This is a genomic window from Frateuria sp. GZRe14 (genome assembly GCF_051900395.1).
Classification (GTDB): Bacteria; Pseudomonadota; Gammaproteobacteria; order Xanthomonadales; family Rhodanobacteraceae; genus Frateuria_A; species Frateuria_A edaphi.
Genome location: NZ_JBHZGJ010000001.1, coordinates 845415 through 902150, shown reverse-complemented (window position 1 = coordinate 902150; position 56736 = coordinate 845415). Strand labels below are relative to the sequence as shown.

At 68.9% G+C, this 56736-nt stretch carries 48 protein-coding genes (2 of these 48 running past the window's edge); 19 read left to right on the top strand and 29 right to left on the bottom strand.

The features are described 5' to 3' along the window. Positions 1-908: the 5' portion of a PLP-dependent aminotransferase family protein gene (locus ACFWZ1_RS03990; protein WP_439666867.1), read on the bottom strand. Its footprint begins 589 nt before the window's first position; 908 of the gene's 1497 nt are visible here — the first part of the coding sequence; its start codon is at positions 906-908; the stop codon falls past the left edge of the window. Between ACFWZ1_RS03990 and ACFWZ1_RS03985 the strand changes: the two genes are divergently transcribed. The 5 genes from ACFWZ1_RS03985 to ACFWZ1_RS03965 all read left to right on the top strand — a co-directional run bounded on the left by ACFWZ1_RS03985 (position 907) and on the right by ACFWZ1_RS03965 (position 4672). Further along, positions 907-1317, top strand: a complete 411-nt coding sequence (locus ACFWZ1_RS03985; protein WP_439665524.1) for a cupin domain-containing protein — start codon at positions 907-909, stop codon at positions 1315-1317. The genes ACFWZ1_RS03990 and ACFWZ1_RS03985 overlap by 2 nt on opposite strands. Positions 1318-1326: 9 nt before the next feature. Continuing rightward, positions 1327-1788 carry a carboxymuconolactone decarboxylase family protein gene (locus ACFWZ1_RS03980; protein WP_231323882.1) on the top strand — a complete coding sequence of 154 codons (462 nt, stop codon included), beginning with the start codon at positions 1327-1329 and terminating at the stop codon, positions 1786-1788. A gap of 14 nt (positions 1789-1802) precedes the next feature. Beyond that, the gene (locus ACFWZ1_RS03975; protein ID WP_439665523.1) at positions 1803-2447 is read left to right on the top strand and encodes an HD domain-containing protein; all 645 of its coding nucleotides are present in this window, start codon (positions 1803-1805) and stop codon (positions 2445-2447) included. 50 nt (positions 2448-2497) lie between these two features. After that, on the top strand, positions 2498-2971 hold the full coding sequence (locus tag ACFWZ1_RS03970) for a DoxX family protein (RefSeq protein WP_231323879.1): 474 nt from the start codon (positions 2498-2500) through the stop codon (positions 2969-2971). A 288-nt stretch (positions 2972-3259) separates the two neighbouring features. Next, positions 3260-4672 carry an FAD/NAD(P)-binding protein gene (locus ACFWZ1_RS03965; protein ID WP_439665522.1) on the top strand — a complete coding sequence of 471 codons (1413 nt, stop codon included), beginning with the start codon at positions 3260-3262 and terminating at the stop codon, positions 4670-4672. A 54-nt stretch (positions 4673-4726) separates the two neighbouring features. On the opposite strand, the gene ACFWZ1_RS03960 is transcribed toward ACFWZ1_RS03965, so the two are convergent. The 9 genes from ACFWZ1_RS03960 to ACFWZ1_RS03920 form a co-directional block, all read right to left on the bottom strand. Continuing rightward, positions 4727-5494, bottom strand: a complete 768-nt coding sequence (locus ACFWZ1_RS03960) for an isocitrate lyase/PEP mutase family protein (protein WP_439665521.1) — start codon at positions 5492-5494, stop codon at positions 4727-4729. A 114-nt stretch (positions 5495-5608) separates the two neighbouring features. Continuing rightward, the gene (locus tag ACFWZ1_RS03955; RefSeq protein WP_439665520.1) at positions 5609-5764 is read right to left on the bottom strand and encodes a hypothetical protein; all 156 of its coding nucleotides are present in this window, start codon (positions 5762-5764) and stop codon (positions 5609-5611) included. Positions 5765-5927: 163 nt separating this feature from the next. Beyond that, positions 5928-6758, bottom strand: coding sequence for a helix-turn-helix domain-containing protein (locus tag ACFWZ1_RS03950; protein ID WP_439665519.1), 831 nt, complete (start codon positions 6756-6758; stop codon positions 5928-5930). A gap of 41 nt (positions 6759-6799) precedes the next feature. Then, positions 6800-8101 (bottom strand): diguanylate cyclase, encoded by a 1302-nt coding sequence (locus ACFWZ1_RS03945; RefSeq protein WP_439665518.1) that lies wholly within the window; start codon positions 8099-8101, stop codon positions 6800-6802. Between the two features lie 131 nt (positions 8102-8232). Continuing rightward, positions 8233-8952, bottom strand: a complete 720-nt coding sequence (locus ACFWZ1_RS03940) for a c-type cytochrome (protein ID WP_439665517.1) — start codon at positions 8950-8952, stop codon at positions 8233-8235. A 10-nt stretch (positions 8953-8962) separates the two neighbouring features. Beyond that, complete coding sequence (locus tag ACFWZ1_RS03935; RefSeq protein ID WP_439665516.1) at positions 8963-11554, bottom strand: MtrB/PioB family outer membrane beta-barrel protein; 2592 nt, start codon at positions 11552-11554, stop codon at positions 8963-8965. A gap of 28 nt (positions 11555-11582) precedes the next feature. Continuing rightward, positions 11583-12710, bottom strand: coding sequence for a DmsE family decaheme c-type cytochrome (locus tag ACFWZ1_RS03930; RefSeq protein ID WP_439665515.1), 1128 nt, complete (start codon positions 12708-12710; stop codon positions 11583-11585). 312 nt (positions 12711-13022) lie between these two features. Beyond that, complete coding sequence (locus ACFWZ1_RS03925; RefSeq protein WP_439665514.1) at positions 13023-13649, bottom strand: HAD hydrolase-like protein; 627 nt, start codon at positions 13647-13649, stop codon at positions 13023-13025. Positions 13650-13694: 45 nt separating this feature from the next. After that, positions 13695-13847: a hypothetical protein gene (locus tag ACFWZ1_RS03920; RefSeq protein ID WP_439665513.1), complete on the bottom strand. Its 153-nt coding sequence runs from the start codon at positions 13845-13847 to the stop codon at positions 13695-13697. 128 nt (positions 13848-13975) lie between these two features. On the opposite strand from ACFWZ1_RS03920, the gene ACFWZ1_RS03915 reads away from it, so the two are divergent. Next, positions 13976-14833, top strand: coding sequence for a helix-turn-helix domain-containing protein (locus tag ACFWZ1_RS03915; protein ID WP_439665512.1), 858 nt, complete (start codon positions 13976-13978; stop codon positions 14831-14833). Here the strand turns inward: ACFWZ1_RS03915 and ACFWZ1_RS03910 are convergent. Next, complete coding sequence (locus ACFWZ1_RS03910; protein WP_439665511.1) at positions 14830-15198, bottom strand: VOC family protein; 369 nt, start codon at positions 15196-15198, stop codon at positions 14830-14832. The two genes, ACFWZ1_RS03915 and ACFWZ1_RS03910, sit on opposite strands and share 4 nt — an antisense overlap. Positions 15199-15363: 165 nt before the next feature. Further along, positions 15364-17301, bottom strand: a complete 1938-nt coding sequence (locus ACFWZ1_RS03905; RefSeq protein ID WP_439665510.1) for an ATP-dependent DNA helicase — start codon at positions 17299-17301, stop codon at positions 15364-15366. A gap of 92 nt (positions 17302-17393) precedes the next feature. On the opposite strand from ACFWZ1_RS03905, the gene ACFWZ1_RS03900 reads away from it, so the two are divergent. Together ACFWZ1_RS03900 and ACFWZ1_RS03895 are read left to right on the top strand one after the other, a co-directional pair. Beyond that, positions 17394-17966: a TMEM175 family protein gene (locus ACFWZ1_RS03900; protein ID WP_439665509.1), complete on the top strand. Its 573-nt coding sequence runs from the start codon at positions 17394-17396 to the stop codon at positions 17964-17966. Positions 17967-18036: 70 nt separating this feature from the next. After that, a complete protein-coding gene (locus ACFWZ1_RS03895) occupies positions 18037-18426 on the top strand; it encodes an MAPEG family protein (protein WP_439665508.1) in 390 nt (129 codons plus the stop codon). 40 nt (positions 18427-18466) lie between these two features. Here the strand turns inward: ACFWZ1_RS03895 and ACFWZ1_RS03890 are convergent, their stop codons facing one another. From ACFWZ1_RS03890 to hrpA, 6 genes are all read right to left on the bottom strand, one after another. After that, a complete protein-coding gene (locus ACFWZ1_RS03890) occupies positions 18467-18988 on the bottom strand; it encodes a tetratricopeptide repeat protein (RefSeq protein ID WP_439665507.1) in 522 nt (173 codons plus the stop codon). An 11-nt stretch (positions 18989-18999) separates the two neighbouring features. Further along, complete coding sequence (gene mrcB, locus ACFWZ1_RS03885) at positions 19000-21303, bottom strand: penicillin-binding protein 1B (RefSeq protein WP_439666866.1); 2304 nt, start codon at positions 21301-21303, stop codon at positions 19000-19002. Between the two features lie 176 nt (positions 21304-21479). Then, positions 21480-22310: an NAD-dependent epimerase/dehydratase family protein gene (locus ACFWZ1_RS03880; RefSeq protein WP_439665506.1), complete on the bottom strand. Its 831-nt coding sequence runs from the start codon at positions 22308-22310 to the stop codon at positions 21480-21482. An 11-nt stretch (positions 22311-22321) separates the two neighbouring features. Further along, positions 22322-24070 (bottom strand): hypothetical protein, encoded by a 1749-nt coding sequence (locus tag ACFWZ1_RS03875; RefSeq protein ID WP_439665505.1) that lies wholly within the window; start codon positions 24068-24070, stop codon positions 22322-22324. Positions 24071-24145: 75 nt separating this feature from the next. After that, positions 24146-26260: a RelA/SpoT family protein gene (locus ACFWZ1_RS03870; RefSeq protein WP_439665504.1), complete on the bottom strand. Its 2115-nt coding sequence runs from the start codon at positions 26258-26260 to the stop codon at positions 24146-24148. 206 nt (positions 26261-26466) lie between these two features. Continuing rightward, positions 26467-30588 carry an ATP-dependent RNA helicase HrpA gene (gene hrpA / locus ACFWZ1_RS03865; protein WP_439665503.1) on the bottom strand — a complete coding sequence of 1374 codons (4122 nt, stop codon included), beginning with the start codon at positions 30586-30588 and terminating at the stop codon, positions 26467-26469. Between the two features lie 112 nt (positions 30589-30700). On the opposite strand from hrpA, the gene ACFWZ1_RS03860 reads away from it, so the two are divergent. Beyond that, positions 30701-31165: a Dps family protein gene (locus ACFWZ1_RS03860; protein ID WP_439665502.1), complete on the top strand. Its 465-nt coding sequence runs from the start codon at positions 30701-30703 to the stop codon at positions 31163-31165. A 332-nt stretch (positions 31166-31497) separates the two neighbouring features. On the opposite strand, the gene ACFWZ1_RS03855 is transcribed toward ACFWZ1_RS03860, so the two are convergent. The 4 genes from ACFWZ1_RS03855 to ACFWZ1_RS03840 form a co-directional block, all read right to left on the bottom strand. Further along, positions 31498-32376, bottom strand: coding sequence for a hypothetical protein (locus ACFWZ1_RS03855; protein ID WP_439665501.1), 879 nt, complete (start codon positions 32374-32376; stop codon positions 31498-31500). Positions 32377-32578: 202 nt separating this feature from the next. After that, positions 32579-32767 (bottom strand): class IIb bacteriocin, lactobin A/cerein 7B family, encoded by a 189-nt coding sequence (locus tag ACFWZ1_RS03850; protein ID WP_231323835.1) that lies wholly within the window; start codon positions 32765-32767, stop codon positions 32579-32581. A gap of 67 nt (positions 32768-32834) precedes the next feature. Beyond that, positions 32835-34997, bottom strand: coding sequence for a peptidase domain-containing ABC transporter (locus ACFWZ1_RS03845; RefSeq protein ID WP_439665500.1), 2163 nt, complete (start codon positions 34995-34997; stop codon positions 32835-32837). After that, complete coding sequence (locus tag ACFWZ1_RS03840) at positions 34990-36267, bottom strand: HlyD family secretion protein (protein ID WP_439665499.1); 1278 nt, start codon at positions 36265-36267, stop codon at positions 34990-34992. The genes ACFWZ1_RS03845 and ACFWZ1_RS03840 overlap by 8 nt, the downstream gene beginning before the upstream one ends. Before the next feature lie 88 nt (positions 36268-36355). Here ACFWZ1_RS03840 and ACFWZ1_RS03835 point away from each other — a divergent pair, with 88 nt between their 5' ends. The 9 genes from ACFWZ1_RS03835 (at position 36356) to ACFWZ1_RS03795 (ending at position 47379) form a co-directional block, all read left to right on the top strand. Further along, positions 36356-36760, top strand: a complete 405-nt coding sequence (locus tag ACFWZ1_RS03835) for a helix-turn-helix domain-containing protein (protein ID WP_439665498.1) — start codon at positions 36356-36358, stop codon at positions 36758-36760. A gap of 164 nt (positions 36761-36924) precedes the next feature. Continuing rightward, positions 36925-39525 carry a glycosyltransferase family 2 protein gene (locus tag ACFWZ1_RS03830; RefSeq protein WP_231323827.1) on the top strand — a complete coding sequence of 867 codons (2601 nt, stop codon included), beginning with the start codon at positions 36925-36927 and terminating at the stop codon, positions 39523-39525. Between the two features lie 88 nt (positions 39526-39613). Next, entirely contained in the window at positions 39614-41371 is a 1758-nt protein-coding gene (locus tag ACFWZ1_RS03825; protein ID WP_439665497.1) for an autotransporter assembly complex protein TamA, read from the top strand. Between the two features lie 166 nt (positions 41372-41537). Beyond that, on the top strand, positions 41538-45284 hold the full coding sequence (locus ACFWZ1_RS03820; RefSeq protein WP_439665496.1) for a translocation/assembly module TamB domain-containing protein: 3747 nt from the start codon (positions 41538-41540) through the stop codon (positions 45282-45284). Positions 45285-45736: 452 nt separating this feature from the next. Then, a complete protein-coding gene (locus ACFWZ1_RS03815) occupies positions 45737-45919 on the top strand; it encodes a hypothetical protein (protein WP_231323821.1) in 183 nt (60 codons plus the stop codon). A gap of 57 nt (positions 45920-45976) precedes the next feature. Further along, positions 45977-46210 (top strand): KGG domain-containing protein, encoded by a 234-nt coding sequence (locus tag ACFWZ1_RS03810; protein WP_231323819.1) that lies wholly within the window; start codon positions 45977-45979, stop codon positions 46208-46210. 189 nt (positions 46211-46399) lie between these two features. Beyond that, the gene (locus tag ACFWZ1_RS03805) at positions 46400-46723 is read left to right on the top strand and encodes a hypothetical protein (RefSeq protein WP_231323817.1); all 324 of its coding nucleotides are present in this window, start codon (positions 46400-46402) and stop codon (positions 46721-46723) included. A gap of 15 nt (positions 46724-46738) precedes the next feature. Continuing rightward, positions 46739-46945: a DUF2795 domain-containing protein gene (locus tag ACFWZ1_RS03800; protein ID WP_439665495.1), complete on the top strand. Its 207-nt coding sequence runs from the start codon at positions 46739-46741 to the stop codon at positions 46943-46945. A 146-nt stretch (positions 46946-47091) separates the two neighbouring features. Then, positions 47092-47379 (top strand): KGG domain-containing protein, encoded by a 288-nt coding sequence (locus ACFWZ1_RS03795; protein ID WP_231323813.1) that lies wholly within the window; start codon positions 47092-47094, stop codon positions 47377-47379. Between the two features lie 177 nt (positions 47380-47556). Here ACFWZ1_RS03795 and murD read toward each other — a convergent pair whose 3' ends face one another. The 7 genes from murD to ACFWZ1_RS03760 all read right to left on the bottom strand — a co-directional run bounded on the left by murD (position 47557) and on the right by ACFWZ1_RS03760 (position 55947). Further along, positions 47557-48915: a UDP-N-acetylmuramoyl-L-alanine--D-glutamate ligase gene (murD, locus tag ACFWZ1_RS03790; RefSeq protein ID WP_439665494.1), complete on the bottom strand. Its 1359-nt coding sequence runs from the start codon at positions 48913-48915 to the stop codon at positions 47557-47559. Continuing rightward, entirely contained in the window at positions 48915-50240 is a 1326-nt protein-coding gene (gene murL, locus ACFWZ1_RS03785; RefSeq protein ID WP_439666865.1) for a UDP-N-acetyl-alpha-D-muramoyl-L-alanyl-L-glutamate epimerase, read from the bottom strand. The genes murD and murL overlap by 1 nt, the downstream gene beginning before the upstream one ends. A 5-nt stretch (positions 50241-50245) precedes the next feature. Next, positions 50246-50482 (bottom strand): DUF559 domain-containing protein, encoded by a 237-nt coding sequence (locus tag ACFWZ1_RS03780; RefSeq protein WP_439665493.1) that lies wholly within the window; start codon positions 50480-50482, stop codon positions 50246-50248. Beyond that, on the bottom strand, positions 50430-50648 hold the full coding sequence (locus ACFWZ1_RS03775; protein WP_439665492.1) for an endonuclease domain-containing protein: 219 nt from the start codon (positions 50646-50648) through the stop codon (positions 50430-50432). The genes ACFWZ1_RS03780 and ACFWZ1_RS03775 overlap by 53 nt, the downstream gene beginning before the upstream one ends. A 39-nt stretch (positions 50649-50687) precedes the next feature. Continuing rightward, complete coding sequence (locus ACFWZ1_RS03770; RefSeq protein WP_439666864.1) at positions 50688-53261, bottom strand: bifunctional aspartate kinase/diaminopimelate decarboxylase; 2574 nt, start codon at positions 53259-53261, stop codon at positions 50688-50690. A 353-nt stretch (positions 53262-53614) separates the two neighbouring features. After that, the gene (locus tag ACFWZ1_RS03765) at positions 53615-55129 is read right to left on the bottom strand and encodes a fumarate hydratase (RefSeq protein ID WP_231323807.1); all 1515 of its coding nucleotides are present in this window, start codon (positions 55127-55129) and stop codon (positions 53615-53617) included. Between the two features lie 161 nt (positions 55130-55290). Continuing rightward, entirely contained in the window at positions 55291-55947 is a 657-nt protein-coding gene (locus ACFWZ1_RS03760; RefSeq protein WP_439665491.1) for an outer membrane beta-barrel protein, read from the bottom strand. A gap of 138 nt (positions 55948-56085) precedes the next feature. Here ACFWZ1_RS03760 and ACFWZ1_RS03755 point away from each other — a divergent pair, with 138 nt between their 5' ends. After that, positions 56086-56736: the 5' portion of a PhzF family phenazine biosynthesis protein gene (locus tag ACFWZ1_RS03755; protein WP_439665490.1), read on the top strand. It continues 225 nt past the right edge of the window; the window shows 651 of its 876 coding nt (coding positions 1-651); its start codon is at positions 56086-56088; its stop codon lies off the right edge, out of view.

Sequence of the window (56736 nt, the reverse complement as noted above, 5' to 3'; positions counted from 1 at the left end):
GCGGCCCAGGCGATCAGCTCGATGCGCCGAGCGAGCGACAGCGTGGCGCCGAGCGGTGCCTGCTGGCCCGGTGTCACCAGGGCCAGCGCGGCATCGGGCGCGAGTTCGATGCCGCGGACGACGTCCAGGCCATCGTCGTCCACGGGCACCGGGACCGGAACGAGCTGCGCCAGTTCGAGCGCGCGCCGGCTCTGGAAGAACCCGGGGTTTTCCATCCAGGCCTTGCGGCCTTCCGCGCGCAACACGCGAAAGGTCGTCTCCAGGGCGCCGGCGAAACCCGCGGTGATGAAGACCTGCGAGGGTCGGCAGTCGATCCCCCGCGCCAGGGCCAGGTGCGCGGCAACCTCCCGCCGGAAGGCCAGTTCACCGCGCGGATCGGGATAGACGGCACGCGCGGCGACTTCGGCGCGGGCGGCATGCGCACGCAGGCGTCCCATCAGGCTGGCGGGAAAGCGGTCCGAGGCCGGAACGCCCATCTGGAAGGTGGCGGGGCCGGCGAGCAGGTGCCGGTACAGCTCCGGCGGCGCGTCCGCGTCGTCGGGCGGAACCGGCCGACCGGTCGCAGGGTGGTCGGCCACCCGCGTACCGCCCGGTCGCGACGAGACGATGACCTGCTCGTCGGCCAGCCGCTCGTAGGCGGATTTGACGGTGCCCCGCGCGACACCCAGTTGCGCGGCCAGCGCCTGCCACGAGGGAAGCCTCGCGCCGGGCGCGAGTACGCCGCTGCCGATCGCCGCCAGCACGCCCAGGCGGATCTGCTCCGCCAGCGTGGTGGCGGCGGAGCGGTCGATGCGGATGTCCAGCGCGCGTGGCATGCCCCATGGTATAGCGAAAATATCGCGTTCTGGTTCTTTCAGGTGCACCTTACCAGGCGCAAGATCGCGGCCTTCCCCACAGGAGTCCGTCATGTCGATCAAGCGCTTTCTCGCCACCTTGCTGGCCGGCGCGGCACTCGCCGGAAGTGCCTATGCGCACGCTCCGGACGGCACGGTCAAACCGAACTTCTCGCACGCGCTGCCCAATGACCCGGGCAAGTCGCTGGTCGCGGTGGAGGTCAACTATCCCCCGGGCGGCGCCTCCGCGGCGCACCACCATGCGCGCTCGGCCTTCATCTACGCCTACGTGGTTTCGGGCGCGATCGAAAGCCAGGTCGACGACGGTCCCGCGCGGGTCTACAAGGCGGGCGAATCCTTCTACGAAGTGCCCGGCGCGCACCACCGGATCAGCCGCAATGCGAGCAAGACCCAACCGGCCAAATTGCTCGCCGTGTTCGTCGTCGACACCGGCGATGCGCCCCTCACCACCCCCGACAAATAGGTAACGGCTATGTCCCAACGCCTCGATTACAACCAGATTTCCCCGGCCGGCGCCAAGGCGCTCGGCGGTGTCTACGGCTACGTGACGCAATCCGGGCTGGACCCCGTGCTGGTGGACCTGGTCTACCTGCGCGTGAGCCAGATCAACGGCTGCGCCTACTGCCTGGACATGCACACCCGCGACCTGCTGAAGCGGGGCGCCAGCATCGAAAAGATCGCGCTCGTCCAGGGCTGGCGCGAAGGCGGCAGGCTTTTCAGCGAGCGCGAAAAAGCGGCCCTGGCCTGGGCTGAAACGGTCACGCAGGTCGCGCAGACCGGCGTACCGGACGAAGACTTCAAGGCGGCATCGGCGGTCTTCAGCGAAAAGGAACTGGTCGACCTGACCTTCGCCATCGGCCTGATGAACACCTACAACCGGCTGGCCATCAGCTTCCGCAACACGCCCGAGGCGGTGCGCCGCGCGGAAGGCTGAGCACGGAGACGACCATGTTGGCCACAGGCATCCCCGGGGTACGCATCCCCGACAGCACCCTCGCCCGCGAGGCGACCGAACTGGTTCGCGACACCGAAAGCGAACTGCTGTTCAAGCACTCGATGCGCGTCTACGCCTGGGGCGCGCTGGCGGGCCGGCGCAAGAACCTGGCGTTCGATCCGGAGCTGCTTTACGTCGGGGCGATGTTCCATGACATCGGCCTTGCCGCGCACTACCGCAAGAGTCCCCTGCGCTTCGAAGTCGATGGCGCGAATGCGGCGCGCGATTTCCTTCGGACCCATGCGATTGCCGAGCACGACATCGAGAAGGTGTGGAGCGCGGTCGCGTTCCACACCACGCCCGGCATTCCGCAGTTCATGCATGCGGAGGCGGCGCTGCTTCACGTGGCGGCAGGGATGGATGTGGCCGGCCGCGCGTACGAGGAGTTCACCGACGAGGAACGCGAGGCGGTGACCGCGGCCTGGCCGCGCGAGGACAACTTCAAGCACGCCATCATCGACGCGTTCTACGAGGGCCTGAAGCATCGGCCGGACAGCACGTTCGGAACCTTCAACGACGATTTCCTGGCCTTCAAGGACCCGGCGTTCCGGCGAGGGGACATGTGCAGCATCATCCTGCACTCGGCCTGGGCGCACTGACGCTTCATCGCTGGACGTAACCGGACGCGGGGTGGGAGCGAAACGCCCGCATGGACACCCTCATCGACCGCTCCCGGCACCTGCTGCCAACGCTCCGCTACCACTGGTACGCGATCCCGCTGCGCCTGATCGTTGGCTTCGGCTTCATGGAACACGGCTACGCCAAGCTCGCGCGCGGGCCGGAGTCGTTCACCGGCATCCTGCACGCGCTGGGGATGCCGGCGCCGGAGCTGCTCGCGTGGGCGACGATCCTGGTCGAGCTGTTCGGCGGCCTGGCGGTGCTGGTCGGCGCGTTCATTCCGCTGGCGAGCATCCCGATGGCGATCGTGCTGATGGTGGCGATCTTCACCGTGCACCTGCCCAACGGCTTCAGCTCGATCAAGTTGCAGGCGGTCACCGCATCCGGTGCGCACTTCGGGCAACCGGGGTACGAGACCGATTTGCTTTACCTCGCCGCGCTGGTCGCCCTGGTGCTGGGCGGAAGCGGTCCGTGGGCGCTGGACCGCCTGTGGCGGAAGCGGTGACGGGGCGTTCCGCAGCCGGGCGGTGCCCTGGCGTCTACGTTTCGTGCTCGCCGTGACAAACCCGATCCTTGCGGGGCCCTAGCCGTTCCTTAACGGATGCTGTGTTCGAGTGGCTGCCAACCAACCGGTCCCAGGTGAGCCCCATGCAGACCCCGCATCGCACGGCATCCACGGAGCGCCCCGCCCGCCGCGCCTGACCGGCAGGTCGGGCCGTCCTTTCCCATCCCCCACCCTTCCCGCCCTGCCGCGTGGCAGAGCGCTGCCGGGTTGTTTCCGACAGGAGTGCGTATGGCTGACATTGCGATCATCGGCGGGGGCGCCGCGGGCGCCTCGCTTTTCGGCGAGTTGCTGCGGCGCGGCGCGCGCGTGCACTGGATCACCGGCGACCGCACGGTGGCCGGCCGTGGCGTCGCCTACGCCGCCGGCAGCGACCGGCACCTGCTCAACGTGCGTGCACACTCGATGGGCCTGTTCGCCGGCAGCGAGGGCGAGTTCCTGCAGTTCGCCGCGCGGCAGGTCGATGGCGTCGGCGGTGACGACTTCCTGCCGCGCGGCCTGTTCGGCGACTTCATCGAGGCGCAGGTGCGTTCCTGCGCGGACCAGGCGTTGCAGCAGGGGCGGCAGTTCCAGATCCACGGCGAGGATGCGGTCCAGATCGAGCCGCTGTGCGACGGCGGCTACGCGGTCCGTCTCGCCGGCGGCGTACTGATCAAGGCCGACGCGGTCGTGCTCGCGCTGGGTGCGCTGGCGCCGCGGCCGCTGAAGGCGGTGACGCGCGAGGCGCTGCAGAGCGGAGCCTACGTGCTCGACCCGTGGCGCATCGCGCGACGGGAACCGGCGCCGCACCGCGTGCTGGTGATCGGCACCGGACTCACGGCGGTCGACACGCTGCTCTCCGCCGCCGAGCGCTGGCCGACGGCCGAACTGGTGGCGCTATCCCGCCACGGCCGATTCCCGTTCGAGCACACCGCGCTGCCGCCGGCGCCGTACGCGCGGCAGTCGGCGCTCAATACCGCCCTGCTTGCCTGCGAGAACCCTCTCGCCATGCTCAGGCACGTGCATGCCGCCATCGAAGCCTCGCCACGCACGGACTGGCGCAGCCTGCTCGACGGCATGCGCCCGATCAACGCGCGCCTGTGGCGGCGGCTGGATGCGCAGCAACGGCGGCAGTTCCTGCGCCACCTGCGCTGGGTGTGGGAGGCGGCGCGCCACCGCGTCGCGCCGGCTTCGGCCCGCGCGCTGGACGCGATGCTCGAACAAGGTCGCCTGCAGGTACACGCCGCGCGCGTGCTTGGCGTCGACGGACACGGGCCGTTGCAGGTCAGCGTGCGCCACCGCGCCACGCAGCAATTGGACACGCTCGGCGCGGACCTGGTGATCCAGGCCACCGGACTGGACACCGCCGTCGCGTTCACCGAGCACACGCTGCTTTCGCGACTGCTGCGCGATGGATTGGCCACGCCCGACCCGCTGCAACTGGGCGTGGCTGCGCATCCGGACGGGCAACTGCTCAACGCCCGCGGCGAGCTGCAGGTCGGGTTGTACGCGATCGGGGCGCTGCTGCGCGGCAATCTGTGGGAGTGCAGCGCGATGGCCGAGATCCGCGTGGCCGCACAGCAACTGGCCCGTCGGCTGGCAGGAGCGGATGCGCAGGTGCCGCGCGAAAGCGCGATCACCGCGCGGCCCGCCCTGGCCCCGTAACGGGGCTTCAGCCCACCGACGTTTCCGGAGATCGATGGGCGGAAGCCCGCTACGTTACGCCATGGCCGCCCTGGCCGCCTCGGCCAGCCACTGCATGGCTCCGCGCCAGGGGCCCGGCCCGTGGCTGACGCGCGCCACGCCCAGTTCGCCCAGGCGCGCACGACCCGGCACACCCGGCATGACCATGACGTTGACCGGCAGCGGCGAGGCTTCGGCCAGGCGCGCGATCAGCGACTCGGCAACCACGCCGGGGACGAACAGGCCGCTCGCGCCGGCATCGGCGTAGGCGCGGGCGCGCTGCAACGCATCCTCGACCATCGCCATGTCGTGCTCGGCGGCGGGCTTCTGGAAGAACACGTCCGTGCGCGCGTTGATGAACATCGCCACGCCCGCGTCGTCTGCCGCCGCGCGCGCGGCGGCGAGACGCTGGACTTGCGCGGCGGTGTCGCGCAGGCGGCCGTTGGCGGGAAAACTGTCTTCCAGGTTGCAACCGACCGCACCACCGCGCAGCGCCGCGGCGACGGTGGCGCCGACTTCGTCGGGCGCTTCGCCGTAGCCGCTTTCCAGGTCGATCGTCACCGGTTGCGTGACCGCGCCGACGATGCGGCGCAGGTTATCCAGGGCGAGCGGGAACGGCATGTGTTCGCCGTCCTCGAAACCGTTCGCGCCCGCGACCGACCAACTGCCGGTGGCGATCGCCGCGGCGCCGGCTTCGGCCACCACGCGCGCGCTGCCGGCGTCCCAGGCGTTGAAGAGCACCAGCGGCCGGCCTTTCACGTGCAGGGCATGGAACAGCCGGGCCTTGTCGTTCTGCGAAGTCATTGGTCACTCCATCGGGATCGCACGCATCGGCGCACGGGGGCCTGGTGGCCGCCGTGGCTTGCGCGGGGGAAACCGCACCGCCACGTCCGGGCGGTGCGGTTCGGGGGGCCGGCGTCACGCCGGCTTCGACGCCACCGCGGAGGCGTGCGCCTCCTTCAGCTTGACGGCGCAATCGTCGCAACAGACCTCGACCGTCTGTCCGCCGATCCGTACCTGGATGGCGTTTTCGTCCAGCGGGTAATCGCATGCGGCGCAGGTTCGCTCACTCATGTCGGATCCTCCTAACCATTGGTGGAACACCCTCGGCGTTCGTCTTCGCAAACCGCCACGCGCTTTTGCGCGGGCAATACGGGATGAAGGCCGGGTGTCGCCCGGGGTGGGCGTGATCAGTAGACCCCGGATGCGCTCCGGACGCTGTCGAAAACTTTAGCGATCATCGGTGCAGCGCGATCTGGCGGAACTCGCTGGGCGTGCGCCCGTACATCTTCTGGAATGCAGCGCTGAAGTGGCTGTGGCTGGAAAAGCCCAGGTCCACGCCCAGCGCGGCGAGGTCGTCGTAATCGCTCAAGAGGTCCAGCGCGCGCGCCAGGCGCAGGCGCAACTGGTAGCGGTACAGCGGCACGCCCTCGACCTGGCGGAAGCTCTGGGTGAGGTAGACCGCCGACACGCCGACTTTCGCCGCCACCTCGGCCAGCGTCCAGCGACGCGCCAGGTCGCGCGAGAGGACCAGCTTGGCTCGGTCGACCAGACGCTGGCGGCCGTGGCTGGAAGCGGCCGCGTGGGTGGTGCGCGGCGCGAGGGCGCGGTGCACCAGGGTCAGCGTCAGGCTCTCGCCCTCCAGCGGCTCGGCGACGTTCTCGCGCAGCGAGTGGCGCAACAGCGCCACCAGCGCCTGCGCGCGCGGGTCGATGCGCAGGCGCGACTCGCGAAAGCGCAGCGGCTCGTCCGGAAACACCAGTTCGGCCGGCGCGATCTCGCGCAGCAGCACCTCGTCCAGGGTCATCGACAGGCTCGCATCGCCGCCCGGGTTGGGATGGCTGACCTGGTAGTCCTCCCCCGCGTTGAAGAACAGCACCTGGCTCGCATCGGCTACCGCGTCGTCACTGCCGACATGGCGCACGTATGTGCCGCGATAGGGGAAGACCAGGTGCGTGCGGCTGGCTCGCTCAACCTCGCCCCGGTGCCGACAGGTGCCGGCACAGACCACATCGTGCACGTCGACCAGCGGCGTGCTGAGCAAGGTCTGGACCTGGAAATCCGTCATGGGCGGAGCAAGGCGGCAAGGGGATGCGCAGATTAGCGCTCTCAGCCGGTGGCGGAGGTGGGCCGCCAGCCGCCACCGGCATCCGTGCGTCGCTGGCCCTTGCGGGCGTAGAGCATGCGGTCGGCCGCTTCCATCAGCGCCGCGGCGGCCCAGCCGTGTTCGGGAGCGGCACCGATGCCGATACTGGCGCCGGGCCGGGCCGACTCGCGCGCGGCGGCCTCGTTGAGGCCGGCCTCGATGCGGCCGGCGATATCCTCGGCCTGTGCCAGCGTGGTGCGCGGAAGCACCACCAGGAATTCGTCGCCGCCGTAGCGGCCCAGCCGGTCGCCGTCGCGCAGCATCTCGCGCAGGCGCGTCGCCACCCAGACCAGCGCGCGGTCGCCCGCGCTGTGCCCGAACTGGTCGTTGATGGTCTTGAAGCGGTCCAGGTCGATCATGAACAGGCTGAGCGGCGCCTGCTCGCGGGCATGCGCGGCAAGGTCCGCTTCCAGCGCAGCCAGGACGCCGCGGCGATTCAGCACGCCGGTCAGCGGGTCCTGCGCCGCTTCGGTCAGCAGGCTCTGGCGCGAGGTCTCCCAGTACGCCGCCATCTCGTTGAAGCGCTCGGCCAGGAGCGTGAGTTCGTCGCTGCCGCTGACCGGCGCGCGCACCCCAGGCACGCCCTCGCCCATGCTGCGCGCGGCGCGGCCCAGCTCATGGATCGGCCGAAGCAGCGAGCGCACCAGCGCGGCCACCATCAGCGCGGCGGCGAAAAGCGTCAGTGCCCATCCGGCCACCAGCCAGCGCAACTGCTGGTGGCGCTGGGCGATCGCGCGGAGATAGCGGGCCTTGACCACGGCCGTGAGCTGTCGCCGGGCCTTGGCGATCTCGTCGATGGCCGCCTGCAGTTCCGCCCGGGCGCGGGCGTCGGCGATTGCGTCGGCCTGGCCGGGGGCCAACGGCCTGACCTGCTCGATCAAGCGGCGCACCGAGGGACGGGCGCTGTCCCAGGCCTGTTCGGCCTCGCCGACCTCCGGGGCAATGGCGGTGCCTTGGTCAACTGCCTCGATACTGGCGAAGGTCTTGTCGATCGTGTCGGCCAGCGCCGCGAAGTTGGGCGAGGACTGGCCCGACTGCTCCTCCAGTTCGTCGACCAGCGCGCGCTGCAGATAGTGCTCGAGCGTGCTCAGCGGCAAAAGCATGGTCACCGACTCTTCGACCGACTCGCTGAAGCCCGCCTCCTGTTCGTTGAGCACCGCTACGCTGACCACGCTCAGTGCGACCAGTGGCAACAGCACCAGCACAAGGAAGAGCGCCAGGCGCTGGGCAACGGTGAGCTGCCGTAACCGTTGTTCCCATCTCATCCCGAAGCCTCCGGCCCGCGTCAGACCGGCCGAAGACTAGCGGCTTGAACGGCGACGAAGGGTGACGCGTGTCAGACCGTCGCGTGCGGCCTTCCCGTCCGTCCGCTCCTCCCGCGGGAAGCGGTCGCCGCTCACAGGCTGGAGAGATAGGCCGCCAGCGCCTGCACGTCCTCGTCGTCCAGCGAGCGGGCGACGCCTTCCATGATCCGCGTGTTGCTGCTGCCGGGGCGCACGCCGTTGCGGAAGTCGGTGAGACGTTTCGTGAGGTAGATCGCCGACTGTCCGCGCAGGCGCGGGATGGTCGACCAGGGCGGGTGAGGCGAACGGGCCGGCTGCACGCGGGGGCCGAGCGCGTCGCTGCCATGGCAGCCCTGGCAAGGGGGGATGCCGCGCTCCGGATCGCCGGTGAGGAACAGTCGTGCGCCGCGCGAGCTGGCCGCGGCCGGACCGGAGGGTTTCGGGGTGAGCGAGGCGTAGTGGGTGGCGATGTCGCGCATGTCGGTGTCGGTCAGCTGCGCGGCCTGCCCGCTCATGATCGGATCGCTGCGCTGGCCTTGATGGAACGCCTTGAGCTGGACGTACAGGTAGGTGGCCGATTGCCCGGCCAGGTTGGGAAAGTTGGGCGCGATCGCGATGCCTTGGGGCCCGTGACAGGCCGAACACACGCCGTCCTTGCCCGATCCGGCAGCCGCATCGCCCTGGATCGGAGCTTGTGCGCGCAGATCGAGGAACGCGGCCGACGACGCCGCAGCGGGTGTCGCCGATGGCGGCGTGTCGACCCGGGCTTGTGCCCGCAGGGGAACGCAGGCGAGCCCCAGTACGGACAGCAGCGGGAGCAGCAGGCGGTTCATGCGATGGCCCTCACAGCTTGATGCTGAGCATGGCGCCGACCAGCGTGGCGCGGTAATGCAGCTGCGGGCCGCGGTCGGTGTAGATGCGGTGGTCGTAGACCAGCGTGTCGTCGAAGCCCAGGTAGTGCCAGTCCAGGAAGCTGCCGCTCTGGTAGCGGCCGAACAGCCGCACGCCGATGCTGTCGGTGACCGGGAAGCTCAGGCCCGCGTCGAAGGTGCTGGAACGGTAGTGGTTGTCCGGGAAGCTGCCGTCGAGCAGCGGCGCCACATCCGGAAACGTCAGTGCGCCGGGCGAGGCGAAGTCGTAGTTGAGCTGGGAGAGCGACTGGGTGTAGTTCCACGCCAGGTCGAGCTTCACCCGCCCGAAGTCGTGCGCGAATGTGATGCCGGCGTTGTAGTCGCGTTCGCGGTCCAGGTCGTGCCAGTAGTTTTCCAGCGGATAGAGCGTTCCGCCAAAGCTCGGATCGACGCGGCCCGGTCCGCCGAAGGCCGATTCGTCGTCGGCGACGTTGGCGAGCTTGAGCCTCGTCGTTTCGGCGCCGACGTAGATGCTGGCATTGGTATGCGGCCCGGGCTGCCAATCCCACTCGCCAGTGAAGCCGGTGCTGCGCGTATTCTGCCGGCCGACCAGCGCGTCGTATTGGTCGCGGCTGCCGTAGAAGGTCGCCGAGACGGTACTGGTGTCGCCCAGCGGATAGATCAGGATCACCCGTGCCTTGGTTTCCTTGCGGTCGCTCATGTCGTACTTGCGCATGGCGTCGACGGTGAACGCGGGTGGCGGGATGCCGCCGGCGTTGATGAAGCCTGGCAGCGACCTGGAGTAATACGCCTCGTAGGGGTCGTAGTTGTACGTGCCGCCACTGCGATCGCCGTACTCGAAGCTCGCCCGCAACGTGGCGTCGCCCAGCGAGCGGCTGACCCAGGAGAGCTTGATGCGCTGCTCGTCCAGCCGCGTGCGTTCGCGGTGGCGCGGCTGGTTGTGGTCGAAGGTGTAGACCAGGCTGAGCGAATCGGATTCGCCGACGTTCCAGTCCGCGCCCAGTTCCAGCAGCGTGTCGCGGTAGCCGAACGGCACGCTGGCGATCTGCACGTTGGAGGTGGCGTAGTAGCCGTTGTCGAAGATGCCCGTCTCGCCCGGCACCACGCTGCCCTGCGCGCCGTTCTCGGAGATGTAGCCGTACTGCCCGGTGAGCGGGTTGTAGGCCAGGTAGCGGGTCTTGTTGTCCTCGTCGTAATAGCGCAGTTCCGCGTGCCAGCCGAAGCGGCGGCCCGGGTGGAAGCTGAGCTTGGCGTCGAACAATCCGGTGTCGATGCGCGCGTTGGCATGCGTGCGCGAGAGCGCCGCGGGCGTGTTCCACAGGTCGCACGGGATCAGCTGCTGAAGCGGCACCACGGCGAAGCCCAGCGTGCCGGTGCAATTGACCGGCGGCAGCAGCGCGTCGTTCTGGCGCATGGTCCCGTAGGCGGCCGCCAGCGAGAGTTCGCCGCGCCACTTGAGCTCGCGTGACAGCTCCAGGCGCAGGTTGTGGTAGTCGTTGTCCGGTTCCAGCGAATACTCGCCATCGACCACCGGCGCGACGTTGGGAACGCCGACCACGTTGTGGATCAGGAACGGGTTCTGGTAGTCCAGGTAACTCTTGTGGTCGCGGAAGAACGAGCCGCTGTAGAGCGCGTTGAAGTGCCACAGCTTGCCGACGCGACGCAGGCCGATGTTGACGTCGGTCGTGGTGAAATCGATCGGCCGGACCGTTTCCATGATGCCGCCGTCGCCACCGAACGGGGAGCCGGTGTCGGTGAAGAACGGATAGTTGAAGAACATCGGCCCGCCCCACAGCCGCGTGCCGTCACGCTTCTCGCTGGTGATCGACGCAAAGCCGATCCAGTCGCGGTAGAGCGCGCCTTCGAGGCTGAGGCCCGTGCGCGTGCGGGTCAGCGCGATGGTGCGCCGGGGCGCGGCAGCCGAGGCCGCCTGCACGGCGGCGATGGTGCTGCCGCCCGGGACGAGGCTCGCCGGCAAGGTGAGGTTGCTGCTGCCGATGCCGTCCCAGATCGGGAAAGCGTTGGTCGACACCGTGTGCGGGATGTCGCGGTAGAACGCCTGGAACTTGTAGTGTCCGTAACGGCCGGCGCGCAGGCGGTAATACTGGTCGTCGCCGCTGATCCGGCTGCCGCGGAACTCGACGTAGCTGCCGGTCTTCGGATTGTCGAAACCCAGCGCGAACAGGCCCAGCGCGGCGCCGTTCTTCCAGTCGGTGTACTGGCGGAAGAACTCCGCGTTGCGGTCGCCGCCGACGTGGATGTAGCCCAGTTGCAGCAGGCCCCAATAGGTCCAGTCGCCGCCCTGCCCCGACGGCTTGCCGGCGAAGTCGTACGGGTAGGGATAGAGCGCGCCACTGGGCGTGCGCAGCATGCCCGGGTGCAGCCACGACATGCCGTCCGGACCGGGCGTCATCAACGGCGACCAGCCGCGCGGGTCCAGCCCGTTGCCGTACTGCATGTCGCCCACGCGCATGGTGTCGCTGCTGTCGCTGGCGTGCGCCAGCGGCGCGCCGGCCAGCAGCGCGAGGAGAATGGCGCGGGACATCGGATGGATGGTGCGCATGGCGTGGCTCCTCCCCCGCTTTTTCGCCCTATTTGTGGAAGCGCGAGCCCGAAGGGTTGTTCGAGCCGTGGATGTTGGTGTGGCAGGTCAGGCAGGCGCGGCCCATCAGGCGCTCGTCGGGGTTCGGCCCGCGGCCCAGGTTGGTCGGCACCTGCAGGTCGTTCGGGTGGCGCGTCATGGTGTGGCACTGCTGGCACAGCATCGGCACCGGCGCCACCAGCAGCGTCTGCTGGTTGGAGCCGTGCGGGTCGTGGCAGTTGAGGCAGCTCTCGCGCACCGGCGCGTGCTCGAACAGGAACGGTCCGCGCTTCTCGGCGTGGCACGCGTAGCAGGTCTCGTTGACCGTATCGGTCTTCAGCAGCGGACGGGTCAGCGTGCCGTGCGGGTTGTGGCAATCGGTGCAGGCCATCTGCCCTTCCGGCAGCGGCATGTGCGAGCGCCGGTTGAACTTGGCCATGATGTCCTTGTGGCAGGTGGCGCAGACCTCGTTGATCGAAGGCTTGGCGAGCACGCCCTCGGGCGACAGCCGCGCCATCGGGTTGTGGCAATCGGCGCACGACAGCCCGCGCGCCTCGTGCACCGAGCCAAGCCAGTGCTGGCGCGCGCCGCCGGCGTGGCAGCCCAGGCAGACGGTGGTCTGGGTGTGCACGTCGGTTTTCGCGCCGTGGGTGAAGGCGATGATCGCGCCGGGTTCGGTCGGGTTCTTCGCGTGTTCCGAGCCCGGGCCGTGGCAGCTCTCGCAGGCCGCCTGCGGACCGCTGTGGGCCGCGCCGGCATTGAACGCCTGCACGTGCACGGAGTGGGCGGCGTGCATGTCCTCCAGCGAATGGCAGGCGGCGCAGGTCTTCGCACCGACGGGGTCGGCGTCGGGCGCCAGCGGGTTGTGCGGGATCGGGGCGGCGTCGAACGAGGTGGCGGGGCTGTCCTCGACCTGGCGCAGATGCGGGTTGTCCTTGCGGAAATCGCCCGCGCCCATGTCGGTGGCCGGGAGCATGCGCGCGATGTCGGACTGGGTCAGCCCGCTGGACGGCTGGCTTGCGGCCGGCGCGGGCTCGGTCTGCGGGGTCGATTGCGCGCGGGCCGCGGACCACACCACGCCGCCGAGCCCCACGGCAATGGACAGCACGGCCGCGAACGAAACCGGTATGGCACGCATGGCTGGCATCCCCGATGGCTGGCGAGAACCTTCGACGCAGACCCCGCCCCCGCGGAGTCCGGCACGGCGGCGCATGCATCCGCCGCCGGAGCCGAATAGACCCTCCAGCGTGAAGCGCGGATGCAAGCGCTTCGGGCAGTTCCGGCGGCCGAAGCGAGTAACTGCCGCCGGAACCCACGGTAAGTGCCGCCTGGCGGCTTCGGGGTTGCATGGGCCCGCCGGAAACGCAGGCGCGCCCATTCCCTGGTCGGAGCTACTGGTGGGCGATGCTTATCGCCGGGCTGGGCGGAAGAGCACCGCCCACAGCGGGCTCTACAAAGAGTGCGCCAGCATGGCCAGTTCGTCGGCGTAGTGAAACAGATGGGCCGGCAGCAGGCGCTGCAGCGATTGCGGCGCTCCATAGCCCCAGGCGACAGCGCCGAAATCGACCCCGGCGGCGCGCGCCGCCTCGCCATCGGTGATCTGGTCGCCGACATAGATGGCGCGCGGCGGGAGGGTGCCGGTGGCCCTTAGCACGCGCGCGATGCGCCGGCGCTTTCCGAAAATCGACGCGCCGCACTCGGCATGCGCCAGCCGTCGCCAATGTTCGTCGCCGAGGATCCGGCGGCAGTTGTCGCTGGTGTTGGAAGAGACCAGCGCGGTCGCCACGCCGCGCACGTGCAGGGTTTCCAGCGCCTCGGCGACGCCGTCGAACAGGCGGACATCCGCCTCGCGCATCAGCCGCACGAAGCTGCGTGCCACCAGCGGAAGCTTCCAGCGCGGCAAGCCCAGGCGCTGCATGATCTCGCGCGCCGACAACCGGCGAAGCGGCTCGACCTCGGCCGGCTCGATGCGGCGGAAGCCGTGGCGGTCGGCCAGGCTGTTGTGAACGCTCACGAAAAACGGGAAGGAATCGGCAAGCGTGCCGTCCAGGTCGAAGATGATCAGGTCGTAGCGCATGGGCGGCCTTGGGCGGCGTGCACGGGGCACGCCGCCGACAGGACTTCAGGCGTTCGGCTCGCCGCAGCGGCAGGGCTGGCCGATGCCGCAACCGCAACCGCAGCCGGGCTGGCTGGCGGGGGCGGCCTGGCAGCCGCAGGTGCAGGTGGCGCCGGCGCAGTTGGCACAGCGGCAGGCGAAGGTGTCGGTGTTGTTCATGGTCGTGTCCTCGATGGGTAGGGGAACGGATGCTCGATCCGTGGACGCCATTTTCAGGACCGCCCCTACCGCACGCTTGAATCGAGGGGCTAACCTTCGCGGGTCCCTGTTCGACGCGGAGGCCCGCGATGTCCCCAGGCATGGCCGGCAACGGCAGCGATTCCCGCCGCGGCGCGGGTGGCGTCGGCCGTGTGTTGTTGTGGAAGGGCGCGAGCGTGTGGGTCGGCCGCGACACCGGACAGGTGCAGCCGCACAGCCACCATGCCATCCAGGTCACGCTCGCCGCGGCGCAACCGATCCGCATCCGCGATGCGGCCGAGGAAACGTGGCACGAAACCTCGGCGGCGATCGTGATGCCCGACCGCTGGCACGTCTTCGACGGCTGCGGCCAGCCGGTGGCGATGGTGTTCGTCGAACCGGAAACGCTGGCCGGCCGCGCCTTGCTCGCGCGTTATGGCGAACACGACGTGAGCCTGCTGCCCGATGACGGCCTGGGTGCGCTCGCCGCCGCGTTGCATGCCGTATTCGACGCGCGCGGCACGGACCAGTCGCTCATCGAGGCGGCGCAGCGCGTGGTCGAACACCTGGCCGCCACGCCCGCCGGACCGCAGGCCGTCGACCGGCGCATCGCCGTGGTGCTGGACCGCGTGCGCGACCAGCCCGGGGCCGAACTCACGCTCTCGCAGGCGGCCGCGATGGCGCACCTGTCGCCCAGCCGCTTCCGCCATCTGTTCGTCGCGCAGACCGGCATTTCGTTCCGCGCCTACCTGCTGTGGGCGCGCGTCGGTTTCGCGGTGGCGCGGGGGCTTGCTGGCGGCTCGTGGACAGAAGCGGCGCAGCAGGCCGGGTTCGCCGATTCGGCGCACCTGAGCCGCACCTGCCGCCGCATGTTCGGCCTGGCGCCGACGATGCTGGTGCCGGAAAACCCGGCGCCCGCGGCCGGTCGCGCCACGGGTCGGCCCGTCGCAGCCGCAAGCCGGGCCTAAGCCGGCGGCTGCCAGAGTTCGATGCGGTTGCCTTCGGGATCCATGATCCAGCCGAACGCGCCGTACTCGCTCTGGTCCACGCGCTCGTCCACCTCCACGCCGTCGGCGCGCAAGCGCTCCAGCAGCCCGGCCAGGTCATCGACGCGGAAGTTGATCATGTAGGCCTGCTGGCTCGGCTCGAAGTACGTGGTGTCGGCGGGAAACGGCGTCCAAAGCAGGTAGCCCGGGCGCGACGCATCCTCCTGGAAACGCACGCCGCCCCACGCTTCCGGCTCGAGCCCGAGGTACCGCGCGTACCACGCCGTCAGCGCGCCCGGATCGCGCGACTTGAAGAAGATCCCACCCAGTCCGATGACCTTGGCCATGTCCGCTCCCGGTTCGCCTACGACCGCGGATGCGGCCGTCTCAGGCGCCGGGCGAATAGTGCGCCAACAGGCCGGTGCTAGCCATCCATTGCCCGCGGGTTTCTGCAGGAGTGCACCGGCACCGCGATGCATGGCAGTCGCGCACAGGCGCACTCCTTCAGGGGATCAGCCGGCGATCGGCAGGGTGGAGCGCTCGAAGAACGCCTGCACGTCGGCCAGCTCGCGGGTACGCGGCATCGGCGGCAGGCTGGCGAGGAACAGGCGGCCGTAACCCTTGCTGGTCAGGCGCGGGTCGCAGAGCACCAGCACGCCGCGGTCGTGCACGTCGCGGATCAGGCGTCCGGCGCCCTGCTTGAGCGCGATCGCGGCGGCAGGTACCTGCCAGCCCATGAACGGATTGATGCCCGACTGCTCCAGCGCATCCAGCCGTGCCTGCAGCACCGGATCGTCGGGCGCGGCGAAGGGCAGCTTGTCGATCACCACCACGCTCAATGCTTCGCCGGCGACATCGACGCCTTCCCAGAAGCTCGCCGCCCCGAGCAGCACACCGTGGCCGCTGGCGCGGAAGTCCTCGAGCAGCTGGTGGCGCGGCGCGCTGCCCTGCACGAACAGCGGCCACGGCACGCGGTCGGCCAGCAGTTCGGCCGCGCGGCGCAGCGCGCGGTGCGAGGTGAACAGCAGGAAGGCGCGGCCGTGGGAGGCTTCGAGTACGTGCAGCGCGGCCTCGATCACCCGTTCGGTATGGTCGCGTGCGTTGGGATCGGGCAGGCCGGCAGGCAGGTAGCACAGGGCCTGGCTGGCGTAGTCGAACGGGCTGTCCAGATGCAGCGCCTGCGGATCGTCCAGGCCGAGCTGGCGGGCGAAGTGGTCGAAGCTGCCGGCGACCGAGAGCGTGGCGGAGGTGTGGATCCATGCCGCGCCGGTGCGCTCACGCATGGCGCGCAGTGGCGCGGCGAGGTCCAGCGGCGTGGCGTGGAGAGAAAAGCCGCGCGGGAAGAGTTCGTACCAGCGAACGTCCTCGGCGCCGCCGCCTTCGACGATGCGGTCGAGCCGTTCGGCGAGCGCGGCCGCGCGCTCGTGCACATTGGCAAGGCCGCGCGAGCGCTCGGCCTGCGAGGCGAGCAGGTCGGTGAAGGCCGCGAGCAGTTCGCCGAGATCCCGGAGTCCTTCGTGCACAGTGGCCAACGCGTCCAGTTGCTGGAACGGGCCACGCGTGGGCAGCGCGTCCATGGCAAGGCGCAGCCGGCGCAGGGCATCCTGCAGCGCCTCGACCGGTTCCAGCAGCAGGCCGATGGCGCCGGTGACGCCGGTGCATTCGCGCAGTGCGTCCGCGGCCAGGTCACCAAGTTGGCGCGCGCTCACGCTCTGCGAGAAGAACTGGCCGGCCAGCTCGGGCACCTGGTGCGCCTCGTCCAGGATGAACGCGCCGGCGCCGGGCAGGATCTCGCCGAAGCCTTCCTGCTTGAGCGCGAGGTCGGCGAACAGCAGGTGATGGTTGACCACCACCAGGTCCGCTTCCAGCGCCTCGCGGCGCGCCTTGACGACGTGGCAGTCGTCGAAGAACGGGCACTCGACGCCCAGGCAGTTTTCCGGCGTGGAGGTGACCCGCGGCCATAGCGGCGATTCCTCCGGGACCTCGGCCAGTTCCATGCGGTCGCCGGCGCGGGTGCGTGCCGACCAGGCGCGGATGGCGGCCAGCTGCGAGGCCTCCGTGCGCTCGAAGGTGCCGCCCTCGCGCACGGTCTGGTCGAGCCGGTAGAGGCACAGGTAATTGGCGCGCCCCTTCAGCAGCGCCGCCTTGCCGCGCGTGCCGAGCACCGCGCGCACCCTGGGAAGGTCGCGGAAATAGAGCTGGTCCTGCAGCGCCTTGGTACCGGTGGAGACGATCACCCGCTCGCCCGAGAGCAGCGCCGGCACGAGGTACGCGTAGGTTTTGCCGGTGCCGGTGCCGGCCTCGGCGATGAGCGTGTCGCGGTTGGCGATGGCGTCGGCGACCGAGCGGGCCATCGCCTGTTGCGCCAGGCGCGGGGCAAAGTTGGGCAGCTCGCGGGCAAACGGGCCGTCGGCGCCGAGCAGCGCGCCGATGTCTTCAGGATCGGTCATCGAGCAAGTATCGCCGAGCCGAGGCGGGGGCGCACTGGCGAGCGACCCGGGTGCCGGCGCACCATGGCGGCAACTTTTCCGGGAAGCGCGCCATGGGTGGGGAAAAGAAGGCCACGGCGGAACGGCTGGCCGCCTACTCCGATGCCGTCTTTGCCGTGATCGTGACGATCATGGTGCTGGAACTGGAGGCACCCGACCGGCCGTCGTTCTCGGCGCTGGTGCCGTTGTGGCCCACGGCGATCAGCTATGCGGTGAGCTATCTCTTCATCGCCGTCATCTGGATCAACCACCACCATCTGATGCGGCTCGCCGATCAGCCAACACTCGGGCTGATATGGATCAATTTCGCCCACCTTTTCCTGGTGTCGCTGCTGCCTTTTGCGACCTCCTGGATCGCGCGCACCGGGCTCGCCTCGGCGCCGATGGTGTTCTATGCCGGACTCTTCGTCTGCATCGACACCGCCTACAACGTCTTCGAACGCCAGGTACTTGCCACGGCGGTCCATCTGCCCGAACGCCCGCGGCGGCTCGCGCGGCGGCGGTCGCTGGTCGTGCTGGCAGTCTTCCTGGCCGCCGCGCTCGTGGCGCTGGTTGCCCCGCGCATCGGATTCGCGCTCATATGCGGCGGCCTGATGCTGCATTTGCGGCCCGAAGCAAGTCGCTGAGCAACGAACCGGCAGGACGCCGAATGCGCCCCGCCCCGCCGATGGCACCACCTCGAACCTGGGAGCACCGATGACGACCGAACTGCAGATGCTGGTATGGAGCGTGATCCTGGGGCTGGCGCAGATCGCCATTGCGGCGGTCGGCTCGATGGCCCAGCGCGGCCCGGGCTGGGCGGCCAGCGCAAGGGACGGGTCTGCGGCGCCGTTGACCGGCGTCCCTGGCCGGCTGGACCGCGCGCGCGCCAATTTCCTGGAGACATTCGCGTTCTTTGCCGCGCTGGTGCTCGCGGTGGTCGCGATGGGCAAACAGGATGCAACCAGCGCGCTCGGCGCGCAGTTGTATTTCTGGGCGCGGCTGGTCTACGTGCCGGTGTATGCGGCGGGCATTCCCTACCTGCGCACGCTGGTTTGGGCGGTGAGCATCGTGGGTATCGTGATGTTGCTCGCCGCGCTGCTCTGAACGCTACCTGCTCCCCTTCCTCCTTTGGGGAGCTAAGCCCTCAGTAACGCGGGACGCCCTCCTTGTGGCAGTCCTGCACGCCCTTGCGCGCCGCGATGGCGCCGTTCTTGTCGCCGGCCTGCTGGCGGATCTCGACCACCGTCTGCCAGTTGCGTGCGCACAGCGGCCCGAGTTGCGGTCCGAGCGACCAGGAATGGCGCGCCAGGCGCTCGGCACTGGTGTAGTCATGCAGGCGGATCGCCACTTCGGCGCGGTCCTGCAACAGGTCCGGCGAGTCGGGATTGAGCTTCAGTGCCTGGTCGAGCTTGGCGGCCGCATCGGCGTAACGGCCAGCGCGTTCGTCCGCCTGGGCCGCGTCCTGCCAGGCACTGACGCCGGGGTCGCGCAAGGGCGCCACGTCGATGACCGACTGCTCGCGAGCGCCGGCTGCGCGAATTGCGCTGACCATGTCGTGGGCTGGCAGCACCGGCTTTTCTTCTTGCGGCGGGACACTGAAACAGCCGGCGAGCAGCAGCGTGGCGAGCGTGGCGGAGGCAAAACGAAAGCGCGAAACGGAAAACATCGAAAGGGTCTCTAGGGAAGCGTGGAAGCGGCGGGCGCGGGCGTGTTGCCGTCGCCGCCGAAGAAGTTGCCGATGCGCTGCCAGAAGCAGCCCTCGCTATCGGCCGGAAGCGAGCCGGCGACGACCGGGAACTGGCGCGCGCCCTCGCACTCGGGCTGCGTGGGCTTGCCGTCGACCGGATTGATCCAGGCCATTTCCAGGCCCTCGCCCGGCTGCGGCGAAAGGGGGCGCGTGGGCAGGTGGCGGAACAGGTCCTGCCAGGCGCGCAGGCCGCCGGTGGCGCCGAACAGGCCGGTCGGCTTGTTGTCGTCTCGGCCCATCCAGAACACCGCGAGGCGGTCGGCGGTGAAGCCGGCGAACCAGCTGTCGCGCATGTCGTTGCTGGTGCCGGTCTTGCCGGCGGCGTTGAGCCAGGCCAGCGAGGAGTCGCCCAGGCTGTGCGCGGTGCCGTACTCGGCTACCTGCTGCATCGCCCAGGTGACCAGCCGCACCGCTTGCTGGTATTCGCCCTTGCCGCCTTCGATCTCATAACGCTTGACGGTATGGCCCTCGCCGTCGACCACGCCGCGCACCGCCAGCAGCGGCAGCGCGTGGCCGTCGGCGGCCACGTATTCGTAGAGCTGGGCGACCTGGAACGGCGACATGTCGACCGCGCCGATCAGCATCGAGGGACTCGGATTGATGTCGGTGAAGCCGAACGACTCCAGGAACGCCCTGACCCGCTGCACGCCGACGGCAAGGCCCAGGTGGATCGTCGCCAGGTTCCACGAATGCGCCAGCGCGTCGACCATCGGCACGAAGCCGTGCGACTGGTTGTCGTCGTTCTGCGGCATCCAGGTCTTGCCATTGGGCTGGCGCAGCATGATCGGCGAATCGTCCAGCGGCGTGCCCAGGTTCCAGTGCGCCGGATCGGTCAGCGCCACCAGGTAGACGAAGGGCTTGACCAGCGAGCCGATCGGCCGGCGCGCATCGAGCGCACGGTTGAAGCCGGGGTCGCCGGGCGTCTTGCTGCCGACCACCGCCAGCACGCTGCCGCTGTCGGTATCGGTGACCACACCGGCCGCCTGCACCTTGTCGCCGCGCTTGCCCATGTTCTTGATGGCGGTGGTGATCGCCTGCTCGGCGTAGAGCTGCGCGGCGGGGTCGAGCGTGGTGAAGATCGACAGCTTGCCGTTGCGCAATGTCTCGTCGTCGAAGTCGTTGGTGATCTGCGCGCGCACCAGCTGCATGAACGCCGGGAAGCGGTTGTGCGGCAGCTGCGCGTTCGTCGCGATGTCCAGCGGCGCGGCCTGCGCGGCGTTGACCTGGCCGGCGCCAAGCAGGCCGGTGTCGTAGAACTCCTTCAGCACCAGGTTGCGCCGCGCCAGCGCGCGCTTGGGGAAGCGGCGCGGGTCGTAGTAGCTCGGGCCCTTGACCATGCCCACCAGCAGCGCGATTTCCTGCGGCCGCAGGTCCTCCAGCCGGCGGCCGAAGTAGAACTCGGCGCCTGCGGCGAAGCCGTGCACCGCCTGGTTGCCCTGCTGGCCCAGGAAGACCTCGTTGATGTAGGCCTCCAGGATGCGGTCCTTGGAGTAATGCGCCTCGATCAGCAGCGAGAGCAGCGCCTCGTTGAACTTGCGCACCAGGTTCTGGCTGCGGTCCAGGAACAGGTTGCGCACCAGCTGCTGGGTCAGCGTGGAGCCGCCCTGCACCGTGTGGCCGGCGCGGAGGTTGGCGAAGGCGGCGCGCAGGATCGCGCTGAAATCGAGGCCGATGTGATGCTTGAAGTCGCGGTCCTCGACCGCCTGCAGGCCGCTCACCAGCAGCGGCGGCACGTCGGCCAGCCGCACGATGCGGCGCTCTTCCTGCTGCGAGCCGTAGACGGTGGCGATGCGTGCCGGATCCAGGTGGGCGAGCTTGATCGGCGCGCCGCTGGCCGCCTCGGCGAGCGACTCGACCTGGCCGCGGCCCAGTGTCACGCGGATGCGCTTGGGCAGTTCACCGCCGTCCGGACCGGCGTAGCCACGCGAGGAGATCACGTAGCGGCTGCCATTGCGCGTCCAGGTGCCCGGCACGCTGCCGGCGGCATCGTGGATGTAGCCGGCGAAGGTCAGTTCGAGTTCCAGCGCGGACGGCAACATCGGTACGCCGGCGGCCAGTTCCAGCGGACGCGCATATACGCGCGTGGGCACGGCGAACACCAGGTCGTTGAAACGGTCCTGCACGCGCTTGTTGAGGATCAGCGTGTACGGCAGCACGAAACCCAGCCCCAGGCCGAGCACGACCCAGAAAGGGATGCGCAGCCAGCGCCAGCTGTGGCGCGCGAACGCGCCCATGCGAGAGATCAGTGCCAAGGTTGGGAACCTGGATCCAAGGTGGGCTCCGATGATAGGGCGTGCCACCCGGCGCGCATCTGAACGTGGGCGGCGGGATGTGGCGTGGCGCGGGCGTACGGATGGCACGGGGCGGGCAAACCGGGTGGTGCGTTTCCCGCCCGCCCGCGCAAAAAGGGTCAGCCCGGCTCCCAACACCGCGCATCCGGCCGGAACGGTCGCGGATGCACGTCGAGCAGGCGTTCCAGCTCGCTGTTGTCGGCGACCAGATCGGCATCCAGTCGCGCCAGGGGGCCGCGCAACCGCGGCACTGCATGGCGGACCAGGCGCAGCAGCCAGGTCGGGACCGGCAACGGCAAGGTCGCCATCGGCAGGCTGCGCTGGACGCGGGCAAACATGTCGCCCGCGGTCAGCCGCTCGCCACCGCCGAGCATCAGCACGCGGTCGGCGGGTCGATCGATCGCGGCCAGCGTGGCCAGCGCGATGTCGTCGGCGTGGACGGGCTGGCGCAGGCCGCCACCGATGGGGCGCGGAAACGCACGGGTGCGCATCGCCCGGCGCGCGAGCGGGGTCAGGCTCTTGTCGCTGCCAGCGCCGTAGATCAGTGTCGGCCGCAATACGGTCCAGGCGCAGCCCAGCACTTCGCAGGCGGCCACCAGTTCCGCTTCACCCTGCTGCAGTTGCCGCGCGATCTCGCGCTCGGCCGGCACCTCGGAAGCGGCCTTGCTCTGCGCGCTCATCGAACTGGTGGCCACGACGCACGGCGAACCGGTTGGCGCTGCCGCGGCGAGCCAGCGGGCGAACGGCTGCAGCGGTCCGTAACTGACGATGGCGGAGACGGCCGACAGCGTGGGCACCGCATCGGGCAGGCCACCGCGCACCCAGCGCACGCCCTCGCTGTCGGCATGCGGCTCGCGGCTCACCGCGATCACCGGCTCGCCGCGCGCGCGCAGGCGCGGCAACAGGAAATGGCCGATCTGGCCGCTGGCCCCGAACACCACGACGGTCATGCGATCCCCGGTCAGTGGCCGGATTGCAGGCGCCGCGACAGTTCGCTCACGCGCGGCAGGTACGGCGCGAGCCGGCGTGCCTGCTCGATCGACTGCGCCGCGTTGGCGCGGTCGCCGCGGTCGAGCTGCTGCTCGGCCTGGTCCAGCCAGGCGTCGACCAGCCGCTCGCGCAACACGCTTTCGTTGGAGTCGCCGGGCGAGAGGTCCCCAAGCGCGCCGAGCAATTCGCCGGCCTTGTCCAGGTCGCTGCTGGCGAGTGCCTGGTTGAACAGTTGCACGACCAGGTTGGGCAGGTCTTCCAGCCCCTGCAGCGCGGCCTGGTTGTTGCCGTCGATGGCCAGCGCGTTGCGGTAGAGGTCGTACGCGCTCTCGCCCGGCGGCAGCATGATCAGGCCCTGCGTGGCGGCGGTACGTGCCCGGCGCACCAGTTCGGCCACCTGTTCGATCTGGTCGGCGGTCAGTTCCGGCGGCGGGGGTGGCGGCGGTTCGGCTTCGGGCGCAGGTTGCGCCGGCTTGGCGGCGGTCGGCGCCGGCGGCGTGGCTGCGGGCTGCGTGGCAGGCGGCGTGGCTCGCGCGGCCTTGGTGTTCAGCCGCGCCCGCGCGGCGGCGAGATCGGCGGACTTGGGCGCCAGCGCCTCGGCCTGGTCGAGCAGGCGGGAGGCCTGGTCGGTGTCGTCGGCATCGAGCGCCGCGTTGGCCTGTACCACCAGTGCCTGGGCGACCTGGCCCAGGCCTGCGCGGGCCTGCACATTGCCGGGATCGAGCTTGAGCGCGGCCTGGAAGTGCGCCAGCGCGGTCTCGTCGCCCTCGCCCGCGATACGGCCGTCGCGCAAGGCCTGCTGGCCCTGCGAAATGGCGTCGAGCAGGGCGCCGTCGTCCTGGTGCTGCGCCTGCGCGAGCGCGGCGCGCAACGCGGGCAGGTCGCCGTAGCTGGGAAGCAGCGCGGTCAGCTGGTCGATGATGGTGGCAGCGGTGGTCGCGTCGCCATGGGCGAGCGCGGCGCGCGCCTGTGCGGCAAGGCCGCTGCCGACCTGATCCAGGCCGTGCTGGGCCACCGCGTTGTCGCGATCGGCGGCAAGCATCTGCTGGTAGAGCGCGCCGGCGCCGTCCTGGCCGGTGAGCTTGCCTGCGTTGAGCGCCTGCTGCGCGCGTTCGACCAAGTCGTCGGCCGGCTGCGCGGCGCCACGCGCCTGCCGGATCATCCCGTCGAGCCGGTCGACGTCACTGCCGCCGCCGAGCAGTTCGCGGGCGACGGTGAGTTCCTGCTGCGCCTCGTCAAGGCGACCGGCGCGGAAAGCGGTGTCGGCGCGCGAAAGTTCGGCCATGCCGACCTGGTGCAGGCCGTCGCGGGCGCGGTCGTTGTCCGGTTCGAGCGCGCGGGCTCCCTGGTAGAGCTCGCGCGCACTCGTGCCGTCGGTGCCGTCCAGGTGGCCGTCCTGCAACGCCTTGTCGGCGCGGCTCAGGACGTCATTCAGTTCCGTGCGCGGGACCATGTCGCGCAGGCTGTTCTGGTATTCGCGCAGCGCCCAGACGCCCGCGCCGAGCAGCAACACGACCACCAGCGCGACCAGGTGCCAGCTGCGCAGGCGCAGGCGCCGACGGCGCGCGGGTGGCGGGCGCCGCGGCGTATGGAAGGCGATCGGCGGCAAGCGGTCGTCCGGATCGTCCGCGCGCGGGCGCGGTGCGTCCAGGTCGCCCAGGTCGCCCAGCGTGGGTTCGGCGCGTCCGTCCCGGCTGTCTTGGTCTCTGCGTCCGCTCATGGTCCAAAGCTGTCCTGGCAACGGATCCAGCTTAGCATCGCCCACTTCACGCGCCCGCCGGTGAAACTGGTGCATTCAGCTTGCGCTGACGCGCCGCGCCTCCACGACATTGGGCAGCGCCACCAGCTTGCCGAGCAGGGACGAGAGCTGCCCGAAATCGCGCACGCGCAGGGTAAAGCGCATCTCCACCTCGCCGGTGCGGCTTTCCAGCCGGCTGGAGGACGCCACGATCGGCGTGCCGACGTTGCTGATCAGGTTCATCACGTCCTTCTGCAGGCCCTTGCGGTCGAAGCCGTGCAGCTCGACGTCGACCTGGTAGGACTGCGCCGTGGCGCGACCCCACTCGACGTCGATCACGCGGTCCGGATCGCGTCGCGCCAGCCGCGCCAGGCTGGCGCAGTCGGCGCGGTGTACCGATACGCCGCGGCCCTTGGTGATGAAGCCGCGCACCGGATCGCCCGGCAGCGGCTGGCAGCAGCGCGCCAGCACGGTGAGCAGGTTGCCCACGCCCTCGATGCGAAGCGCGCCATGGTCGGGCGTGACGTGGCGCGCGACCGGCTGCGCCGGCGGCGGCGCGGGTTCGACCGGGTGTGCCGCTTCCTGCAGCACGCGCGCGATCTGGCCAGCGCTGACCTCGCCAAGCGCGAGCGCGACCAGCAGTTCCTCGTGCGTCTTCAGGTGGAAATGGGCGGGCAGTCTCGACAGGTCGGCGTTGGGCAGCGCGAGCCGCCTGAGCTCGCGTTCGAGCAGCGCGCGACCGGCGGCAAGGTTGGCGTCGAACGCGATGCGGTGGAACCAGGACCGCGCCTTCTCGCGGGCACGGCTGGTGTTGAGGTAGCCATGGTGCGGCGAGAGCCAGTCGCGGCTCGGTTCGGCGTTCTTCGCGGTGACGATTTCCACGCGGTCGCCACTGCGCGGCTGGTGCGTGAGCGGCACGATGCGCCCGTTGACCTTCGCGCCGCGACAGCGATGGCCGACCTCGGTGTGCACGTAATAGGCGAAGTCGAGCACGGTGGCGCCGTGCGGCAGGTCGAACACCTCGCCCTTGGGCGTGAGCAGGTAGACGCGGTCTTCCAGCAACTCGGTGCGCAGCTCCGCGGCTACCTCCTCGTCCGCGCGCGGTTCGAGCAGCTTGCGCATCCAGGCGATCTTCGCCTCGAACTCGGCATCGGCGCCGCCGCCCTCCTTGTAGCGCCAGTGCGCCGCGACGCCCAGCTCGTTGTCGCGGTGCATGGCATGGGTGCGGATCTGCACTTCCAGCGTCTTGCCCTGCGGACCGATCACCGCGGTGTGCAGCGAGCGGTAGCCGTTGCCCTTGGGGCGTGCGAGGTAATCGTCGAACTCGCGTGGCAGGTGCTGCCACTGCGCGTGCACCACGCCCAGCGCGCCGTAGCAGTCGGCCACGCTGTCGACCAGGATGCGCACCGCGCGGATGTCGTACAGGTCGGAGAATTCCAGTCCCTTGCGGTGCATCTTCTTCCAGATGGAATAGATGTGCTTCGGACGACCGGCGAGGTCGGCCTTGATGCCGGCCGCTTCCAGGGCGGCGCCGAGCTCGGCGAGCACCTGCGCGATGAACGCCTCGCGGTCGGCGCGGCGCTCGTCCAGCAGGCGCGCGATGCGCTTGTAGGTGTCCGGCTGCAGGTAGCGGAACGCGAGGTCCTCCAGCTCCCACTTCAATTGCCAGATGCCGAGCCGGTTGGCGAGCGGCGCGTGGATGTCCCGGGTGAGCCTGGCCAGCGCCATGCGCTCGGCTTCGGGCAATGCCGTCGCGCCACGCATTTTCGCCAGTTGCCGAGCCAGCAGTACGAACACCACGCGAAGGTCGCGGATGATCGCCAGCAGCAGCCGGCGCAGGCCCTCGTGCGTGCCGGTCTCGCGCTGCGCGTGCAGGGCCCAGACCTTCTGCGCGGCGAGCTGGCCTTCGACCAGCCGCTGCACTTCCAGCGGCAGCGACGGCGCGCGAGCCTGCCAAGCTGCCGGGTCGCCCTGCGCCAGCTCGAACCACACCGCGGCGGCCTGTGTCTGCGCATCGCAGCCGAGCATGGCGAGCAGGTCCAGCACGTCCGCGCATTCGGCCTCGTTCGCCGGCGTGCAGGTCGCCAGAGCATCCGCCAGCGGCGGCAGCGCGGCCGCGCGGGCGTGCCATTGAGTCAGGCGGGTGGATGCGGGATGGGTGGGCTGGGACATGGGAAGGGACATTCTAGAAGAAGGTCCGTGCCGGAGACCGTGGCGGAAGGTTCCCCCGCAACCTGCCCCATCCGGGCGCACACCCTGCGCCGCGTGCCCTGCGCCGCGTGGCGACGCAAGGATTCTGCCCCCGGAACGCCTCGCTCACGCTCCCTTCCCGCTTGCGGGGCAAACGGAGCGCAGCGTTCAGCCCGACGGCTGGCCGATCACCCCAGGGCCTCCAGCGCCCGCGCCAGGCGCTTGGCCGACACCGGTTCGGCGGTCTTCAGTTCCTGCGCGAACAACGAGACGCGCCATTCCTCGATCAACCAGCGCAGTTCGTCGAGGTCTGCCGCGCCGCCGGCCTGGTGCCGGAGGTACTCGCGCCAGTACGGCAGCACCTGGAGCATGCGCTGCTGGTCCTTGGCCGGGTCCTGGCGCAGCCGTTCGGCGCGCAGGCGCATGGCCTTGAGGTAGCGCGGGTAGTGCGCCAGGCGCGCGTTCGGCAGTTCACGCGCGAAGCCGGGCGCGAGCAGCGCGTCGAGCTGCTCGCGCAGGTCGTCATAGCTGGCGCGGGCGAAGCCGATCAACGGGGGTTCCAGCCAGGGCTTGAGATCGGCCTGGGCCTCGATGGCCGGTTCGACCAGCTTCAATCGCTCGACGGCTGCGCCGAACAGCTCGCGTGCAAGGGCGGTGCGTAGTGCCTCGAAGTCGCCGGCCGTGCGCGCGTCCCGGTCGTGCGTCGCCAGCAGGTCGGCAAAGCCACCCTCGACCAGGTCCTCGCGCAGGGATTCCACGCTGCCAAGGGGCGCGTATTTCAGCGACAGCGGATTGGCGATGGGCAGGCGCCGACGGGCCTGCTTCATGTCGCTGGCCAGCGCGTTGCGCAGCAGCCGCTCGACACCTTTCAGATGCGCCGCGCGGGCTTCGTCGTGGCGTTCGAACACGCGCAGCGCCACCGCCTCGCCCAGGTCGACCAGTGCCGGGAAGGCGCTCAGGCCGCCTTCGGAACGTACCTGCGCGGGAATCTCCTCGAAGTCCCAGCGGGTGACGTCCTCGCGCGTCAGCTCGACGTCGGTCTTGCGCGAGAAGGCTTCGCGGGCCTGCGTTTCCCATTGCGCGCGCAATGCGGCGAGGTCGCGGCCGGTGGCCAGCGTCCTGCCGCGCTCGTCGTGCAGGCGATAGCGCATCTTCAGGTGCGGCGGCAGTTCCACCGCCGCGAATTCGGAGGGCGGCGCGTCCACGCCCGTGGCGCGCTTGAGGAAAGCGGCGAGTGCCGGGACCAACGGCTGCTCGCGCGGCGCCTCGGCTTCCACGAAGGCGCGCGCGAAGTCCGGCGCGGGCACGAAGTTGCGCCGCAGGGCCTTGGGCAGACCGCGGATCAGTTCGGCCACCTTGTCGGCCAGCAGGCCCGGCACCAGCCACTCGCAGCGGGCGGCGGGCAGCGCGTTTAGCATCGCCAGGGGAAGCTGCAGGGTGACGCCGTCGGCCTCGTCGCCGGGAACGAAGCGGTATTCGAGCTTGTAGCGCTGTGGCGGAAGGTCGAGCGTGGCGGGAAACGCCTTCGGGTCGAGCCCGGCACCGCCGGCCATCACCTCGTCCAGCGACCAGCGCAGCGCGGCCTGCTCGGCGGGACGCGCACGGCTGTACCAGGCATCGAGGGCGCGCGTGCTGGCAACATCCTCCGGCAACTTGCCGTCGAAGAATGCCGCCAGCTCGTCCTCGCCGCGCAGCAGGCCTTCGCGGCGCTGCTTGGCCTCGATCTCGTGCGCCTGGTCGAGCACGCGCTGGTTGGCGCGCACGAAATCCGCGCGCGCATCGAGGTCGCCGCGTGCCAGCGCTTCGCGCAGGAAGATCGCATGGGCGAGTGCCGGATCCTGTTTCTGGAACGTGACCGGGCGACGCTCGACCAGGGTCAGCCCGAACAGGCTGACCTGCTCGTAGGCGACCACCGTGCCGCGCTTGCGCGACCAGTGCGCATCGCGGCAACTGCCCTTGACCAGATGCGCGGCCTGTTGCTCGATCCAGGCCGGTTCCACGCGCGCGCAACTCATGCCCCAGACTCGGCCGCCGACGTCGAGGATCTGCGCGGCGAACAGCCAGGCGGGCGGCGTCTTCGCCAGCGCCGAGCCGGGGAAGACCTGGAACCGGCGCTCGCGGGTGGAGCGGTAGATGCCCTTCTCGTCCTTGTGGCCGACCTGGGTAGGAAGACCGGCGAGCAATGAGCGATGGATCGCTTCGTATTGTTCGGGACTTGCCTCGACCTCGCTACCCTCCGGAGAGAGGGCTGGGGTGAGGGGCTGGGGCTCGCCCGGGGCTTTCCTGGCGCGGCGCGACCCTTGCGCCTCGCTGCGCGAAGCGCGAGCTGGGGCACTTCGGACTTGAGCCGGGCTCTTTCGCGAGGGTGTCCCCTCACCCCAACCCTCTCCCCGGAGGGGAGAGGGAGCAGATTTTGCGCTGGCGTCCAGCGTCCACCCCAGCTCCGCCACCACCAGCAACAGCTGCCGGTGCAGCTCGCGCCACTCGCGCATGCGCAGGAACGACAGGAAATGCCGCCCGCACCAGTCGCGCAGTTTCGATTGGGTCAGCTCCTCGTGCGCCTTCGTGTACTCGCGCCACAGGTTGAGCACGCCGACGAAATCGGATTTGGGATCGGCAAACGCCGCATGCGCCGCATCGGCCTGCTGCCGCGCATCGGCGGGACGCTCGCGCGGGTCCTGGATGGACAGGAACGCCACCACCACCAGCAACTCGCGCAGGGCATGGCGTTCCTGCGCCTCGACTAGCATGCGCGCCAGCTGCACGTCGATCGGCAGTCGCGCCAGCTGGCGACCGATGGCGGTCAGGTGCCGGCGCTCGTCGATGGCGGAGATCTCCGCCAGGCGCCGGTAGCCGTCGGCCACCATCCGCGGATCGGGCGCTTCCAGGAAGGGAAAATCCTCCACCTCGCCGAGCTTCAGCGAGAGCATGCGCAGGATGACGTTGGCGAGCGACGAGCGCAGCAGTTCCGGGTCGGTGTAGCGCGGACGGGTCTCGAAATCCGACTCGCCGTACAGGCGATAGCAGATGCCCGGGCCGATGCGCCCGCAGCGGCCCTTGCGCTGGTCGGCCGCCGCCTGCGAGACCGGCTCGACGTGCAGCCGCTCCAGCTGGCTGCGCTGGCTATAGCGCATCACCCGCGCGCTGCCGGTGTCGACGACGTAGCGGATGCGCGGCACGGTCAACGAGGTTTCGGCCACGTTGGTCGCCAGCACGATGCGCCGCTTCGGTCCGGGCTTGAACACGCGATCCTGGTCGGCCGCCGACAGGCGCGCGTACAGCGGCAGCACTTCGGTCTCGCGGTACTGGCGGCGCGAAAGCAGCAGGTGCGCGTCGCGGATCTCGCGCTCCCCGGGGAGGAACACCAGTACGTCGCCGGGGCCGCTGCCGAGGCTGCGGTCGGCCATGATCTCGTCGAGCACCAGGCCGATGTGTTCGGCGCTGCCCTGCTGGACGCGGTCGGACGCGTCCCGCGGGTGGGGGCCGCGGTCGCGCACCGGGTGCGCTTCCAGAGCGTCGGCGGCGCGCCAGCGGACCTCGACCGGGTAAGCGCGCCCCTCGACCGACACCACTGGCGCGTCGTTGAAATGCTGGGCGAAGCGTGCGGTGTCGATCGTCGCCGAGGTGACGATGATCTTCAGCTCCGGCCGCTTCTGGGCGAGGCGCTTGAGGTAGCCGAGCAGGAAGTCGATGTTGAGGCTGCGCTCGTGCGCCTCGTCGATGATCACCGTGTCGTAGGACGACAACCACGGATCGCCCTGCGTCTCGGCCAGCAGGATGCCGTCGGTCATGAACTTGACCAGCGTGCGCTCGGAGACCTGGTCGGTGAAGCGCACCTGGAAACCGACCTGTTCGCCCAGCGCCGTACCCAGTTCCTCCGCCACGCGGCGGGCGACCGAGCGCGCAGCCAGGCGGCGCGGCTGGGTGCAGCCGATCATGCCCGCCTCGCCGCGGCCGGCGGCCAGGCACAGCTTGGGCAGCTGGGTGGTCTTGCCCGAGCCGGTTTCGCCGGCGATCACCACGACCTGGTGCTTGCGGATCAGTTCGACGATCTCGTCGGCGCGCGTAGTGATCGGAAGTGATTCGTCCAGCCGGATCGCCGGCTTGGCCGCGGCGCGCGCCTGGCGCCGCGCCGCCGAGACGCCGATGTCGGCCGCCAGTGCGTCGAGCTTGCGGGCATCGGGCTGGCGCGAAAGCCCGCGCCACCGTCCCAGCAGCCGGCCGAAGTCGCGGCTGGACACGCCCGAGAGCGCCTCGCGCAAGGCGCGCAGGCGGGCTTCGTCGGAGGATGCGGGCGGCGTGTCGTTCATGGGACCGCACATGATAGCCGCAGGCTATGGCCCTCATCGGAACGATTCATTTCACGGCGCGCTCGCCAGTCGGTACCGTGGATCCCGTACCCACTCACGAGGAGGGATTTCCATGACCAACATCGGTATCGCCCCGCAGGATCGCCAGACCATCGCCGAACAGCTTTCCAAGCTGCTGGCGGATACCTATTCGCTGTACCTGAAGACCCACAGCTTCCACTGGAACGTCACCGGCCCGCAGTTCAACAGCCTGCACGCCATGTTCGAGACCCAGTACAACGAGTTGTGGCTGGCCGCCGACGAGATCGCCGAGCGCATCCGCACGCTGGACGTATTCGCGCCGGGCTCCTACAGCCAGTTCGGCAAGCTCACCTCGATCAAGGAGGAATCGGGCGTACCGGAATGGAAGGACATGGTCCGCCAGCTCGTCGAAGGCCACGAGATCGCCGCCCACACCGCCCGCGGCGCCATCAAGGTCGCGCAGGACGGCGGCGACGAAGGCACTGCCGACATGCTGACGGGGCGTTTGAAGGAACACGAAAAGACCGCGTGGATGCTGCGCTCGCTGTTGAAATAAAAGGCGTCGGCGTTGCGGGCCTGGGCAGTTTCCTCAGGTGCTGCACCGATGGCGTGAGGCAGCCGCAGTCGGCAGCTGGTCCGGCGTGGGGGTTCCTGCCCGGACCGCCAGCAGGCACGAGCGGATGTCTCTCTTTAGGAACCGCAACATCCGGATTTGCCCGAAGCTGTGAGTCAGGCGATGCACAAGGCGCCTGTGGAGGTCGATGCTTTCCCGAACGTCTGAGCCCACATGCCCGGATTCAGCGTGGTGGCGGTCGTAGTCTCAACCCGGTGGCGCCATAGTCCCTACCGCCTGAAAACTCTTACCTTCGCCGACGAAAGCTCCGGAAGTCAGGCACCCGCCACGGTCACGCGGACGATTTCCGACAATGCGAGATTGCATGCCTGGATCCCGCGGTATCGCGTGACCACGCCTTTGCGCCAGAGCACCATCGTGGGACTTTCGACTACCTGCAGCGCATTGGCCAATCGCCGGTAAGGCACGGAGACGATCGTGCTGCCGCCAAACAGCGTTTCTTCGGCCACTTCCAGGCCATCAATGACCAGGCGCAAGTCGATCCAAGTGGCGAACAGTTCCGAGGATTGCTCCAGATACTTCAAGAAGGTCATGCATACCTGACACCGGGTGGACAGGAAAATCAGCGCGAGGGGGCGTCCGTCCCGGCTGGCTTCGCCCAGGAGCGCGGTTCCTTCCTTTCCCGCGTCCCCCACCGGTGTGCCGGTGAAGCCCCGCAAGGCAAGCCCGCGCGAAAGCACGTAGAAACCCACGGCCACGGCAGCAGCGAACGCGCAGAACAGGGCAACCGGCAACTGCCAGCGCATCGACAAGCCACCAAGCACGAGTTCCGCCACGAGGACGAGCAGGAACACGACTTCGGCCCGCAAATCCGCGCTCAGCGAGGCGGAGCCGAAACAGGGGCATCCGACCTTGCCACGGCCAAAAACGCGGAAGAGCCATGCACAAATCGCCAGGACTCCGCAGACGGCAACCATGAACCCGGTACTGCGTGGCCCAACGGCCAGCACCGCCACCAACAAGGCAGTTTCGGCTCCGATGATCGCGAAGAACAGCACGGCCGCACGCACGCGGGGGAAACGGTTGCGCAACCATTGCTCGACCGGACGCCTGTCCCTGGCCTTGAGCAGGATCGAGAGCAACAGGACGCTGGCGAGGAGCACCGTGCCCGCACAACGAAACAAGTCGATCATGGGAGCGTACGCATGGAATGGAAGTCAGTTGGGGGCTGACAGAGTCACCAGCCGAAGTATTTGAGGACGACACCGATCACGATCAACGCGATGCCCAGGCAAGTGAACGCCGAGCGCAGCTTCGTCTTGGCAAGCTTCATACAGTCCTCCGGGAAACAAGAAGCCTGGACCCCATGCGGGGTCCAGGCTGCTATGAATGCGCTCAGTTCATGGCCTCGCCGAGCTCGTAGCCGAAGTCGTAACAGGCGCCCGCTTCCACCATGGCACCACCCACGAGGAGCCACAGCCCGTCGGAAGCCGCGGTGAGGATGGCGCCACCAACGCACTCGAGACCGGCGGAGATAAGGCCGCCATTGACGTTCTTCACCTGATCGAAGGTCAACTTCTGCATGATCGTTTCCTTTCTGTTGAGTTGATTGACAGATCCGTTACTGCACTTTCGATCGCTTCCCTTCCCCTTACTCATCGGCCCGTCCTGGGCCGACTCTCGCCTGGCCATGTGCTGCCAAGCTGATTTCGCGATCCGCGCTCGAGACGCTTTCCTGCCTGTGGGCGATGATCACCCTGGTGACATCCAGGCCCCTGATGGCCTGTGTGATGAGCCGCTCCCTTTCCACATCCAGGTGGCTGGTCGCCTCGTCGAGCAGCAACAGCTTCGGCTCGCGATACAGGGCGCGAGCGAGGATCACCCGTTGTTTCTGGCCGCCGGAAAGGCTCGAGCCCATGTCGCCCACAAGCGTCTGGTAGCCCATCGGCATGCGCGCGATCTCCTCATGGACCGCCGCCATGCGAGCCGCTGCCTCGACCCGCTCGTCCGACTGGCCGGCCTGGAAGAACGAAATGTTGTCCGCCAGCGAACCGGCGAATAGCTGGTCCTCCTGCATGACGGCGCCGACCATGCTGCGGAATCGCTTCACGCCGATCTTGCGCAGCGGCACGCCGCCGAAGAAGACCTCGCCCTCGGTGGGTTCCAGCAATCCCAGGACGATCTTGACGAGGGTCGTCTTGCCGCAGCCGGAAGGTCCGGTGATTGCAACGCATTCGCCGGACTCGATCCGCAGGTTGCAGTCCTTCAACACCCAGGGCTCACCGTCCGCATAGCGAAAGCTCACGTGGCGCAACTCGATGCTCGAGTCCTGGAGGGAGCCGGTCCAAGTGGAAGTGTCTTCGGGCTCCGGCTCGGTCAAGGCCACGTCGGCGAGGCGCTCGGCATGCAGCCCGAGCATCTGGAAGTCGACCCACTTGTCGATCAGCCCGCCAGCCCGGCTGGTGAACTGATCGGCAAAGCTGACGAAGGCGATCATCATGCCGGCCGAAAGGTTGCCATCGAGGGCCTGCAGTGCGGCGATCCAGACCAGGGCTACCCGCCCCAAGCCGAAAATCATCTGATTGCTGGCGCTGAACGCGATCGTCAGCCTCTGCACGCCGACATCTCGGTTGGTGGTCTCGACTGTGGCATTGGCGTAGCGCGCGGAGCGCTCATCCTGCTGGTTGGCCAGCTTGACCGGCAGCACGCCGCGGATGGATTCCAGCAACTCGCTCTGCTGGCGGGCGGCGTAAACGATCTGGTCTTCGGTTGCCCGCCGGAGAGGCCGAAAGAAGATCCAGCGCAGCAGGCCATAGAGGACGAACACGCCCGCCACCCACAGGGTAAGCGGCACACTGTAGAAGCCCATCACCACCAACGTCGTGATGGCCATGACTCCATCGAGCAGGGAGCCGATGAACTGCGTCGTGAGCGTCTTCTGGATGGTCTGCGCCGACCCCAGCCTCGACACTACGTCGCCCACATGACGCTTCTGGAACCAGTCCAGCGGCAGTTTCAGGAGTTGCCGCACCAGATTGGTCTGCCATTGCACGCTGACCGTGGCGCCCAACCAGGTCAGGGTCCATGAACGCGCTGCGGTGAAGGCGGCCTGGAAAACGGTGACGCCGAGGAAGCCGATACCCAACAAGGTCAGCAGGTCGCGATCGGCCGAGACCAGGACCTGATCGATGACCCATTGCATGAAGAACGGGCTGACCAGCGTGAATAGCTCCAGCACCACGGCCAACGCGAGGACGTGCAGCAGGGCCGATACGATCCCATGGAACTTGCCCGTAAGCGCCCGCAGGGTGACGTGTCGGCGCGCGGCGATCGGCTTGAAATCGGCGCCTGGGGAAAGCTCCAGCGCGACACCGGTGAAGTGGCGCGACGCCTCTTCGAAGCTCAACGACCGCGCGCCACGGGCCGGATCGTGGATGACCACCCGCCTGGCCGTGACGTCTTTCAACACGACGAAGTGATTGAGATCCCAGTGCAGCACGCTAGGCCGCTTGAGCTGTCCCAGCTCCTCCAGATCGAGCTTCAACGGCCGCGTGGAGAACCCTAGCTGGCCCGCGATGCCCATGATCTGCAACAGACTCGTTCCCTTCAGGGAGGTCGAGAAGCGGCGGCGCAGGCCCGCCAGGTCGACGTCGTGCCCGTGATAAGCCGCGACCATCGCGAGGCAGGCCAGGCCGCATTCGGCGGCCTCGGTCTGCAGCATCAGCGGCAGCGCGCGACGCCAGCCGAATTGCAGCTGCAGAGGCTGGCCTGGCGTGCTTGCCGGACGCTCGTCCGGCTGCGTTCCGTCAGCCATGTGCCGCGTCCCCGGACAGGCGGTGTCCGATGCCGTAAAGCGGCTCGAACACCCATTCGATCAACCGGCGGCGTTCCATCAGGATGTCCGCCTCCAGCGCCATGCCGGACTTCAGTGACTCCGCCTTGCCGTAAGCGGGCACCGTCTGCCGATCCAGGTCGACCTGCACGCGATAGAGCGGTTCGCGTGCCTGCTGGCCGACCAGCGCGCCGACGTCCGCCGGCGACAGCGCGCTGCGCGAAATATCCGCGACGCGGCCATACTGCTGGCCGAATTTCTGGTAGGGGAAGGCCTGGTAACGCAGCACCACACGACTGCCCGGCTCGATGAAACCGATCGCGCGACTGGGCACAAGCAACTGCGCCTGCAGACGCGAGCCGCGTGGGAGGATCGACAGCAATGGCTGTGCCGCGCTGACCATCTGGCCGGGCTTGAAGAGCACCGCCGAAACCACGCCGTCGCGGGGGGCACGCAGAACCAGCGCGCGCTGGACCTCGTTCTGGGCGATCGACTGGTTGATCGATGCCAGCTGGCGCTCGGTCTCGTTGTGGCGCGTGGCAGTGTCCAGCGGGAGCTGCTCCAGCTGCTGCCGTACCGCCTGCAGTTGCTGGCGGACATCCAGTTGCTGGCGAACCAGGGCCCTGTACTGCGTCTTGGCCTCGATCACCGAGGCCTCCTGCTGCTGGATCTGCAGCGCGGATACGTAGCCCTTGCCACCGAGCGGGCGGATACGATCCAGCAGTTGTTCGGCGCTGGCCGCCTGTTGTCGCTGAAGGCCGATCTGACCGCTGACCTGGTCCAGCTGCGCTTGCAGCAACCGCGCCTTGTCGCGCATGGCATCTGCCTGCTGGGCAGCGAGTTTTTCCTGCGTCCGGAGGTCCGCTTCCAGCCCCGCGCGTTGCTGGTCGAGCTGGTGGCCGACCAGCGCGTGCGTGTCGCCCAGCATACTGTTGTCCTGGGCACTGGCCAGTTCGAGCAGTACATCACCCGCCTTGACGCTCTGGCCTTCCTGGACCACGACGCGGCTGATCGTCCCTGCCCCCGGCGCGACCACGTTGAGGAGGCCGGAGCTGGGGACGAGCTGGCCGACGACACTCTCGCGTCGCGTGTAGTAGCCGAAGGTGAGAAACAGGACAATGGCGGCGCCCAGCGCGAGCGCAAGTACAGCCACGAGCCAGCGCGACACTGGCGCCGCCACGGCGATCCCGCCCAGCCAGCTGCCCTGCCGCGCTTCCAGCACTTCCCGCCGAAAGAGTGATTCCCCTGACACGTCCCTGCCCTTTACGATCCTCCCCCGAGGACCGTTCCCTTCTTCCAGATTTCCTCAGGGTGAGGACAAAAGTCAACAGGGTGAGGATATGAGCGCGACGCTGGAACTCCTGACGAGATACAAGCAGGCCTTGGCCATGCACGCGGACAGCGCAGCCGCGCAGGCACTGGGCGTGAAGAACCAGACCGTCAGCAATTGGCGCACCCGAGGAAGCCAGGCCGAACCTTGGCTGATCGAGAAGATGTGCGCGGTACTGGGCGAGGCCACGGCGCCGTGGTTGTTGCGCGTGCAGTTCGAGCAGGCATCGGACGCGTCCAACAAGCAGGTCTGGCGGCGGGTAGCGCAGCACTTCGGCTTCAAGCTAGCGGGCATCGCGACCATCGCTGGTCTACCGGGCCTGCGTTCCGCACTTGTCAGCTCCGCGGACATGATCAGCGGCGAAGCGGCCGGCCAGGCCTTGCTGGCGATTCTCGGCGATTGGCTCTTGTTCTGATGGCGTGGCATGACACCGCTGGCGCGCAGGCGAAACCTTGGCCGTCCGATCGGCTGACCTCGCGCTGACCACCCCCCAGGGCCTTTATTGAGCCATCTCGCGCGGATCGTTAAGCTCCGCGGGCTAACTTGGCCTCAAATGGAGGCGTCCGACGGGGAACGTTTTTGAGCGCCACAGCACCCACCCACGACAGCCGGTACCCGCTGCTTGCGGCCGTCCTGCTCGCGCTGATCGTGGCCGCGCTCAATATCGCCCTGTGGTGGTGGAGCAACCGCCCGCACGGCCCGGAGGACTTCCACGGGCCGATCAGCGGCTATTCGGTGTCGGTGTTCCAGCGCTACCAGAACCCGCTCAAGCAGGATTTCCCCTCCGACGAGGAGATCGACGCGGACCTGAAGCTGCTGCGCCGCTATACCCCGCGCATCCGCACCTATTCGACGCTGGAAAACCCGCAGGTCTACCGCCTGGCCGAGAAGGAAGGCCTCAAGGTGATGGCTGGCGCGAACATCGACACGCGCCTGATCAACAACGAGAAGGAACTGGAGACGGTGATCGCGCTCGCGCGTCGCTATCCCGAGACCATCCACCGCGTGATCATCGGCAACGAAGTGCTCTTCCGCGGCGATCTGACCGTCGAGCAGATGGAGGACTACCTCGATCGCGCCCGCGCGGCGATCCGCCAGCCGGTGTCGATCGCCGAGCCGGACTACATCTGGCTGAAGTATCCGGAACTGGGCGACCACGTGGACTTCGTCACCATCCACCTGTTCCCGTTCTGGAACGGCATCGCGCGCAAGGACGCGGTGGATGCGGCGCTCGGCGCCTACGACAACATCGTGCAGCACTACCCGGACAAGCCGGTGGTGGTGGGCGAGATCGGCTGGCCGTCCAACGGCGACCGCCACGAGTACGCCGATCCCTCGATCTCCAACGAGGCGATCTTCATCCGCGACTGGCTCAATGCGGCCAAGACGCGGAACATCGATTACTACCTGCTCGAGGCCTTCGACCAGCCGTGGAAGGAGAACCTGGGCGAGGGCCGCACCGGCGCCTACTGGGGCACCTTCAACGCCGACCGCCAACTGAAGTTCCCCTTCACCGGTCCGGTCACCGAGGACACCGCCTGGCCGTGGAAGGCGCTGGCGGCCAGTCTGCTCGCACTACTCCCGATGATCTGGTTCGCGCGCAAGTTCGCGCGCTTCAGGCTGATGGGCCGGCTGTTCTTCTGCCTGCTGATCCAGCTCGCCTGCGGCCTGATCGTCTGGTCGGCCACCCTGCCCTTCAATTTCTACCTGAGCTGGATCGACTGGACCATGCTGGTCCTGTTGTTCCCGGCGCAGGTGGCGATCCTGGCGATCCTGCTGATCAACGGTTTCGAGTTCACCGAGGTGCTATGGCGCCGGGGCTGGCAGCGCCACGCGGCCATGCTCAAGCCCGACCGGCCGGACAAGCAGCCGTTCGTGTCGATCCACCTGGCCTGCTACAACGAGCCGCCGGAAATGGTGATCGCCACGCTCGACTCGCTGGCGGTGCTGGATTACGACAACTTCGAAGTCCTGGTGATCGACAACAACACCAAGAACCCGGACGTGTGGAAGCCGGTGCAGGCCTATTGCGAGCAGCTGGGCAAGCGCTTCCGCTTCTTCCACCTTGAGCCGTGGCCGGGCTTCAAGGCCGGCGCGCTCAACTTCGGTCTGAAGGAGACCGACCCGCGCGCCGAGGTGGTGGCGGTGATCGACGCCGACTACGTGGTGCGCGAGGACTGGCTGTCCACCCTGACCGGCTACTTCCACGACCCGAAGGTGGCCGTGGTGCAGTGCCCGCAGGCGCACCGCGACTTCGAGCACAACCGTTTCCGCCGCATGACCGCGTGGGAGTTCGACGGCTTCTTCCGCATCGGCATGCACCATCGCAACGAGCGCAACGCGATCATCCAGCACGGCACCATGACCATGGTCCGCCGCAGCGCGCTGGAAGGCACCGGCGGCTGGTCGGAGTGGACGATCTGCGAGGACGCCGAGCTCGGTTTGCGCCTGATGCATGCCGGCTACGAGCTGGTCTACGTCGACGAGCTGATGGGCAAGGGCCTCACCCCCGCCGACTTCAAGGCCTACAAGAGCCAGCGCTACCGCTGGGCGTTCGGCGCCATGCAGATCCTGAAGGGGCGCTGGGAATGGATGACGCAACGGGGGCCGCTTTCGCTGGGCCAGCGTTTCCATTTCCTCACCGGCTGGTTCAGCTGGTTCGCCGACGCGCTGCACCTGATCTTTACGTTGATGGCGCTGTTCTGGACCGCCGGCATGGTCGCCTACCCACAGTACTTCAGCCTGCCGATGCAGCTGTTCCTGATCCCGGTGATCGGGTTCTTCTTCGCCAAGGCCATCTTCGGCATCGTGCTCTACCGCGCGCGCGTGCCCTGCGGCTGGTACGACACGCTGATGGCCTCGGTGGCCAGCATGGGCCTCTCGCACGCGATCGCGCGCGGCATCCTGCATGGCCTGACCCGCGAGAAGACCGCGTTCGTGGTGACGGCCAAGAGCCGGCGCCTGGGCGAGTCGGGCTTTGCCGCCTTCGCGCCGGTGCGCGAAGAACTGCTGATGGCCTGCGCGCTGGTGCTGTGCATCGTCGGCATGGGCTTGTCCTTCGGCACGCGGTACATCGAAGGCACGTTGTGGATGTTCATCCTGGCGGCGCAGTCGATCCCGTACTTCTCGGCCGTGGTCGGCGCCTGGATCGCGCACAAGGCCGGCGACAAGGTCGGTTGAGCCCCGAGGAACGTTTATGCGACGGCAACATCGCCGTCGCTAAGCTGGAGCGCCCCGCAGGCCTCCGCACAGGGACGTCCCCCACCACATGCGCCGCCTCCGACGCCTGATCGCCTTGCTCCTGCTGCTGCCGCTGGCGGCGCACGCAGGCGTGCGCTTGACCATCAAGGGCATCGACGATCCGCTGAAGTCCGCGGTGCAGGGCAGCCTGACGCTGTCGCAGTACGCGAAGCGGCCGGTCAGCGACGCGCAGATCCGCCGCCTGTACGACGACGCGCCCGACGAGGCGCGCGAAGCCCTGGAACCCTACGGCTACTACGAGGCCAGCGTGCAGGGCGCCCTGACCCGCACCGGCGCGGATGACTGGCAGGTCACGCTTACGGTGAAGCCGGGCGAGCCGGTACGCATCACCGAGGTGCGCGTGAAGCTGGACGAGGCGGCGCAGACGATCCCTGCGATCCGCGGTGCCGTACGCGCGGTGGAACGCCTTAAGGGCAAGGTGCTCGACCATGGCGCCTACGGGAAGGCGCGCGACGACGTCGGCGGCGCGCTGACCGCCAATGGCTTCCTCGGCGCGAAGCTGGTCACGCACACCGTGCGGGTGACGCGCGCCGACCACAGCGCCGTGGTCGACCTGGCGTGGCAGGCCGGTCCGCGCTACCGCTTCGGCGCAGTGCAGTTCACGGGTTCGCAGTTCGATCCGGGCTTCCTCGAACGCTACGTGCCGTTCAAGCAGGGCGACTACTTCGACCAGACGGATCTGCTGCGCCTGCAACAGGCGCTCAATGGCGCCGACTACTTCTCGGTGGTGAACGTGCGGCCGGACGTGGACGACACCGGCCGCACCGTCGACGTGCAGATCGAGCTGCAACCGGCCAAGCGCAGCGTGTACACCGGCGGCCCGTTCTTCGGCACCGACACCGGTGTCGGCGTGCGCTTGGGGCTGGAGCGGCGCTGGGTCAACAGCCGCGGGCACAAGTGGAAGAACGAACTGGTGCTGGCGCAGCGGCTGAAGACGCTGTCCTCGCTGTACATGATCCCGCTGCCGGGCGGCGAGCAGCGCAGCCTCAACTTCGGCGTCAACTTCCGCGACGCCGACACGGTCACCTCGCAATCGCGCACGCTCGAACTGGTCGGCAACCACACCGACCTGTGGCGCGGCTGGACGCGCACCGTCGGCGCGCACGCCCTGATCGGCACCTTCACCGTCGGCAAGCGCGGCAACGAGCCGGACAACACGCCGGGCATCGAACGCGGCCAGAGCAAGCTGGTGTTCGCCGAGGCGTCGCTGTCGAAGAAGCACGGCGACAACCCCACGTTCGTGCGGCACGGCTGGTCGCTCAGCGTGTACGCACGCAGCACCGCCGGTTCGCTGCTCTCGGACACGCGCTTCAGCCAGCTGGCCGCCGATGCGAAGTGGATCGATGCATTTACCAAGCGCGACCGGCTCATCCTGCGCGCCAGCGCCGGCTTCACCTCCACCGGCGATTTCTCCGCCCTGCCGCCGCAGCTGCGCTTCTTCGCCGGCGGCGACCGCTCGGTGCGCGGTTACGGCTATCAGGCGATCGGCCCGCGCAACAGCTTCGACCGCGTGATCGGCGGCCGCAACCTGCTGGTGGCGAGCACCGAGGTCGAGCACTACTTCACGCGCAACTGGGGCATGGCGGCCTTCGTCGACGCCGGCAACGCGTTCAACGGCACCGATTACCGCCCGCGCCTGGGTGCGGGCCTGGGCGTGCGCTGGCTGTCGCCGGTGGGGATGATCCGCGTCGACGTGGGTACGCCGATCCGCGACGACCATGCACACGGCATCCAGTTGCACGTGGTGATAGGACCGGACCTGTGATGCGCACCGGCCTCCTCCACGCAATGCACGCCATCGGTCCTTCCCCCGCGCGGGGGGGGCGGTGCCCGGGGGTCGGTGAGGGAAACCCCGCGCCCAAGGCCCGAGTGCCGGACCTACTGCTCCGTAGCGCCGTGGTACGCGGCCGTCGCAACAGCGGGCGGCGCGCATGAAGTGGCTCAAGCGCATCGGCATCGCCGTGCTGGTCCTGCTCCTGCTGCTGGCGCTGGGCCTGTGGTGGCTGCTGGGCACCGGCGCGGGCCTGCGCTTTGCGCTCGCCCGCGCCAGCGGGTTCACCGATGGCGCACTCAGCGTGCAGCAATCGAGCGGCAGCCTTGCCGGCCCGCTGCAGCTCAAGGGCCTGCGCTATGCCGACGGCAAGGGCCTGGACATACGCGTGGCCAGCGCCAGGCTGGACGTGCGCCTCTGGCCGCTGCTCGGCAAGCAACTGCACCTCGACATGCTCGACGTGCAGGGCGTCGATGTCGCGCTGCCGCCTCCCGCGCCGAACGAACAAAGCCGCGGCCCGCTCTCGCTCAACCCGCCGCTGGCGATCCAGGTCGACCAGGCGCACGTGGCGGACGTCGCCATCCACCAGGGCAAGCAGCCGCTGTTCACCGCCGACACGCTGGACCTCGCCGGACAGTGGAACGCGCAGGGCGTCGTCATCCGCACGCTGCGCCTGCGCTCGCCCCAGGGACGCGCGGACGTGGATGGCACGCTGGCCATCGGCGGCACCTGGCAGGGCACCGGCCAGGCGAGCTTCGCCTGGACGCTGGGCGACACCACCTACGCGGGCCAATTGCAGGCGCACAGCGACGGCGCCCGCGCGAGGCTCGCCCTCGCGCTCAGCCAGCCGATGGCGGCGCATGTGCAGGTCCAGCTCGAACAAGGCGGCGCCTGGCCCTGGACGGCCTCGCTGAAGGCGCCGCGCTTCGACCCCGCACCGCTACTCGGCCAGGGCACGCTGCAAAGCCTCGCGCTCGACCTGACCGGCAAGGGCGACCGTCTTGGCGGCACGCTCACCGGCACCGTCGACCTCAACCAGTGGCGCCTGCAACTGGCCCCACTGAAGGCGCAGCTGAGCGACGACCGCAGCCGCCTCGCGCTGGAGACGCTCACCCTCACCTCGCCGCGGATCAAGGGCAGGCTGCAGGCGCACGGGCAGATCCAGCTCGACGCCACACCGCCCGGCGGCACGCTGCAACTGTCATGGCAGGACCTGGAGCTGCCCGCCGAGCTGGCTGGCCAGCCGCTGGCCAGTCATGGCCAGCTGGACGTGCGTGGCAGCACGGCGCAGTTCCACGCGCAGGGCGACATCGCGATCGGCCCGCCCGGCAAGCTCGCGCAGTTGGTGGTGAACGTCGACGGCACGCCGCAACAGCTGGCCCTGCACATGCTGGACGTCCGCCAGCCGCAGGGCCACCTGCACGCACAAGGCACGCTCACGCTGCAACCGGTGTTCGGTTGGGAGTTGGCGGCCGACGCGGAGGACTTCGACCCGGGCCAACTTTTCGCCGGCTGGAACGGCGCGCTGGACGCGCAACTGACGACCCGCGGCACCCTGCCCTCGGGCCACCCCGATGCGACGCTGGATCTCGCCCGCCTCGACGGTCGACTGCGCGGCCGCGCCGTGCGAGGCCAGGGCAAGTTGCACCTCTCGCCCAATGAAGTGGTGGATGGCACGCTGTCGCTTGCCTCCGGCCGCAGCACGCTGTCAGTCGAAGGCAAGCCCGGCGCACGCAACGATGTGCAGGTGCAAGCGACCATCGCGACGCTGGCCGACTGGCTGCCCGACGCCGGCGGTCGGCTCGACGCGCATGTGCACGTTACCGGCCTGGAGCCCGCGCTGGGGATAGACGCCGAAGTGCACGGCAGCACGATCGCCTACGGCACCCAGCGCGTCGACCGCCTCGATGTGCAGGCGCACGTGCCGGACATCAGCCGCCCGGGCGGCCATGTCGACCTCGACGCGCGCGACGCCTGGCTCGGCGGCCTCGCCTTCGACACGCTGGCGCTGCACGCCGATGGCACCGAGGCAGCCCACACGCTCACGCTCGACGCGAATGGCCGTCAGCTCTCCGCTCAACTCGCCCTGAATGGCAGCCTGGACCGGCATCACTGGAAGGGCACCCTGGACAGGCTGGACCTGGAGCCCCAGGGCTTGCCGCGCTGGCGGCTGCAGGACCCGGCCACGCTGGACTACGAGGACGGTGCGCTGGCGCTGTCCCAGCTGTGCCTCACCGCCGGCGATCCGCTGCTGTGCGTCCAGGGCAGGCAGGACAAGGCTGGCAACCTTGCCGCCAGCTATCGCCTGCGCGCGCTGCCGCTGGCGTTGCTGCTCAACGCCGCCGGCTACGCGGACCTGCCCATGCGCGCCGACGGCGAACTGCATGGCGAAGGCACACTCAAGCGCAGCGCCGCCGGCGCGCTCAGCGGCCAGGCCACGCTCGCCTCCGACCAGGGGTCGGTCACCTACATCCAGCAGGCGCAACGCCCGCTGCTGGCATGGCGCGGGCTTACCGTCGACGCCAGGCTCGCTCCCGGCCACCAGCAGCTGGAAGCCCACGCCGCGCTCAATGCCGATGGACGGCTGGACGGCCGCGTGACCATCGATGGCGATGCGCGGGCGCTTGGCGGCGAGCTCACCCTGAACCTCGACAGCCTCGCCCCGCTGGAACTGCTCACCAGCGAGCTGGCCAACGTGCAGGGCCGCCTCGACGGTCGCTTCGGTTTCGCCGGTACGCTGGCGCAACCGGCGGTGACCGGCCAGGCCACCGTGGACGGATTTGCCGCCGAGGTGCCCGCGCTGGGCCTCAAACTCGCCGACGGCACCGTGGTGCTGCGCGCCCCCGACGCGCAGCACGTGGAACTGGACGGCCACGTGCGCTCGGGCAAGGGCACGCTGGTGATCGGCGGCAGCTACGGACTTACCACCCAGACGCTCAGCGCGATCACGCTCACCGGCCAGAACGTGACCGTGGCCGACATCCCCGCGGCCCAGGTGGTGCTCACGCCCGACCTGCGCGTGCAGCGCGATGTCCAGGGCCTGCACGTCACCGGCGACGTCGCGCTGGACAGTGCCGACGTGAACCTCGACCGCCTGCCCGGCGGCGGCGCCACCAAGGCATCGTCCGACGTGGTCGTGGTCGACGAGCGCGAGCAGGAAGCCGCCGCCGCGCAGCTGCCGATCTACGCACGCGTGAAGGTCGATCTCGGCCGCCGCGCGCACCTGACCGGCAAGGGCCTGGACGGCAAGCTCGCCGGCACGCTCACGGTGATCGAGGAACCCGGCCGCGCCACCCGCGGCCAGGGCCAGATCGCGGTGAGCGGCACCTACCAGGCCTACGGCCAGGACCTGCACATCGAGGCGGGCAAGCTGCTGTTCGCCGGCACGCCGATCGACAACCCCGGCCTGGACCTGCGCGCGGTGCGCAGCCTGAACCCCAACGCCACCATCGACGAGGGCCAGGAGGTCGGACTGCTGATCACCGGCACGGCGCAGCGTCCGGTCCTCACCGTGTTTTCCAATCCGCCGATGGAGCAGTCCGACGCGCTCTCCTACCTGATCACCGGCAAGCCGCTGTCGCAGGTCAGCGGCGGCGAGGGCGACATGGTCGGCGCCGCGGCGCAGGCACTCGGCTCGGCCGCCGGCGACCTGCTGGCCAAGAGCATCGGCAGCCGGCTGGGCATCGACGAGATCGGCGTGTCCAGCAACGAGGCGCTCGGCGGCGAGTCGGCCTTCACGGTGGGCAAGTACCTCTCGCCGCGGTTGTACCTGAGCTATGGCGTGGGGCTGTTCGAGCCGGGCCAGGTGATCACGCTGCGCTACCGGCTCAGCCAGCGCTGGAACCTCGAAGTGCAGAACGCCACCGAATTCAGCCGTGCGAGCCTCAATTACCGGCTGGAGCGCTGAGCGTTCCCGGAAGCGCCGCTGCTCGTTCGCGCAATTCCCGGGCAATCCTGTGGCCCGCCTTCATGTCGTTTGGCGCGCGGGCACTCCGTAGCGGTCGATGCCGCCCGTCTTCCTCGCCGGTGGCGCGGCGTCACGCGGTCATGGATGCTGCCCGCCGTGCCCGGCGCCCTGCCCGCCAACCACGCAGCCACCCGCCTGGTCGCGCCTGTAGTTCTTTCCCGGGCAACGCAAATTTTCAGGCACCCGCCGAGCGCCGAGCAGCGAAACCCCGGAGCCCGCGGCGCGCCTGGTTCTGGCATCGCTGATGCAGTCCCTTGGCTGCCTGACACCGGCGCGCTGGTGTTCGAGCCGGTCATCACGCGCGGGAGCTGGTCAGCGATCCCGCCAGGCCGGACAGCGCGACGATCAGGGCGCAGGCAACAGCCACCACGATCCAGCACGGGAGCCGACCGATGAGAGACAGACAGCAAAACGAGCGCGACCAGCAACCTTCGAAACAGGCCCATGGCAGCGGCAGGGGCGACATGACCGTCCGCGAGGCCGGCCAGAAGGGCGGCCACAAGGGCGGGCAGCGCGAACGCGAGCTGGTCGAAAAGGGCCGCGAGGCCGAGGACCGCGACGGCCGCCGCCACTGATCGGCCTGCATGGCGACCACCACCGCACTTCCTTCGCATCGAAGCCAGGAGACGGGCATGAAGCATCAGAACGACGACAGGGGCGGCATGACCGTCCGCGAAGCCGGCCAGAAGGGCGGCGAGATCCGCAAGGCACAGCTCGGTCCCGAAGGCTATTCGGCGATCGGCAGGAAAGGCGGCGAAGCACGCCGGGAGGCACTCGGATCCGAGGGTTACTCGGCACTCGGTACGAAGGGCGGCCACCGCGTCCGCGACCTGATCAACAAGGGCAAGCAGAGCGAGGGCAACTGACACCAGGCAGGCGCTCCACCCACGCGCGCAAGGCTGGCAGTTCTTTCCACCGGCAGGCGCAAATTACACGCCCCGCCATCCGCCTCCCGGCCCGCAACCGGCGCGGCTTGGCTTCTTGCGCGGTGGCATACGGGTTGCAACGCATGCCCAGCCCCTGGCGGGCGCTCCCCATCAACCCGGAGACAGACCATGGCAAACAACGAACGCAACAACCACACCCCATCCAGTCCCAGAGGCAGCGGCGACATGACCGTGCGTGAAGCCGGCCAGAGGGGCGGCGAGATCCGCAAGGGACAGCTCGGTCCCGGGGGCTATTCGGACCTCGGCCACCAGGGCGTGGAGGCCTTGCGCGAGCAGCGTGGCCCGAACGCGATGAGCGAAATCGGCCGTGAAGGCGGCGAAACCCGCAAGGAACAGCTCGGTCCGGAAGGTTATTCCGAACTGGGCGCCAAGGGCGGGCAGCGCGTGCGCGACCTGATCAACAAGGGCAAGGAATCCGAGAACGGCGAGTAATCGCGGAGGTTCACCATGACACGAGGTTTGGGAGGCAATTCGCCGGCCAACGTGCAGCAGTTTCTGTCTGGCGTGGAGTACCCGGCCGGGAAGCGGGACCTGATCGACGCCGCACGCCGCAATGACGCGCCCGAGGAGGTGATGCGGACCCTCCGCGAGCTGCCCGGGGACAACTATGGCGGTCCGCAGGACGTGATGAAGGGCTATGGCGACATGGAGTAACCCCGTCGGCATGACTGTTCGCCACGGACTCCGCCGATGAGGCCGCCACGCGGGCGAGCGGGTCGACGCGGCAGGCATCCCGGACACCGGAACCATTGGAGCCCGCGTGGGCTCCACCATCTACTGCCAACCGAGAGGTGCGAACCATGGCAAGCAACAAGAACACCGGCAACATGACCGTGCGCGAGGCCGGCCAGAGGGGCGGCGAAATCCGCAAGGAACAGCTCGGTCCCGAGGGCTACTCGCAGATGGGCAAGAAAGGCGGCGAGACGCGCAAGAGCCAGCTGGGACCGGAAGGCTATTCGGCGCTCGGCAAGAAGGGCGGCGAGGCCCGCAAGGAGGAGCTCGGTTCCGAGGGTTACTCGGAGTTGGGCACCAAAGGGGGTCATCGCGTCCGCGACCTGGTGAACAAGGGCAGGGAATCGGAGGGCTAGCGCGACCTCGCGACCCGGTTGGCGGCGATGCCTGGCACGCCGCTTTGCCCGAATTCCCACACGCTTGTCGGCCCTCTCCCGACGGGGGAGCAAACCTCGCGCTGTCGCTCCGACGTCGGCGACTGGGCGTTCACCCCAAGGTAGGTCGAAGGCCGATCGAAGTGATCCCGCATCCGTTCAGGCGACGCCAAGTCCTTCGATGCCGCTGATCGCCTGACCATCGAATCCGGCCAGTTCGGCAAAGCGCCGGCCACGTTCGGCGTAGTCGTGGAACTGGTCGAAACTCGGCGCGCCGGGCGACAGCAGCACCACGCCGCCCGCGGGCGTCAACGCCCTGGCCCGTTCCACCGCCTCGTCAAGCGAAGCCACCAGCACGACCTCGCCCACCGCTTGTGCTTCGCCCAGCGCCGAGGCGATGCGCGGCCCGTTGGCACCCTGCGCCACGATCGCCAGGCCGGCCTGGTCGCTCACCGCTTCGACGAACTCCGACCAGTCCAGCCCGCGATCGTGCCCACCCACGATGACGGTGACCTCGCGCCCCTCCAGGCTCGCCAGGGCCGCCAGCGTCGCCTGCGGCGTGGTGCTGATCGAGTCGTTGATCCACGAGCGGCCGTCGCGCTCGCCCAGCGGTTGCAGGCGGTGCGGCAGTGCGTGGAAATGCGCCAGCGCCGGCGCCGCTGCGCGCGCGTCGTGCCCCATCGTCTCCAGCGCGGCCAGCGCAGCGCAGGCGTTGAGCGCGTTGTGCTGGCCGGGCACCGGCAGCCCGGCCGTGTCGAAGATGCGCTCGCCGCCGCGCCGGATGAACCCATCGTCCACGTGCCAACCCTCGGGCGTCCCGAACAGCACGCGCCGCGGGTGCTCCGCCGTGTGGTCGAGCAGCGTCTCCTGCATGCCGTTCACCAGCAGCGTGCGCGCCGCCCGCGCGAGCTTGAGCTTGTCGGCGACATAGCGCTCGCGCGAGCCGTGCCAGTCGAGGTGTTCCTCGTACAGGCTGGTGATCACGCCCAGCGGCAGCGGCCCTGCCTCGCTGGTCTGGAAACTGGACAGCTCCACTGCCCACAGCTGCGCCTGTACGTCGAGCAGTTCCAGCAGCGGTAGCCCGATATTGCCGGCCAGCGCCGTACGCACGCCCAGCGACCGGGCCAGATGCGCGATCAACGCCGTGGTCGTGCTCTTGCCCTTGGTGCCGGTCACCGCCACCACCGGCGCCTGTGGCTGCTCGGCAAACCACAGCGCGGTACCGGAGGTGAAGCGCGTGCCGCTGGCCTGTGCACCGAGCAGCGCCGGCTTGTAGGCGGAAATGCCCGGCGATTTCACCACCACGTCGAAGCCGCCCAGCGCGACCGCGTCGGGCTCCTCGGCACGCACCAGCAACGCCGGATCGAACGCCTGCGCCGCGGCCACCTCCGCGGCGCCGCAGAAGAGCGTGAGCGGCAACTGCGGCAGGCGTGCGTGCAAGGCCGCAATCGCCGCCCTGCCCTCGCGGCCGAAGCCCCAGATGGCCACGCGCTGGCCGGCCAGGTCGGCGATGCGCATCAGCCGATCGCCTCCAGCGCGCGCTGCAGCCGGGCCGGCACGCGATGTTCTTCCGACGGCGTGAGCCAGGGCTCGAGCGCCAGCCGGGAGCGGTCCAGTTGCGGCAGGATCTCGCGGATGAACCGGGCGACCAGCGCGTCCTCCTGCCATTCCGAACGCTGGCTCAGTGCGTACATCGCCGCGCGCGCCTCGGCACCCTCACCGACGCACTCGAACGGCTTGTGGTCCTGGTATTCCAGGAGGGCATCGAAACCGGCCGCCTGGCTTTCGTCATCCAGCAGGTTGCGCCCGAAGATCGAAAGCAGCCGCGGCTTGGGCAGGAACGGCGCGAGCGCCAGGAACACGAAATGGCACTTCGGGCACTGCCCGCACCAGCGGTCGGCCGGCTTGGGCCCGAGGATGCGGAAGTTGCGGTTGCAGCTGGAGAAGGCGTCGAAGTACGGCGTGAGGCGCGCGAAGGCGCGCGTGATCGCCAGTTCCGACCAGGGCCGCAACAGCGAGCAGTAGTCCAGGTCCGCGGCCACGTGGGTGTGCAGCCAGTCCGAGAGCAATACCTCGAAGGCGAAACCCTTGCTCCACTGGTGGTTCACCTGCTGGCCCTCGTACTCCAGCGTCGCGGCCGAAGCGGAGCGCTCGTTGGCGAAGGCGATCGAGTCGTAGCCGTAGAGGATCGCCGCCAGCGCCAGGATCGCCGAGTTCACGGCGGTCACCGGGATATGGCCGTTCCAGGCACCCAGGCGGTTGAGTTCGAACAGCACGGGCGAGAGTTCGCGCTGGATGTTGAGCGTCGGCAGTCCGGTGCGCTCGGCGCAGGCGGCGATCAGCGGGGAATTGCCCACCCATACCGCGGTGGCCTCGCCGCCGATCGACTTGATCGCCTCCACCGCGACCAGCGAGTCCTTGCCGCCGCCGATGGGGACGAGGGTGCGTTTGGGCAGGTCGAGGGCAGGCGCTGCGGATGACGTGGCGGCGCCGCGCGGGAACGCGATGCGCCCGCGCAGGTCCAGGCCATTGCGATAGGCGAATTCGGCCAGTCCGTGCAGATACAACGCATCGGCCAGGTCGGCCGTGGCCTCGTCCAGCGGTTCGATGCCGATCTTCGGCGGCACGCCCGCCTTGTAGTAGCTCACGCCGGCGATCAAATGCAGCAGCTTCAGCGCCGCGTCGAACGCCTGCTGGCGCTCGGCTGGCACCGTGGGAGCGTCCGGGAAGCGGATACGCTCGATCATTTCCTCGCCCTGGTCGAAGGCGTAGGCCAGCTCGGCCACGCCGTCGGCATAGCTGGCCCGCACGAAGCGGAAGCTGTGGGTGAGGCGCGGGTTGATCGTCGTCACTCGTTTATCTCTCCGTCGTGCGGGCTCCCGCTTCCCTTAGGGAATGGCTGTGAGGGGCTGGGGCTCGTCAAAGCCTCCATCGGCACCTCGAGCACGCTCTCGATGTTCGTCAGTACGTCATTGTTCCAGAAACGCAGCACGCGGTAGCCCTTGGATGGGAGGTGGCGTGTGCGTGCGTCGTCATAGTGCTGTTGCTCCAAGTGCTGGCCGCCATTCAGTTCCACGATCAACATTTGCCTCGATGCAGACAAAGTCGACCACGTACCGATCGACCTCATGCTGTCGGCGAAACTTGCAGCCGTCCCACTGCCAATTCCTCAGGCGGTACCAGAGTGCCGTCTCGGCGTCGGTCATGCCAAGGCGCAGTCCGGGCGCCCGCTCCACGTTCATGCGTTTCATCGCCTCCCCTCCATGGGCGTCTTTCGCTAGAGCGGCCCCTCACCCTTCCAGGATCACCTCGTCCGCCTCGTCCCGCAGGTTGTACCGCGACGACATCACCTTCCCGTATGCCCCGGCCTGCGCAATCAGCATCACGTCTCCTTCCTGCGCCTCGGGCAGGCGCCGATCGGTACCCAGCACATCGCCCGATTCGCAGATCGGCCCGACCACCTGGAACAGCGCTTCGGCGGGCGCATCCAGCCGCGTAAGGTTCACGATCTCGTGCCAGGCGTCGTACAGGGTGGGGCGGATCAGGCTGTCCATGCCGGCGTCCACGCCGAGGTAACGCAGGCTGCCCTTGCCCTTGATCTGGGTAACGCGAGCCAACAGCACGCCGGCATCGGCGACGAGATAACGCCCCGGCTCCATCCACAGCTGATAATGCGGATAGGCCGCCTTGACCTCGCGCAGCACGCGCTCCAGCGCCGCCATGTCCAGCGGCGCCTCGCCCGGGTGCGAAGGGACGCCCAGGCCGCCGCCGATGTTGAGGAAGGCCACGCTGCCGATGCGTTCGGCCAGGCTCGCCAGCTGCGCGTACACCTCGCCCCAGTGCTTCGGATCGAGCACACCCGAACCCAGATGCGCATGCAGCCCGCGCACGCTGACCTGATGCGTGTCGGCCAGGCGCAGGAAGGCATCGATCTGTTCCACCGGCAACCCGAACTTGCTGCCGTTGCCGCCGGTGCGCACCTTTTCGTGGTGACCCAGCCCGCGACCGAGATCCACCCGCAGCACTATCTCGCGGCCACGGAACAGTTCGCCCCAATGCTCCAGCGGGTGCAGCGCGTCGAGGGTGATCGTGGCGCGCGTAGCCAGTGCGTCGGCGTAATCGGCGCGTCGGGCGAAGTTGGGCGTGAACAGCAGCGGCGCGGTGTCCGGCACGGTCGCCAGCACGGCCTTCAGTTCGCCCGGCGACACACATTCGAAGGCGAAGCCTTCCGCGGCCAGCGCACGCAGGATCGCCGGATGGGTGTTGGCCTTCACCGCGTAGTGCACGCGGTCGACCACGCCCAGCGACTGCATCGCCCGGGCCTGTGCGCGCACGGTGGGCAGGTGGTAGACGTAACGCGGCGTGGCTTCCGCGGCCAGCGCCAGCAGGCGCTCGCGCGCGAACGGATCGCGCCACCAGGCGGCGGCCTGCGCCGCGGCCTCGCCGCTGCCGTACAGCGCCTGCCAGCTCGGGCCGAACAGCGCGCTGTCGTCGGTGCGCAGCGCGCCGGCCGAGATCAGCAGCTCGTGCAGGTGTGGCAGCAGCTCGTCGACCACCGTCTCGTCCACCACGAAGGTGAGGTTGAGATTGTTGGACGACTGCGAGATCAGATGCACGCGCAGCTGGCCGAACTCGGCCAGCACGGTCGAGAGCGTGTGCAGCATCGAACGCATGCCGCGGCCGACCAGGGTGATCGCCGCGCAAGGCGCGATCACCTTGACCCGGCACACCTTGGCCAGATCCGCCGCCAGCGCCGCGACCGCGTCCGAGTCGAGCAGGTTCTCGGTCGGGTCCAGCGACACCGTGACGTTGGTTTCGGCCGAGCCGATCAGGTCCACCGACAGGCCATGCTTCTTGAACTGCGCGAACACGTCGGCCAGGAAACCGACCTGCTGCCACATGCCGACCGACTCCATCGACACCAGCGTCAGCCCCTTGCGCGCGCTGATCGCCTTGACGCTCGGCGCGTGCTCGCGCACCTCCGGGCCGATCACGGTGCCTTCGAGTTCGGGCCGGTTGGTGTCCTTGATCAGCAGCGGCACGCGCGGCTCGCGCAGCGGCGACAGGCAACGCGGGTGCAGCACCTTGGCGCCGGTGGTGGCGATTTCCTGGGCTTCCTCGTAATCCAGACGCTGCAGCAGCCTTGCGCCGGGCACATGGCGCGGGTTGGCGGTGAACATGCCGGCCACGTCGGTCCAGATTTCCACCCGCGAGGCCTTGAGCAGCGCGCCGAAGTACGCCGCCGAGGTGTCCGATCCGCCGCGACCGAGCAACACGGTGCGCCCCTGGTTTTCACGCGCGATGAAGCCCTGGGTGATGAACACCTCGCCCTGCTCAGCCAGCGTCGCGGCCAGGGCCGGATCGGGGTGCGCCTCGACCGTGGCCGAAAGCAGCCGCGTGCGCTCGTTCTGGTTCGGAAGCGCGATCGCGGCCAGGCACTCGCGCGCATCCACCCATTGCGTAGGCAGGCCACTGGCGCTGAGATAGGCCGCGCCCAGTGCGCTGGACATCAGTTCGCCGTGCGCCTGTACCTGCGCCGCCCAGGCCAGTTCGCCCAGCGACGCCGGACCCTCGGCGGCCAGCGCCGCGAGGTCGGCCAGCCGCACCGCGAGCGCATCCGACAACGGCAGCTGCATGTGGCCCAGCAAGTCGTGGTGGCGTTGCGCGATCGCATCGGCCGCCGCCTTGCGTTTGTCCCCGTTGCCCTCGCCGCACAGTTGTTTCAGTGCGTCGGTGATGCCGGTGAGCGCGGACACGACCACCAGCACGCGGGCGCCTTCGGCGCGGCGGCTGGCGATCAGCTCACGGATGTTCTGCCAGCGCGGCAGCGTCGCGACGGACGTGCCGCCGAACTTCATCACGATCCAGGGTTGGCCTGGTACGGGCGCGTCCGCCGGAAGCGGCGCGGGGTTTTGCGGGGTCACGAGGGCTCCATTGCAGTGGTGGCGGAAAACAATCGCGCCAGTGTTGCGCTGCGGCAAGGCGAATGCAATGGATTTTTGATGGCAGCTTTTGGACGTTTAGGCGGCTGAATTATGGAACTTGCCGAGAGCAGCCCCTCCCTCCTCCGGAGAGAGGGGCCGGGTGAGGGGCCGGCCCGGCCTCGGCCTGACCTACGGACCCCGGTCAGTTCGGGTTCCCCGCCAGCCTTGCCCCCTCGCCTCGATCCTCTCCCCGGAGCGGAGAAGATGCGAAGGTATGCGCTGCGCGTAAGGCGTTATTGAACAACGACGGGAATCTTCCCGATCCGCGCCTGCCACTCCCTCGGCCCGGTCTGGTGCACCGAGCTGCCCGCGGAATCGACCGCCACGGTGACCGGCATGTCCTTGACTTCGAACTCGTAGATCGCCTCCATGCCGAGGTCCGCGAAACCCACCACGCGCGAGGCCTTGATCGCCTTGGACACCAGGTAGGCCGCGCCGCCCACGGCCATCAAATACACCGAGCGGTGCTCCTTGATCGCCTCGATCGCCGCCGGACCGCGCTCGGCCTTGCCGACCATGCCCAGCAGGCCGGTCTGCGCCAGCACCTGTCCCGTGAACTTGTCCATGCGCGTGGCGGTGGTGGGGCCCGCCGGGCCGACGACCTCGTCGCGCACCGGATCGACCGGCCCGACGTAGTAGATGAAACGGCCGTTGAAATCGACCGGCAACGGCTCGCCCTTGTTCAGCATGTCGACCATGCGCTTGTGGGCCGCATCCCGACCGGTCAGCAGCTTGCCGTTGAGCAGCAGCACCTCGCCCGGTTTCCAGGTCGCCACTTCCTCGCGGGTGACGGTGTCGAGGTTTACGCGACGCCCCTTGGAGGCGTCGTAGGTGAGCTTCGGCCAGTGTTCCAGCGAGGGCGGATCGAGCATCACCGGACCGGAACCGTCCAGGGTGAAATGCGCATGGCGGGTCGCAGCGCAGTTGGGGATCATCGCCACCGGCAGGTTGGCCGCGTGCGTGGGGTAGTCCTTGATCTTGACGTCGAGCACGGTGGTCAGTCCGCCCAGGCCCTGGGCGCCTATCCCCAATGCATTGACCTTCTCGTACAGCTCGATGCGCAGCTCTTCGACGCGACTGGACGGCCCGCGCGCGATCAGCTCCTGGATGTCGATGTGTTCCATCAACGATTCCTTGGCCAGCAGCATCGCCTTCTCGGCGGTGCCGCCGATGCCGATGCCGAGCATGCCCGGCGGGCACCAGCCGGCGCCCATGGTCGGCACGGTCTTGAGCACCCAGTCGACGATCGAGTCGGACGGATTGAGCATCACGAACTTGGATTTTGCCTCCGAGCCGCCACCCTTGGCGGCGACGATCACGTCCACCGTATTGCCCGGCACGATCGACATGTTGATCACCGCCGGGGTGTTGTCGCGCGTGTTCAGACGCTTGCCGGCCGGATCGGCCAGCACCGACGCGCGCAACTTGTTTTCCGGATGGTTGTAGGCACGCCGCACGCCCTCGTTGACCATGTCTTCCAGGCTCATGGTGGCGTCCCAGCGCACGTCCATGCCGACCTTCAGGAACACGGTGACAATGCCGGTGTCCTGGCACAGCGGCCTGTGGCCCTCGGCGGCCATGCGCGAGTTGATCAGGATCTGCGCCATCGCGTCGCGCGCGGCGGGCGATTCCTCGCGCTCGTAGGCGGCGGCGAGGCTGGTGATGTAGTCGACGGGATGGTAGTAGCTGATGTACTGCAGCGCGTCGGCGACGGACTGGATCAGGTCGTCTTGCTTGATGGTGGTCATGGGCGGCTTTTTCGGCTTCAACGCACCGCCTTGCGCGGCGCACAAGAGCGCTATTGTGCCGCAGCCGGCCGGGCCGGACAAAACAACGGCCGCTCAAGGCGGCCGTCGCGGATCGCTGAATCATGTCCGGACCGGGTCCCGGTCAGGACCCGATCGGTCGATCAGAAGCGGAACTCGGCGGTGACCGTGTACACGCCGATATTGCCGTCGATGCTGCCAAGGTCGGTCTTGGCCTTGCCGTGGTAGTTGTCGTAGTTCAGGCCGAGGCTGAAGTTCGGCGCGAAGTCGTAGCCCACGCCCACGCCGCCGTACCAGCCGTTGCCGTCGGCATCGCCGCTGGCGTATTCGCGGTAGTCCGGCGCGTCGGCGTAGATTTCCTCGTAGCGATAGGAGGCGTCCGCGGTCGAGCGGAACCAGCCGGCACGCGCCGAGACGAACCACTTGTTGCCGAAGGCGTACTTGCCGTTGGCGCCGAGCACCCAGCCGCTGGCTTCGATGTCGGCCTTCTCGTTCACGATGAGCGAAGCGTCTTCGTTCTCGCCGTGGTACTTGGCGACCAGCTTGCCCAGGTCGACGTAGCCACCCTCGACGCCCAGGTCGAAGCCATTGCCGACCTTCCAGGCGTAACCGAAGCGCAGCGCGCCGGCGGTGTCCTTGTCGTCGAGCTTGTAGCCCAGGCCGTCGGTGTGGCCGACGTGGTACTGCGCCTGGCCCACGCCGGCGTTGATGAAGAAGGAGCCATTGGCGTCCGCGGCGGAAGCGGAGGCGGAGGCGGCAACGAGCGCCGCGCCGAGGGCGACGGTCAGAATCTTGTTCATGCTTAGAAATCCCTGTTTTTGTCTTGTTGGTAAAGCCCGGTGGGGTATGCCGGGCGGCGCGCATTTTAGGTGCGCAGGCGATCCGGCGCTGTAGGGGATCACCTACACTCGCCCCTCACTCGTTGATTCGGAACGCCGATGCCGACCTTCGATTTTCTGCAACTGGACGTCTTCGCCTCGCGCCTGCTCGAGGGCAACCCGCTGGCGGTGGTGATCAGCGCGGACGCGCTGGATGGGCCGACGATGCAGCGCATCGCGCGCTGGACGAACCTCTCCGAGACCACGTTCCTGCTGCGTCCCACCCAGCCGGGCGCGGACTATCGCGTGCGCATCTTCACCCCGCGCCAGGAGCTGCCGTTCGCCGGCCATCCCAGCGTCGGGAGCGCCTATGCCGCGATCGAGACCGGCTGCGTGCCGGTGCAATCGGAACTGGTGCAGGAATGCGCCGCCGGCCTGTTGCCGGTAGCCGTGCAGGGCAGCGGCGCCACCCGCACGATCCACGTGCAGGCTCCGCGGGCGCGCATCGACCGCGCCGATGCATCCCTCGCCGCGTCACTTTCCGATGCCCTGGGGGCCGAGCTTCCCGCCACGGCCGTGCATCCGATCGACAACGGCCCGCTATGGCTGGTCTGCGACCTTGGTCAGGCACGTACCGTGCGCGCGCTGGCGCCCGATCTTTCGGCCATCGCAGCGTTGTGCCTGGCGCACGGCGCCGTGGGCGTGAGCGTGTTCGGCGCCGAAGACGGCGGCGACGCGGCGATGGCCGTGCGGGCGTTCTGCCCGGCCGAC

Excerpts from the sequence above, each read along its gene's own strand:
- ACFWZ1_RS03960 (WP_439665521.1), bottom strand. The coding sequence starts at position 5,494 with ATGACTTCGCAGAACGACAAGGCCCGGCTGTTCCATGCCCTGCACGTG.
- ACFWZ1_RS03860 (WP_439665502.1), top strand. The coding sequence starts at position 30,701 with ATGACCAACATCGGTATCGCCCCGCAGGATCGCCAGACCATCGCCGAA.
- ACFWZ1_RS03845 (WP_439665500.1), bottom strand. The coding sequence starts at position 34,997 with ATGGCTGACGGAACGCAGCCGGACGAGCGTCCGGCAAGCACGCCAGGC.
- ACFWZ1_RS03855 (WP_439665501.1), bottom strand. The coding sequence starts at position 32,376 with ATGATCGACTTGTTTCGTTGTGCGGGCACGGTGCTCCTCGCCAGCGTC.
- ACFWZ1_RS03795 (WP_231323813.1), top strand. The coding sequence starts at position 47,092 with ATGGCAAGCAACAAGAACACCGGCAACATGACCGTGCGCGAGGCCGGC.
- ACFWZ1_RS03965 (WP_439665522.1), top strand. The coding sequence starts at position 3,260 with ATGGCTGACATTGCGATCATCGGCGGGGGCGCCGCGGGCGCCTCGCTT.
- mrcB (WP_439666866.1), bottom strand. The coding sequence starts at position 21,303 with ATGGGCGCGTTCGCGCGCCACAGCTGGCGCTGGCTGCGCATCCCTTTC.
- ACFWZ1_RS03800 (WP_439665495.1), top strand. The coding sequence starts at position 46,739 with ATGACACGAGGTTTGGGAGGCAATTCGCCGGCCAACGTGCAGCAGTTT.
- ACFWZ1_RS03940 (WP_439665517.1), bottom strand. The coding sequence starts at position 8,952 with ATGAACCGCCTGCTGCTCCCGCTGCTGTCCGTACTGGGGCTCGCCTGC.
- ACFWZ1_RS03985 (WP_439665524.1), top strand. The coding sequence starts at position 907 with ATGTCGATCAAGCGCTTTCTCGCCACCTTGCTGGCCGGCGCGGCACTC.
- ACFWZ1_RS03975 (WP_439665523.1), top strand. The coding sequence starts at position 1,803 with ATGTTGGCCACAGGCATCCCCGGGGTACGCATCCCCGACAGCACCCTC.
- ACFWZ1_RS03920 (WP_439665513.1), bottom strand. The coding sequence starts at position 13,847 with ATGAACAACACCGACACCTTCGCCTGCCGCTGTGCCAACTGCGCCGGC.
- ACFWZ1_RS03760 (WP_439665491.1), bottom strand. The coding sequence starts at position 55,947 with ATGAACAAGATTCTGACCGTCGCCCTCGGCGCGGCGCTCGTTGCCGCC.
- hrpA (WP_439665503.1), bottom strand. The coding sequence starts at position 30,588 with ATGAACGACACGCCGCCCGCATCCTCCGACGAAGCCCGCCTGCGCGCC.
- ACFWZ1_RS03850 (WP_231323835.1), bottom strand. The coding sequence starts at position 32,767 with ATGCAGAAGTTGACCTTCGATCAGGTGAAGAACGTCAATGGCGGCCTT.
- ACFWZ1_RS03930 (WP_439665515.1), bottom strand. The coding sequence starts at position 12,710 with ATGCGTGCCATACCGGTTTCGTTCGCGGCCGTGCTGTCCATTGCCGTG.
- ACFWZ1_RS03905 (WP_439665510.1), bottom strand. The coding sequence starts at position 17,301 with ATGACCGATCCTGAAGACATCGGCGCGCTGCTCGGCGCCGACGGCCCG.
- ACFWZ1_RS03900 (WP_439665509.1), top strand. The coding sequence starts at position 17,394 with ATGGGTGGGGAAAAGAAGGCCACGGCGGAACGGCTGGCCGCCTACTCC.
- ACFWZ1_RS03970 (WP_231323879.1), top strand. The coding sequence starts at position 2,498 with ATGGACACCCTCATCGACCGCTCCCGGCACCTGCTGCCAACGCTCCGC.
- ACFWZ1_RS03775 (WP_439665492.1), bottom strand. The coding sequence starts at position 50,648 with ATGAAACGCATGAACGTGGAGCGGGCGCCCGGACTGCGCCTTGGCATG.
- ACFWZ1_RS03950 (WP_439665519.1), bottom strand. The coding sequence starts at position 6,758 with ATGACGGATTTCCAGGTCCAGACCTTGCTCAGCACGCCGCTGGTCGAC.
- ACFWZ1_RS03815 (WP_231323821.1), top strand. The coding sequence starts at position 45,737 with ATGAGAGACAGACAGCAAAACGAGCGCGACCAGCAACCTTCGAAACAG.
- ACFWZ1_RS03955 (WP_439665520.1), bottom strand. The coding sequence starts at position 5,764 with ATGAGTGAGCGAACCTGCGCCGCATGCGATTACCCGCTGGACGAAAAC.
- ACFWZ1_RS03890 (WP_439665507.1), bottom strand. The coding sequence starts at position 18,988 with ATGTTTTCCGTTTCGCGCTTTCGTTTTGCCTCCGCCACGCTCGCCACG.
- ACFWZ1_RS03915 (WP_439665512.1), top strand. The coding sequence starts at position 13,976 with ATGTCCCCAGGCATGGCCGGCAACGGCAGCGATTCCCGCCGCGGCGCG.
- ACFWZ1_RS03780 (WP_439665493.1), bottom strand. The coding sequence starts at position 50,482 with ATGTTGATCGTGGAACTGAATGGCGGCCAGCACTTGGAGCAACAGCAC.
- ACFWZ1_RS03820 (WP_439665496.1), top strand. The coding sequence starts at position 41,538 with ATGAAGTGGCTCAAGCGCATCGGCATCGCCGTGCTGGTCCTGCTCCTG.
- ACFWZ1_RS03895 (WP_439665508.1), top strand. The coding sequence starts at position 18,037 with ATGACGACCGAACTGCAGATGCTGGTATGGAGCGTGATCCTGGGGCTG.
- ACFWZ1_RS03880 (WP_439665506.1), bottom strand. The coding sequence starts at position 22,310 with ATGACCGTCGTGGTGTTCGGGGCCAGCGGCCAGATCGGCCATTTCCTG.
- ACFWZ1_RS03825 (WP_439665497.1), top strand. The coding sequence starts at position 39,614 with ATGCGCCGCCTCCGACGCCTGATCGCCTTGCTCCTGCTGCTGCCGCTG.
- ACFWZ1_RS03935 (WP_439665516.1), bottom strand. The coding sequence starts at position 11,554 with ATGCGCACCATCCATCCGATGTCCCGCGCCATTCTCCTCGCGCTGCTG.
- ACFWZ1_RS03945 (WP_439665518.1), bottom strand. The coding sequence starts at position 8,101 with ATGAGATGGGAACAACGGTTACGGCAGCTCACCGTTGCCCAGCGCCTG.
- ACFWZ1_RS03765 (WP_231323807.1), bottom strand. The coding sequence starts at position 55,129 with ATGACCACCATCAAGCAAGACGACCTGATCCAGTCCGTCGCCGACGCG.
- ACFWZ1_RS03910 (WP_439665511.1), bottom strand. The coding sequence starts at position 15,198 with ATGGCCAAGGTCATCGGACTGGGTGGGATCTTCTTCAAGTCGCGCGAT.
- ACFWZ1_RS03805 (WP_231323817.1), top strand. The coding sequence starts at position 46,400 with ATGGCAAACAACGAACGCAACAACCACACCCCATCCAGTCCCAGAGGC.
- ACFWZ1_RS03925 (WP_439665514.1), bottom strand. The coding sequence starts at position 13,649 with ATGCGCTACGACCTGATCATCTTCGACCTGGACGGCACGCTTGCCGAT.
- ACFWZ1_RS03980 (WP_231323882.1), top strand. The coding sequence starts at position 1,327 with ATGTCCCAACGCCTCGATTACAACCAGATTTCCCCGGCCGGCGCCAAG.
- ACFWZ1_RS03870 (WP_439665504.1), bottom strand. The coding sequence starts at position 26,260 with ATGTCCCAGCCCACCCATCCCGCATCCACCCGCCTGACTCAATGGCAC.
- ACFWZ1_RS03810 (WP_231323819.1), top strand. The coding sequence starts at position 45,977 with ATGAAGCATCAGAACGACGACAGGGGCGGCATGACCGTCCGCGAAGCC.
- ACFWZ1_RS03835 (WP_439665498.1), top strand. The coding sequence starts at position 36,356 with ATGAGCGCGACGCTGGAACTCCTGACGAGATACAAGCAGGCCTTGGCC.
- ACFWZ1_RS03875 (WP_439665505.1), bottom strand. The coding sequence starts at position 24,070 with ATGAGCGGACGCAGAGACCAAGACAGCCGGGACGGACGCGCCGAACCC.
- murD (WP_439665494.1), bottom strand. The coding sequence starts at position 48,915 with ATGCGCATCGCCGACCTGGCCGGCCAGCGCGTGGCCATCTGGGGCTTC.